Here is a 57,538-nt window from a genome sequence, read left to right as displayed (position 1 = left end):
ATAAGCTCTGAGTTCAGCTTTTACATAAGCCCTAATTTTCCTTTTCAGCTGACCTGGGCAGGCAGGGTAGGCGCGACGCATAATTTTGGGGATTACCGTTTTTACCAGGCGCAAACCCTGGGAGGAACAGAGAACCTGCGGGGCTACCGGCGAACGCGCTTTGCGGGGCGCAGCAGTATTTATGCAAACGGAGAAGCCCGGGTAGAGCTTTTGAAGTATGACCTATACCTGGCGCCGGGCAAGTTAGGCGTGTTAGGGCTTTTAGACCTGGGCAGGGTTTACCAGGATGAAGACCCAAAGCAGGCTTTTTTCCGTAGTCTGCATACAGGCTATGGTGGAGGTGTTTGGGTGGAAGCGTTTAACAGCTCGGTCCTATCGCTCTCTTACACAATAGGTGAAGTGGATAAACTATGGATGCTGAATTTCGGATTCTTCTTTTAGCCTGTCGTTATTTAAAGTATAAGCCACCAACTAAACTGTGCTTCTGGCCCAGCACTGAAAACAAAGACTATGAAAAAGCTAATTTTACTCATTGCAGTATGTGTATTTTTTAAGGAGCAGCAAGCGCAGGCCCAGTCGCCGGAAGTAGAGGTACTGGAAGAATATGCCACCCCGAACGTGCGGGGAATGGGCAGAAGCCGCGGTATTATTGTAGGATATGAGCGCCTGCCCAATTTCGACATAGACTCCAAGTCGGATGACCCGATGATTGGCGACGGCAGCGGTAGGGTGCAGCGGCACAATAAATTTTATGTGCGAGCCTTTGCCCCACTTGTAAACAAGCCCCAGACCAAAGTGATAATTGGCGTAGACTACAAAACAGAGGAGTTTAACTTCGAGTCGATCACGCCATCTACCTACAGCCTGTACCGCTATTTAGAGGACAAGGATTTAAAGAGCATAGGGCTGCAGATAGCCTACCTGCACTCCATGGACAGCAGAAGGTTTTACCTGATAAGGGTGAAAGGGGAGTTAAATGGAGATTATACCCGGGATAACATCAGTATACCCGATTACCTGAAGGTAAATCTGGATCTGGCCTACGGCTGGAAACGCACCCCCGATTATGCCCTGGGTGTGGGTTTGCAATTGGGTTACACGTATGGCCGCCAAAGCATTTACCCGGGTGTGCTGTTCAATAAAACCTTTAATGATAAATGGGGCGTGGAGTCTATCTTTCCGGCCAACGCCCGGGTGCGTTACAACCTGGGCGATAAAACCCTACTGTACGGCGGTTACCGGTTAGAGGGGGCCAGCTACGATATATTCGCTAACAGTACCTCGTTGCAGGAGTTCGGTGAAATTGAGTTGCGACGTACCGATATCAAAGGGCTGCTACGGGTAGAGCGGGAAATATACGACTTTATCTGGGTTGGCGTGGAAGGCGGCTTTCGGCAGTATTACAGGCACAGAATCTTTGATGAGGTGGGCTCCAGGGATCCTTTGATCAAAAATGACCTGGCGGGTGCGGGTTACCTAAACGTGGAGCTTTACCTGGTGCCGCCCCGCAGGTTTACGGAAAAAAGGAAGCGATAATACATTTGTTTTCATACTTTAAAATTTACACTTGAAAACCGGCTGTTTGCTAGTAAACAGCCGGCTTTCAGGTATAAAAACTGGAGGCATGGGCTATCAGGCCTGATTTTCACAGGCGGCGGGCATGCCCTCTGGTACCTGGCCAAGCAGGTATGCATAGCTCTCGTACTGCGAGCGCACATGTGCCCCCTCGGTTAACGGCGCCACGTAAGCATTGTCAACGGTGCGCGATTTCATGTCGTCGGTTAGCTGGAAATCAATCAGGTTCCTGACCTCTGCCTTAAGGTCTTCCTGGTAAAGTGGAAAAGCGACTTCCACCCGCCGGTTCAGGTTGCGTGTCATCCAGTCGGCGGAAGCGATGTAGTATTCCTCCTGGCCGTTGTTATGGAAAATGTAAACCCGTGCATGCTCCAGGTACCGGTCCACAATGCTCCTGACCGTTATGTTATCGCTAATGCCGGGCACCCCAGGCTGCAGGCAGCAAATGCCCCGCACAAGCAGATCGACTTGCACGCCAGCCTGGCTGGCAGTATAAAGTTTCTTGATCATGCGCTCGTCCTGCAGCGCGTTCATCTTCAGGATCATGCGGGCGGGTAAACCCTTTTTAGCATGCCTGATCTCCCGGTCTATCATCTTCACGAAGCTCTGGCGCATGTTAATGGGGGCTACCAACAGGTGTTTGAACTCCTTGTCGGGTTGCCGGTCAATAAAGAACTCGAACACCTGCTCCATGTCCTTTGTCAGGCGCGGATCGGCAGTGAACAAGGCGTGGTCGGCGTATATTTTAGAGGTGTCTTCGTTGTAGTTTCCAGTGCTCAGGTAGGCGTAGTTAATCAGTTTGCCTTTTTCGTTGCGGGTTATCAGACCCAGTTTGGAGTGTACTTTTAAATCCGGGAGGCCAAAGATTACGTTGGCGCCAGCCTTCTGCAGCTTGCCCGCCCAAAAGATATTCGACTCCTCATCAAAACGGGCTTTCAACTCTACCACTACTGTTACCATTTTCCCGTTCTTAGCGGCCTTCACCAGGGCCTTGGCAATAGCCGATTTTTCGGCTACCCGGTACAAGGTGGCGCTCATGGCTGTCACTTTGGGGTCTTCGGCAGCCTCGTTAAACAGGCGGAGCACGTACTCAAAGGACTGGTAGGGATAGTGTACCAGGTAGTCTCTCTTTTTCATGGCCGCCAGCAAGCTGGGCTCCTTTTCAAGTTGGGTGTGCACCAGGGTGGGTTGCGGAACATACTTCAGGTCGGGCAGGTTAAAATCCGGGAAATGAAAGAAGTCGCGGAAGTTGTGGTATTTGCTGCCCTCCACAAGTTCGTCTTCTGTTATAGCGGTGTGCACCATCATGCGGTCCAGTAGTTCCTGCGGGGTTTCAGGGTCATAAAGGAGCCTGGCGGGGTAACCTGTCTCGCGCTTTTTCAGGCTCTTTCTGATCTTGGCCATCAGGTTGCCCGAAACCTCCTCCTCAATATCCAACTCGGCATCGCGCGATACCTTTACGGCATGGGCATCAAACAAGGTGTACTGCGGGAACATGGCGGGCAGGCAGAAGCGGATCACATCGTCCACGAACATCACATACCGGTGCCCCTTCACGGTGGGCAGTTTTACAAAGCGGCCCCCGTGCTTCTTGGTTGGAATTTCAAGCATGGCAAAGCGCTTTGGCTTTAACTCCCCCTCTTTGGGGCCCTGCATCATAATGCCCAGGTATACTGTTTGGTCTTTCAGGAACAGGTGTGTTTCAGTCGCATCCAGGATAATGGGAAGCAACAGAGGCGCCAGCTGTTTCTGAAAGTACTTGGTAACCCACGTCTGCTGCGTTTTATTCAGCTCGTTTTCGGTGAGCATGTGGATGTCGTGTTCCCGCAGGTCGGCCAGTATGCCGTCCCGGAAAACGCTTCCGAATTCCTCCTGCTGGCGGCGTACTTCTTTTATCACCAGGCCCAGGGTTTCGGCAGGGTCTTCATCCAGTTTCTGGCGTGTTTTTTTCTTTAGCTTGATCAGGCGCTTCAGGGTGGCTACGCGCACTTTAAAGTACTCATCCAGGTTAGAGGAGAAGATGGCCATGAACTTAATGCGCTCCAGCAGGGGCACACGCTTGTCTTTGGCCTCTTGCAGTACCCTGTAGTTGAAAGCAAGCCAGCTCAGCTCCCTGTTGATCAGGGGTAGCTCCGGGGTGTTTTCTTGCTCTGATTTGGTTGGTTTGTCCATTTGTGCGGGAATGTGCGTGGTACCTTTGCCGAGCTATGCGGCACGGGGCAAATGTGCGCCAGGTAAAACGCAGGGTAAGGGTTACTTGTAGTTTTTAGGGAAATCGTAAAAAAGCAGCTTTGCGTTTTCCTTCCGGATATCACTCCATTTGTCGCAGTTAAACTCAAGCGCAGCAACGCCCAGGGTGGGTAAGCTGGCGATATGATCCACGGTAAGCATGTTGGCAAAGTCAGAGATGGCTTCGTTGTGGCCTATCAGCATCAGGTGCCTCACTTCGTTGGGTGTAGATTTCACCACATCTAGCAATTCTTCTTTGCCAGCGCCATACACCTCGTCGCTTATCACAATAGCATCGGCATCGTAGTCAATTTCTTTAGCTACCAGGGTAGCCGTTGAGATCGCTCGCACCGCTGAACTTGATACGATCATATCAGGCTTGGCGCCGCGGCCAGCCAGTTCCTGGCCCATAAGCTGTGCGTCCTTGCGTCCGCGTTTTTTCAGAGGACGGTCATGGTCACTGAGTTCATCAAACTTCCAGCTCGATTTTGCATGTCTGAGAATATATAGCGTTTTCATATTAATTCAGTTTTCGCAACCGAACCCATGTTGAACAAGCAACAAGGGTGGCTCTGCTACTTACTGTAACTAAGGCTAATTTGTTGTGCTAACGTGCCGGAACTGGCCCCGATGGCAAGGGGGAAACAAAAAAGGAGCCACACGCATGCGGCTCCTTTTAACTTATACTTGCAGCTTAGTGCGCTAAACGTTGTTCGGATAGCGCTCCAGATGCAGCGCTTCTACCCGGCGGTGCAGTTCTTCGCGCAACTCTTCGATGTTTAGCTTGTTGGTGGCTGAAATAAAGAGGGCGGGAGCGTGCTCTTTGGCCATGTAAGTGGCTTTCAGGTCGGCGATGGAGGGGCGCACATCGGCTTCCTCCTCCTTCAACTCCAGCTCCCGCTGCTCCAGGTACTGGTCAATCTTATTAAAGATCAGCAGCACCGGCTTGTCGGCTGCGTTTATGTCTTTCAGCGTTTCGTTTACCACGGCAATCTGTTCCTCAAAAGAAGGGTGCGACACATCCACCACGTGCAGCAATAGGTCGGCCTCTCGAATCTCATCCAGCGTGGATTTAAACGACTCGATCAGTTTGGTGGGGAGCTTGCGGATGAAACCCACTGTATCGGAAAGCAGGAAGGGCACGTTGTCGAACACCACCTTGCGCACAGTGGCATCAACGGTGGCAAACAGCTTGTTCTCCGCAAACACCTCTGACTTAGACAGCAGGTTCATGATCGTGGACTTGCCTACGTTGGTATAGCCCACCAGCGCCACGCGCACAATGCCTGCGCGGGCTTTGCGCTGCTCAAAGTTCTGCTTCTCAAATTTTTTGAGACGCTCCTTCAGCAACGATATCTTTTCGCGCACAATTCGGCGGTCAGTCTCGATCTCCGTCTCACCGGGCCCCTTCATGCCGATGCCTCCTTTTTGCTTTGAAAGGTGCGTCCAGAGGTTGGTGAGGCGTGGCAGCAGGTACTGGTACTGGGCTATTTCTACCTGTGCGTGTGCCTGTGCCGTCTTGGCGCGCAAAGCGAAAATGTCCAGGATCAGCAGACTGCGGTCCACGATCTTTACCTGCAGCTCGCGCTCTATGTTGCGCACCTGCGAGGGGCTCAGGTCGTCGTCAAAGATCACCATGTCGATCTCGTGCTCCTTCACATAGGCGTTTATCTCGTCCAGCTTTCCGCTTCCCACAAAAGTAGACCGGTCGGGTTTGTCTAGTTTCTGCACAAAGCGCTTTATAGAATCTGCCCCGGCGGTTTCAGTCAAAAATGCAAGTTCATCCAAATACTCGGTGGTTTGCTCGTCGGTTTGGCGGTAGCCAGGCACCGAAACCAGCACGGCGGTTTCGCGTGGTTTGGCGGTGTCGTAGTATTTCTTTTTGCCCATTAATTGTTTATTAAGCGTGGTGGTTAAAGCTGCGGCTGCAGGTGCTGCCTGTTTGGCCCATTTTTGGCCAAGGCCACGCACCAAGCCGCAGGCATGCTCGATTACACTTATACGGCCCCAGCGGCTTTTGTTGTTAACACCTGTTTTTCCTGCCAAGCCAGGCCTATTTTATGGAAGGCGTGGGGGAGGTGCCACACATCAGCCGGCAAGTGGTTTTCGCGCGGCTGCAATTTACTTTAATTTTTCTGATGCCGCTGCTAAAAGGCTAACTTAGAAAATGACCTAAAGAACTGTATCTTTGCCTGCCGAGAGAGCTATTATGCGCATTGCCATTGTCATAAACACTTCCTGGAATATCTACAACTTCCGGTTAAGCCTGATAAAGGCCTTGCTGGCAGAAGGGCATGAGGTGATTGCCATTGCCCCCCACGACGCCTATGCCGACAGGTTGGTGGAGGCTGGTTGTGAGTTTGTGCCGTTAGAAATGGAAAAAGGCACCAACCCGTTCAAGGACATGCTCCTGGCCTGGCGGCTGTTTACCACTTACAGGCAGGTAAAGCCGGACATGGTGCTGCACTACACCATCAAACCAAATATTTATGGGTCCCTTGCCGCGCATTGGGCAGGCGTGCCCGCTATCAACAATGTGTCAGGGTTGGGCACGGTCTTCATCACCAGAGATTACGTTTCTGCCATTGCCTTAAAGCTCTACAAATTCGCGTTTCAGTATCCGGCGAAGGTTTTTTTCCAGAACCAGGACGACCGGCGCCTTTTCTTGCGCAACAAACTGGTGAGCGCCGGCAAAACGGAGGTGCTGCCAGGCTCAGGCATCGACCTGCAAAAATTTGTGCCCGCCGATGATTTTAAACGAAACGAGCAGTTCACTTTTTTAATGGTAGCGCGGGTGCTCTACGACAAGGGAATTGTGGAGTTTGTGCAGGCCAGCAAGCTGGTGCAGCAGCGCTTCCCGCATGTGAAGTGCCAGTTGCTGGGCCAGGTAGATGAGCGGAGCCGCTCCGGTATCAAACAACATAAGTTAGAAGAGTGGCTGGCCACGGGCGTGTTAGCCTACCTGGGTACCACCGACGATGTGGCCAGCAGATTGGCGGAGGCCGATTGTGTGGTGCTGCCCTCGTACCGCGAAGGCACACCCAGAACGCTTTTGGAGGCCGCGGCCATGGGCAAGCCGATGGTGGCCACCAACGTACCGGGCTGCCGCGAGGTGGTGCAGGATGGCGTGAACGGCTTGCTCTGCCAGGCACGCAGCGTAGAAGACCTGGCCGCTAAAATGATGCAACTGCTGCAACTCAGCACCCCCGACCTCAAGCGCATGGGGCAGGCCAGCAGGCAGATAGCCGTCAGCCGCTTCGATGATAAAATCGTGATACAAAAGTACCTGCACGCCATAGAGGAGGTAAGCAACCAGGTAAGCGTGTAGCTCTGATGAAGTGCTTGGGAAGCTGCGAAAATAAACGGTAGCTTCTCCTGATCAGCGTTATGGAAGCGCTTTGAAGTATAAATATATAGTATAAAAATATAGTAAGCACCCTACTTTACATGGATCATAAGCTATTTCATATAGAAGGATTGATTGAGTTTACCCCACGCGTATTTAGAGACGACAGAGGCTATTTTTTAGAGACCTACAGCGAGAAGTGGTTTGCGCCTTTCGGCATACAACCCAATTTTGTACAAGATAACCAGTCGGTATCTAAAAAAGGAGTTTTACGCGGACTACACTTCCAGAAGCCGCCTTATGCGCAGGGGAAGCTGGTGCGGGTAAGCACCGGTAAAGCCCTTGATGTGGCTGTGGACCTGCGCAAAGATTCCCCGACTTTCGGGCAGCATGTGGCTTGTGTGCTGGATGCGGAAAAACACAACCAGTTCTGGATTCCGAAGGGTTTTGCCCATGGCTTTGTTGCGCTGGAGGATAATACTACCTTCCTGTACAAGTGCACCGATTTTTATGAGCCTACCGCTGAGGGCGGCATTCTTTGGAATGATCCGGCACTTGGTATAGACTGGGGAATTGCGGAGCCGTTTGTTTCGCCCAAAGACGAGGTGCTAACCACGCTGCCCGACCTCGATTCGCCTTTTTAAGGGGAAAGAAGACCCTCTTCAGCACAGTAAAGCCAGCAAAGTATATCTGCTGGCTTTACTGTTTCTAGGTATAGCTTTTACCTGTCAACTGATTGCTGAGTAAATTTAACGCTCAACAATTATTGTTTTTCTGATGTTGCCCTTTTCGTGAGAGATATAAAGATAGTACATGCCCGGTTTTAAACTGGCAGTATGTATAGTAGTTTTATCATTTATGACCTTGCCTTTCTTAACCGGGTTTCCGCTGCTGTTGTATAACACAAAAGAAATATTTGTCTGCTTTACGGGGTGGCGTTTGTCTGGCTTAACATTTAGCTCCACTTGATTGTTGGCAGGGTTAGGAGTTGCCGTTGCACAGATAAAGCCATCACAACCTCCATCATCGGGGTAGCATCCGCCGGGGCTACGCATTTCGTATACTTTTTCTCCAATATAGATCAACGTATTGCACTCGTTCTTTGCATACACTCTAAACCGCCTGTAATACCCTGCTATTCCTACTATTTCTACTTCCTGTGCTGTGGCAGAACCCTCATAATAAAGGGTTTCATCAGAGGGATTGAAGTAGTATGGGTCGCTGGATACATTGGAATACCATAAGTAGGTGGTGGTACCAGGCGCATTCTGCACCGAAAGCCCCATAAACTGTTCGCAGTCTTTTGTGTAATCTATGGTAATGCCTGGAGATGTAACGCTGGGATTTCCTATCCAGACATCTTTTGTTACAGCCTAGCTATTGTGGCATTGGTCGTTTGTAGCGTACACTTTTACCTGACTGGTACCCTTGTAAGAACCTGCAGTAAGGGTAACCTGTGCTGGCATGTTGTACTGAGGCGACGGCAACCCGTTGATAAGCAAACTGCCAGTTGTTTCCCAGGTATAACCTGTGGCACCTGGTATGTTAGCCACAGCAAAGTTTTTGTTTGTACAGATGAAGGGATCTGCGGCCGTAAAGGTTGGTTTTGCTACTCGTGGATCATAGCCAATGGCAAAAGGATTTGCGTTTACTGTTTTGGCTGGGCTGGAGCAGGTGGCAGATACCTCTACCTGACCCGCGCCCGTGCCGCTTGGAATAGCAGTTATAGTATTGCCAGTCGCCGTGCCGGATATGCCCCACCCCGCTGGCAAAGACCAGGTATAGTAGGCGGCCCCAGGCAGCGCAGGAACGCTGAACGTAACAGGAGAGGTGTCGGCGCAGTTCACGCTGGCTTTAGAGGCGGTGATGGTGCCCAGCACCGGTTCACGGTTTATGGTAAGTGTACTGTAGTTAGTAAAAAATTGTGTTCTGGGAGAACTGTAAGCACTGCACTCGTAGTTATAGCCCCTTACCTTTACCAGACCTCCTGGCCCTGCCTCAGGTATAACGGTTATTGAGTAACTTTGAGTAGTAAAGGTGCCCGTTTGGTTGTCATTGGTGCGCCAGCCGGTAGGCAGCGTCCATTCATACCAGTCGATGTACAGCTGTGTGTTGTAAACCGGGTCTGAGGCGCTCGGTGTGTTAGGTATCTTTAGCCTATCTATGGATAAGGTAAGGGGACTAGTGCTGCACCAGTTTAAGTTGTAGCTGGTGTAAGCCGTGCCATTTACATTCACCTGGGATGGGTTTACCCCGTTAATGGATTTGATGATGACACCGCCTGTGGTGGGACTGCCATTGTTTGCTGTATTGCTGCATGAGGTTATAATGACTTTGAGCTCGCCCTTCTGCGTAACGTCATCCTAAATAACATCAACCGAACTATTAATAGTAATATAATCATTGCTGTTACCAGTCAGAAAAAATTTGCCCTTGGTAATAGACCACTTAAATGAACAGTTTTTGTAATCGGCACTTGCGGAGCCTCCACTAGGATATGCGGAGTAAGAAACAATATTTCCTGGGCATTGAGGGAGATTACCTTGAGGAGATATTTTAGTTTGTGCCAATAAATAATATGGCAGGCTAATAAGGAGCATAATTGCGAAAAAGTGTTTCATAGACTTGAATTAATATGGGTTTAAATTAAATTCTAAAAAAGCCAGTAGAGGCTAACTGAGTTGATAGGTAAGTGTGTAATTTTTATTTTTTTAGTAGAGTGGTCACTATAGTTATAAGTTACTCCTTCTCCTTCAGTAGTAATCACAGTAACTGTAGCATAATAATCTCGCGTGTTTTTTTCTCTTTTAATGCTTAATGCTGTTTCAGTGGAGAGGTAAAACCTCTTGTTTAAGTTAGCGCGTAGCCCTGCGAAAGGGCGTAAACCAAGAGCTTTAGTTGTATTTTCTTCGTCTACATACACCTCTTCATACAATTGGTCAGTATTTAGAAACTTATTCCTAATCTCTATGTCCTTTCCCTGTCGGCGGTAGAAGGCATCTGCTCCGTAGTAGACCATGAGCACTTTGCCCAGTTGCAGTTGCCGCTCATAACCTAGGCTTCCCGCGCAGGTGTAGTGGGTAACCTCGTCCAGTCGGTCAGTAAAGGACTGGGATGAATCGGACTTGACATACATACCCTCCATAGAAAGACGCAGGGCCGAGCGGGCGGAGAGTTGGTATTTGTAAAACAGCTGCAGGGGAGTCTGGCTATTTTGGTCGATAACTTTATCGAGCACCACGCGGGTGTTCAGGCCGATGTGATGGCGATAGGAGATAAGTGAATCCGGTGCCTGGGCAGAGGCCGTGAAGCAGGCGCACAGCAGCAGGGCGAGAAGTATAAACTTTGTTTTCATAAAAGAATAAATTTTAGTAAAAATAGGTGATAGGCTGCAGTAAATATAGGAAATTATTTATATAAAAGTGACGCCTGTAAATGGTATGTTTTATCCCCCCCCTTATTTGGCTGGGTAAGCATGGAGTGGCTTTTTGGGGTATGAAAATGAATTGAATGACTGTTAAAAGTAACAGTGGGATGTTTAAGGAGGTAAAGTAGCGGCGAGTAAATAATCAGGGGCAGAAAGCTCTTTGCTCCTGCCCCTGATTATTACCGCTCACCAACTGGGTTTTGGTAAGTATTCTGGGTTTTGGTAAGTATTCTTTGCTTTTCAGTACGCCATTTTACAGCACCTCCAGCAGCGTTTCCAGCCCCATGCCCCTAGAGCCCTTCACAAGCACGTAGCTGTCAGTTACCGGGTGGTCCTGTAGCCATTGCTGTAACTCCGGCTTCGTCTCAAAGTATAAAAAATCGCTGTTTACCTCTGCTGCATACTTCATGTCTTTGCCGCAAAGCAGTACCCTGTCTATGGGTTGAGAAGCCACTATTTCGCCCAAGGCTTTGTGTTCAGTAGCACTTTCTGCACCCATTTCAAACATGTCACCCAGTATAACCACCTTATGCGTTGCAGTCATACTTCCGAAGTTGCGCACAGCCGCTGCCATAGAAGTTGGGTTGGCGTTGTAGGCATCCAGCAAAATAGTGTTGCTGCCTTTGTGCACCACCTGCGAACGGTTGTTCACCGGGCTGTAGTTGGCAATGGCTTCGTTGGCTTTAATTAGCGGTACGCCAAAATACTTTCCGATGCAAGCAGCGGCAGCCATATTTTCATAATTATAACTACCTACCAGTTGCGTTTTTACCACGCTGCCTTCTTCGTCTTTATACACCACAAATGGAGAGGCCTCCAGCAGCTCAGAATGATAGAAGTCTTCAGGGCCGGGATAAGTTGCTTTGTGCTCAATGCGGCGGCTCATGCGCATCAGGTGCTCGTTGCCAGTGTTCACGAACACGGTGCCTTTGTAGTTATCCAGGTGCACATAGAGTTCGCTCTTGCCTCTGGCCACTCCCTCCAGGCTGCCAAAGCCTTCCAAATGCGCCTTGCCGATGTTGGTGATCATGCCGTGCGTGGGTAAAGCAATGCTACTGAGCAAGGCAATCTCCCCGATATGATTTGCCCCCATTTCAATGATCGCCATCTCGTGCTCCGGCGTTATGCGCAGCAGCGTGAGCGGCACCCCGATGTGGTTGTTCAGGTTGCCCTGCGTGTACAGCGTATTGAACTTCTGGCTGAGCACCGCATAGATCAGCTCCTTGGTGGTGGTTTTGCCATTGCTGCCCGTAATCCCGATCACTGGTATGCTGAGCTGCCGGCGGTGGTGGCGCGCCAGGTCCTGCAGCGTTTGCAGCGTATCCTCTACCACAAACACGTTGTCAGCGGCCAAGGCCGGGTCGTCCACTACGGCATATTTTGCGCCTTTCTGCAGGGCCATCCTTGCAAACTTGGCACCCTTAAAGTTGGGTCCGTTCAGGGCGAAAAACATACTTTGGTCCTGGGTTGCGCGCGAGTCGGTGCTTACCTGGCGGCATCCCAGGTATTTTTGGTACAGGAATTCGATGCTAGCTGGCATAAAATGCGTATTTTTATCAGTAATAAATGCTATTAAAGTGGCAGACTGCATTATCAGTTTCTGTTGGCCACCCGACTGGCAATATACATCCAAAACAGCAAATAAGGTAAACAAAGGCTGACGCCGCTGTTTGTTAGCTTATAGCGGTTCAATTTCAAGGTTTACAGCTCAGGCTATATGAGAATAAAATTCATTTTCTTTATTTTTCTTTTACTGCTGTGCGCACAGGTGCAGGCACAGGAAGCCGAGAAGCTTGCTTTTCGCTATCGCCCGGACGTTCCCGTTGCAACAAGTACGGGGCAGTTGGCAAACCCCTGGAGCGGGGGGCTTAACACGCCGCAGTTTTCTACCCTCGACCTGAACAAGGACGGCCAGCAGGATCTCTTTATTTTTGACAGGCAGCTTAAAAAAGTATACACCTGGCTGGCCTTCAGGCAGGAAGGGAAGTGGCAGTACACCTATGCCCCGGATTACGAGGTTTTCTTTCCGGCTGATTTGGTGAACTGGGTGCTGTTGCGCGATTATAACTGCGACGGCATGAAGGATATCTTCACCAGCACGCCCCTGGGGATCCGGGTATTTAAACAGGAAACCGCCGAACCTGGAAAGTTGAAGTTTGCCTTAGCCGAAGAGGTGTTGTTTTATAACAACGGGAAAGTGAACATACAGATGAACACCGCTGACATCCCGGCCATTACAGACACTGACGGCGATGGCGACCTGGATATCCTGATCTCCGAATTCTCGCGCGGGCAAACATTGGAACACTACATCAATCTGCAGGCCGAGCTTAACTTGCCCTGTGGCAGCCTGCAGTTTACGCAGCAAACCGACTGGTGGGGCCGCATATCCGAGTGCGAGGGCTGTAACAACTACCTCTTCAGCGCTTTTTGCAGGGTAGCGGCTCCCCTGCATTCCGGCCACGATGGCTCTGCGCTCCTGTTACTGGATATAGATGCCGATGGCGACCAGGATCTGATTTCCGGTGCTGTGCAGTGCGATAACTTGTTGCTGATGGAGAACCAGGGGGATAAAGGGAATGCGGTGATGACAGGCTTTACACCTGCTTTCCCTGCTACTAAACCCGCTGCCTTTCCTGTTTACCCGGCAGCATTTTACGAAGACGTAACCTTCGATGGCAAGCCGGATCTGCTTGTAGCGCCGCAGGCTACCCACGACCTCCGGAACATCGACTTTAAGAACTCGTCCTGGCTTTACAGCAATTCCGGCGCAGCAAACCGGCCTGACTTTACTTTTGTGAAGAACAACTTCTTACAGGATCAGATGATCGACTTAAGTGAGGGTGCTTACCCGGCTTTCGCTGATCTGGATGGCGATGGCGACCTGGATCTGCTGATAGGCAACTTCGCTTCTTACCGCGATAATTTGTACAGCGCATCCATTAGCTTTTACCGCAACACCGGAACCCAAACGGCTCCTGCTTTCGAGCTTGTTACAGACGACTACCTGGATTTAAAAGCCCGGCAGCTGTTCGCTATCAAGCCTGCCTTCCAGGACATGAACGCCGATGGCGTGCCTGACCTGGTGCTTACGTATAAAGAGCTCAATGCCAATACAACCCGCGTTGTTTTTATCGGCAACAAAGCCTTAAAGGGGCAACCGGCCAGCTATGATTTTACAAATGTGAAAGTGGTGCTGCCTTTGCCCGATGGCGCTTCGCCTGCCTTTACGGATGTTGATGAAGATGGCGACCTGGATTTATTGGCAGGGATGGCTGACGGGAGCTTGTCTCTCTACAAAAATACCGGCAGTGCCAGTGCTCCGGTTTATACTTTGGAGAGCAACCATTTTGGCGGGCTTAACTTTAACACGGCGCGCCGCGCGCTTTCCCCTGCTGTGGCAGATGTGGATGGCAACGGCGCACCGGATCTGTTGACAGTGGATGACAGCGGCACCCTGCGCATTTACCGTAACTTTAAACAGCAGCCGCCAGAGGCGTTTATCCCTGATACCGAACTACTGGAAAACACGTTGACGCAAAGCCTGCAGGCAACCCGGTTCGGTAAGTGGGGCAGTATAGCCGTAGCACCGTTAGGCGGCGAAAATAAATTTTACGCGGCTATCGGTACTTTGGGAGGCGGGGTGTACCTGCTGCAGCAAACTGCCGGAAACATGGCCCAACCCACTGGTACGGACGCAGGGCTGAAGCTGGAAGTATACCCTAACCCTGCCGCTAAAACAGTGCATGGCACTGTTTCTGTAAAAGCCACGGAGCCTGTGCGCCTGGAAGTGTTTGATGCCATAGGCAGGCAAGTATACCGTAGTGCCGGCACCTACAGCCGCCAGCATAGCTTTTCTCTCCGTCAGATGGCACCAGGCATGTACGTGATTCGGGCCAGTGCCGAGGGCGATGCACACGCCACGGCCAAACTGGTGGTGCACTGATGGTGTCGTTTCTGTACCTGGACCTGACGGGATCAGGCCATTTCCATCAGCCGGTTCCCGAGCAAGTTAAGGAGGCTTTGCCGCATGTGGCCGTTTTGGATCTGGATGAAAAATCGGGTGAACTGATGCGCCATTATGGCTTGCGCCTGCTTCGGGAGGCAGACAAGGCTGTCGTTTGCATGAAAGCAGATGAGCGTATAACTGATATCTCGGCGCTCATGCCTTTGCTGGAAGAGGTGTTTTCTGAAATGGGGCAGCGCCTGGTGTTACTGCTGGGGCAGCATGGCCGGCTGGAGCGCATGTTTGCCGCAAGGCCGCAGCTCCATTTTAAAAAGGTAGCAGAGGCGAATGTGTTAAGCGAAGTGGAACAGTTTCTGGAAGCGTAGAGTCCGTAGTAAATATTACTCAAAACTAAACCTGTCTGCGTCCAGGTGTGCCGGGAAAGCGGCTCGGAAGTCATCGAGTTCCTGCTTGCTCAGGGTTAAAGTATGAATTCCTTCTACCTCGCTGGTTGCCAGTAAATGATGCCCCTTTGGGTGAACGAAGGCTGAGTCGCCGGCATAGGGGTGGTTGTTCCCGTCGGTGCCCACCCGGTTTACACCCACTACATAGGCCAGATTCTCGATGGCGCGCGCCTGCAACAAGGTGCGCCACGCCAGGCTACGCGCTTTTGGCCAGTTAGCGACGTACAGCTGCAGGTCATAGGCATTGCCGGTGTTGCGGCTCCAAACCGGGAAGCGCAGGTCGTAACAAACCAGCGGGTTAATGTTCCAGCCCTTCAGCGTTACAAGAAGCCTTTCTTTCCCAGCAGTATAGGTGTGGTGTTCTTTAGCCATCCGGAACAGGTGTTTTTTATTATAGGTGGCGTAACTGCCATCCGGCCTTACCCAATACAAGCGGTTGAAATAGTTCCCGTTTTCCTGTACGATCACACTTCCGGTTATAACCGCCTGGTGTTTCTCCGCTTCGCGCTGCATCCAGGCCAGGGTGGGGCCTTCGTTTTCTTCAGCCAAACCAGCCGCGCTCATGCTAAAGCCGGTGGTAAACATCTCGGGGAGCACGATCAGGTCGGTTTTTGGGGCTGCAGCTGCCAGCTTTTCAGTGAACATGCGCCTGTTGGCTGCGGCATCCTGCCAGTGCAGTTCAGTTTGTACAATCGTGACGCGTAAATCCATATCTTCCTTTAAAATAACAAATTAGAACTACCTAAAGGCCAGCCAAGCGCGCTCCGGCTGCCTGCAGTGTCGCCTCGCTTTTGGCAAAGCAGAAGCGAAGGTACTGGTTATCTGTCTGATCATGGTAAAAAGCAGACACCGGAATTGCAGCCACGCCTGTCTCCATTGTTAACTGCCGGGCAAAGTCCAGGTCATGAGCGTCTGTAATGGCACTATACTTTGCCAGCTGAAAGTAGGTACCTGCCGACGGGATAAGCTGAAAGCGGGAACCTTGAAGCTGCTGCACAAAAAAATCGCGTTTCGCCTGGTAAAAGTCAGGGAGTGCCAGATAATGGCTCGTTTCATCCATAAAATCGGCGATTGCCAGTTGCAATGGGGTAGGCGATGAAAAGGTAATGAACTGGTGCATCTTGCGCAGCTCAGCGGTCAGGGGCACGGGTGCCACGGCATAGCCGATCTTCCAGCCTGTGGTGTGGTAGGTTTTTCCGAAAGAGGAGATCACGAAGCATCGCTCACGTAACTGTGGGTGCTGCAGCGCGGAGAAGTGCTCCTGCCCGTTGAACACCATGTGCTCGTACACCTCGTCGCTGATCGCCAGGATGTCGGTTCCTTCCAATAGGTTGGCCAGGATATCCATGTCCTGGCGGGTCATCACGGCGCCGGTCGGGTTGTGTGGGGTGTTGATGATGAGCAGGCGGGTACGGGCCGAGCGCGCACTTGCCACCTTCTCCCAATCCACGCTAAAATCAGGAAGCGCGAGCGGAACATAAACCGGATGCCCGCCGGCCAGGCGGATGGCAGGGGCATAGGAATCGTAGCAGGGCTCCAGTACCACTACCTCATCTCCGGGGCGCACCACTGCGGTAATGGCTGCAAAAAGTGCTTCTGTCGCCCCCGAGGTTACCGTTATCTCTGTCTCCGGATCGGGGGTGTACCCATACATACTTTCTGTTTTCAGGCTTATCTTTTCCCGCAGTTTCAACACTCCCGCCATAGGGGCATATTGGTTAAAGCCTTCGTGCATGTACTTGGTTACAAGGTGCATTAACGGCTCCGGACAGTTGAAATCGGGGAAGCCCTGCGAGAGGTTGATGGCACCGTGTTGGTTGGCGAGGCCCGACATAACCGAGAAAATGCTGGTGCCCGTATCAGGGAGCTTGCTGCTGGGGTAGTGTATCATAAAGGGTGATAAAGCGCGCGTTTAGTCTTTTTCCAGCAATGAGATTTAGGGCGTTATGTTTTGCCTCCCCAGGCCCGGCTTCAAACTTTACTAGACGGCTAATTTCCCGGGCTGATCAACACTAGCGGTTCTGTTCGCCCCAGTAAGCATCACGTGGGTCACGCCTGCGCCGGCGCGATTCAGGGTGCGGCTCTAAGGGGTTCTCCATCCAGCGGTCTTCCACGCGTTGGTTACTTCTGTCAAAGCGTACATCCCGCTGTCGCTGACCGGGTTCTTGCTGCGGATAGAACTCCTGCTCGGGGTGGCGCTGCAGGTGTTCGCTATGCCGCTGATGGTGTTGTCGGTATTGCTGGTTTGGCAGCCACTCTTCCCGGTGATACCTGCCCTGATCTTCATAGCGGCCATAGTCTTCCGGTTGCCAATCTTCCTGGTGGTTCAGGTGTATATAGGGGTTCGGTTCACCCCAGCGGCTTTTAAAATCGTTAAAGTTCGCGTCGTTCCGGTGTTCATGGGGCTGGTTGTGGGCGTGTCGGTGATCTTGATGGCGGGGGTGCCTGCGGTCGTGTTCGTCGTGCTGCATGGTGTTTTGGTTAGGTGAGAAATCAGTTCCTGGTATGTGTATACTTTGGTGTACGCGCTGATAATCAGGATGTTTGTGATTAATATAAACAAAAAAACACACAAAAACAACAAAGCCGGCATCAAATGCCGGCTTTGTTGTTTTACTTCCTAAATTAAATCTACTACCAATTTTACCTAATCAAACCTTTATACGGCTTATCTGCGAAAGCGTTGGTTTCGATCCGTATCATGATCGTAATTATCATGGCCAGAGTCTGACTCGTCGGCCCAGCGGGGGCCACCTTCATAGCCTTTGTCGAAATTACGGTTGCGGTATACTTCAGAGCCGTGGCGCTTGCCGGGGTCAATCCGCTCCGACCTTGGCTCATAGCGGTTGTGCGGCTGGTAAGCGGGGTCATCGGAGTGCCAGATGTCGTTCCAGGTATCCTTCACTTTATGCATAAAGCCGCGCTGGTCGCGTGGGCTTCGATCCTCATCTGCGGTATACCTGCCTTCGCGGTACCAGTTATGCGAACCGCTGCCGTACCTGAAATCACCTTCTTTATAGCGGCTTCTGCTTCCGGGTGCTTCGCGCCATTCATCGTTGTAGTCATTGGTTCTGTCGGTGGTGTTGCCTTGTAGCGGATCTCCCTGCTGGTGCGGGCGGCGCATGCTATGTTGTTGGCTGTGCTGGTAATGATCTCCGTGGTCGAGGTAAGAGCGCTCGTTCCGGTACGCGCTATCAGGGCGGCTGCCGTAGTGATCTCTCAAGTGCGCGTTTCGGCCCTGGGCGTAGGTGCTGTTGCGGTCGTGCTGGTAGTTCTCGCCGTATTTCTGCTTGGGTTTGTCCTGGGCGCCGCGTGGGCTTGGCCCCGTGTGAAAGTAATTGCCCTCGTCCCATTTCCGGTTATCCTCGCCGCGGTATCCGTAGCGCTTTTGTGCATCGCTATCCTGCTGGGCAAGCTTACGGCCCATGCGCCAGTTCTCTTCCGCATGGTTGCCGTAATCTCGTGTGTCGTTTGCCATAGTCTTGTTTTTAAGATGATTTACAATTTAAAACACCCTAAGGTGCAGGCTTTTATGTACGGCAATGCAGCAGCGTTAGTTGAAAGGAGAAAGGGCTGCAAAAAAACAGCGGCATCCCTGGTGAAAGGAATGCCGCTCAGAAATCTGGTTAGGAGTAACTTAAAAATACGTTTGCATCACTTCGCGCACATCGCTTTCAGTTAAAGGCTTGGCAAAGTGCTGGCGCACGTCCGGAAACTGCTTCAGTTTTTCAAGGTCGTAAAAGCTGGCCGAGGAGGTAAGCATGAGCATGGTAACCTCCTCTTTATGCTGCGACTCTATTTTCTGGTACGCCTCCAGAAACTCAAAGCCATCCATCACCGACATCTTTATATCCACAAAGATCAGGTCGGGGCGCGGATAGCCGTCCTCGCCCGCGAAAGCATTGTTTAAATACAGGAGGGCCTCCTCTCCATTGGTAACTACCCTGATGTCGGGGGCTATCTTCATGCGCGTAAGCAAGCGGTGGTTCAGGTAGTTAGTAGTTTCATCATCATCTACTAGCAATATGGTTTTGATTGGTTTCATGCCTTGTTTACTGTTTGTGCTTAAACTTGCTTTTGCTTAAAGTATAGGTAAAAGGTGGTGCCGGTGCCTAATTCGCTCTCAATATGGATATAGCCGCCATAGTTGGTGAGCAGCCTGTTTACGATGTATAAGCCCAGGCCGGAGCCATTTACATGGTTATGGAAACGCTTAAACATCTGGAACAGCTTGTTCTGGTGTTTGTTCATGTCAATGCCCAGGCCGTTGTCCTGTATCTTTAACTCTACAAAGTTACCTTTTAGTTCTGTGCTTATCCTTATTTCTGGTGTACGTTCCTGAGACCGGTACTTGATGCTGTTGCTGATCAGGTTAAAAAGTATGCTTTTCAGGTTGCCTTTTGTAAATGGAACCAGGGCAGCGCCTGAAAAGTCTGTGATGACCTGTGTTTGGGTTTCATCGATCATACTTTGCAGGCTTAATTCCACGTCCTCCACTATTTCGCTGAAGGGTACCTGTTCCAGTTCCCGGCGCTTTACCTTCTGTACCTTTACCACCTCCGACAGGTCCTGGATGGTGGTATGCAACTGCTCCAGCGATTTGTCGAACATGCCGATCATTTTGTAGGCGTCGGGGTCTTTAAACTCAGCCACCTGGATAAGCTCCTGGAAAATGCCAGCCATATTGATGATGGGTAGTTTGAGGTCATGGGAAGCGGTGTACACGAAACTATCCAGGTCCTGATTGCTGCGCTCGAGTTCCAGGTTTTTCTCCACCAGCCCTTCCTCCGCCTTTTTGTGGTCCTCAATGTCAATGCAGGTGCCTATCCATTTCAGTATCTCCCCCTTTTCATCCCGTAGCGGTATGCCCTGGCCCAGGAACCAGCGGTAAGCGCCATTCCGGCCGTTCTGTATGCGGTATTCCATCTCGTAATAGGCGCCGTGCTGCACGGAATATTGCCAGCGCTCAAAAGTTGCGTCCCTGTCATCGGGGTGAATGGCCTCTAAAAAGGCCTCGTGCCCCAGGCTCTCCTCCTGTGTAAGGCCTGTATAGTTTTGCCAGCGCTCGTTAAAGTATTCTGTTACCCCGTCAGGTGTTGCGGTCCAGGTCATGTGCGGCAGGGAGTTAAGCAGCCTTTGCATCCATTGCAACTGGCTCTCGCGTTCCTGCTCCAATTTCTTCTTCTCGGTAATGTCCAGCATAGCGCCTATCATTCGGATCGGATGGCCGGTTTCATCCTGAATCACATACCCTTTGTCGTATACTGATTTGTAATTTCCGTCGGCGCATTTAAAGCGGTACTCCTGCTCCCAGTAAGACGCTTCTGAATCGAAAACCTGGCGAATGCTTAGGTCTACCCGCAGGCGGTCCTCCTCGTGAATGTTCTCCTTCCAGAAATCGATTGAATTCGGGTGGGTCTTGTAACCGAACAGGGTATGTAGCCCTTCGTTCCACCAAAGGGTGTTGTCCCGCAGGTCCCAGTCCCAGATCACATCGTTGGTGGCCTTGGCTATCCGCTCAAAACGATCGTTGCTCTCCCGCAGCTTTTGCTCCTGTTGCCTTTGCTGACCAATATCAAGCATGGAGCCCAGCATCCGCACCAATTCTCCGGCCTTGTTGTAGAATAAGTAGCTGTGGTCCAGCACATCGGCATAAGTGCCATCTGCCCGCAGGTGCCGGTACTCCCCACTCCACGTTTTGCCTCTGCTGGCTGTTACATGGTCCAGGGCCGACTTCATCTGATCGTAATCTTCGGGGTGTACTTTGCTTTTCCAGTTATCCAGCGTTGTCTTTAACTCTTCTGCCGGGTATCCGAATACGGCTGAATATTCGGCGCTCCTGGTTAATTTGTTCCTGGGTATGTCGCATTCCCACATGATGCCGCCCACTTCCTTGGTCAGCATTTGCAGGTGCCTGAAAGATTTTTCAACTTCCCGCTCGGCCAGCACTTGTGGGGTGCAGTCGCGCAACTCTTGCAAAACATAGGCTACCTCGCCCATGTCGCCAAACACGGGCGTTAGGGTGCTTTCCCAGTATCGCTCCTCAAAACCACCTCCCCGCTCTTCGGGCCGCTTAATATCGTAGCGCGTAGCGGATTTCGTAACTGCCTGTTTTTTTGTTAGCACCTGATTAAAAGACGCTGCTGCCGACTGTCGGGCTTTTATGTCGGGTGTGGCAGGGTTATCAGGAAAAACATCGAATACATACTTGCCGATGACCTCTTCGCGCTTTCTATAAACTGCGTTCAGGTAACTGTTACTAACAGCGACAAAAGTCAGATCAGGCGTACAAACACAAAGCAACCCTGGGGAGGCATGAAATATTTGCTCAAAATTAATATTGCTAAGTAAAGCAGGGTTGCTTTTCATAAGTTACATGTGTTTAAACCTGGCTTCCCAGGGCGAATACGAATGCGAAAAACGAGAGGTTAGGCACGAACGTCCACAGGGTGCATTAGATCCTTTAAAGCAGCCCTGGCTTATACCTTCTCCTGAAGCTTTAAGGCCATCAGGGCGGCTGCACGTTTAGCTTCTACAGCCTCTGTTACTTCTATTGCTGAAATCAGTATTCCCTCGGAGTTGCCTTCATTATCTAAAATAGGGTGGTACTTGATGTTAAAATAGGCCTCCTCCGGGTTGCCATTCTGAAGGCGGTCATAAAGGGCCGGAAATTCCTTTACCTGCACAATCTCCCCCTGCTCATACACATGCTGCAGCAGTTCCTGAAAACCAAGCGAATCGAATTCAGGCCAGAGCAGGCGGGCAGGCGTACCGATATAACTCCTGTTGCCATAAATATTATACAAGCCCGGCGATACATAGCGGCACACAAGGTCCGGTCCTTCCAGCATGCACATGTGGGCCGGGGAGAGCATCAGCAGCTTTTCAATCTGGGCATCTTTGGCGCGTATTTTTTCCAGGGTTTGCTTTTGTTCCTCAATATCGGTGAAGGTGCAGATCCATAGTTTCACGTTTCCGTGTTGGTCATACATGGGCACGCTCCGTTTTAGAAAGGTACGGTAGCTGCCGGCAATACAATCCCGGATGCGGTACTCTGATTCGTAGAGCTGCCCCGATTGAAGCGCCACGTGCCAGGCCGTAAGGGCATCGGCTGAATCCTCGGGATGAACGGTGTTAATCCACCCTTCGGTTTGCCGGGGCTTCATGCCGGTATAGCTGTACCAGTTGTCGTTAAAGTATAAGATCTTTCCCTTCGGGTCGGAGGTGCAGGCCATGTGCGGCAGGTTCTCGAGTAAATGGCGAAAACGGGCATCGCTTTCCTTCAGGTCCTCTTCTATGCGCTTACTGTACGTAAGGTCGATGATAGAGCCGAACGTGCGGATGGGCTTTTTATCATCGTAAATGATATACCCCTGATCCAGCACATGGGCATAGGTGCCATCGGCTTTCCTTAACCGGTACTCTCCTGTCCAGATCTTATGGCCCGAGGAGGTGGCGTTGGAAATGCTTTGTTGCAGGTTCTCAAAATCCTCGGGGTGCACGCGGCTGTCCCACGACTCTCCGCCGGAGCTCATTTCCTCGGGGGTGTAGCCTAACACTTCTTTCAGCCCTTTGCCCCATGTTAGTTTGTTGTGCTCCATATCATACTCCCAGGCCACTGCATTCAGGGCACTGGTGAGTAACAAAAGCCGCTCGTTGTGGTGCTCATGCAATTTCTCCTTCAGCACATTTTCGGTTATATCACGTATTTCGTGCAGGATATAACGAACATGGCCCGTTTCATCAAAAACAGGGGAATTGGCCGGGCTCCAGTAGCGGGTTTTATGGGCATGGTGATCCTGGTCGCTAACAGGCATGTCGCAGCGCAGTAGAGGCATGGTGTGGGGTTCCTGTTGCTGTAACACAGCGCGCAGGGAGCCCTCAAACTCGCGCAGGTAGTTATGGTAAGGGGAGAAAGGGTTATTTAAAAAAATCTGCGTGATGCATTTGCCTGTTATTTCCTCGCGCGATACCAGGGTGGCTTCCAGGTAAGCATCTGTGGCGTCTATTATCGTGAGGTCAGGCTGAAGTACCAAATACAAACCGGGAAGAACCCTGAATACAGGTCCTAATGCCGATGAAGTTAACGGCGTTGCTTCGAGCATTAGCTTTGTAATTAAGTGAGATGTGTACATGCAAAGTAAGCAAAGGCACCCTATAAAGCAATTAACAAGGCCATATCGCGCCTAATTTTATCCAGACCAGGCGTTTACCCCGCACATTAACCCATCACGGAGGCGCTGCTTACGCTGAGATAGCTGCTTGTACCCCGAAACCCTCGAACACATCCTTCGCTACCTGAATGCTTTCAATATCTTCCACAATTACGATCAGCTTGTTCTTGGCCTCTTTTAACCTGGACTTACGGGAGTGCTGCTGCACATACTTGAGAATGTTGCCAAAGGTGTCGGACTGAAAATAGGCGTCGTTGTTCTCGCTGGGCAGGTAGCCTTTCATCACCTCTTTTTTGATGGTCAGCTTCTCGAACCCGAGCTGCTGCGCCTGCCAGCGGAGTTTTACAATCTCTACCAGCTGTTTTACCGCATCCGGCATGGGTCCGAAGCGATCTATGATACTGGCCTGTAACTTCTCCAGCTCTTCCATGCTTTTAACATTGTCTAGTTTGCTGTACAAGCTCAGGCGTTCAGATATGTTGCTCACGTAAGTTTCTGGAATCAGCACCTCCATGTCTGTCTCGATGCTGCAGTCGCGTTCTGGCTCTATAAATTTCCCGAGGTTATCGCCCAGGAACAAGTCCTTAAACTCCGTTTCCTTTAGCTCTTTAATGGCATCGTCGAGCACCTGGTGATACATCTCGAAGCCCAGGTCGGTGATAAAGCCGCTCTGCTCGCCACCCAACAGGTTGCCGGCCCCCCGGATGTCGAGGTCGCGCATGGCAATCTTAAAGCCCTCCCCCAGGTCAGAGAATTCCTCCAGGGTGCTCAGGCGCTTGCGGGCATCGGAAGGGAGGCCGGCAACGGGTGGCGTTAACAAATAGCAGTAGGCTTTTTTGTTGGAACGCCCTACGCGGCCGCGCATCTGGTGCAGGTCTGAGAGGCCGAACATGTGGGCCCGGTTGATGATGATGGTGTTGGCGTTCTCGATGTCCAGACCCGATTCGATGATGTTGGTGCTCACCAGCACATCGTACTCGCCGTTGACAAACTTCATCATGCGTTTCTCCAGCTTCTCGGGCTCCATCTGCCCGTGGGCATAGGTTACCCGCGCATCGGGCACGTGGCGCAGAATCATGTCGGCCATGGCTTCGATGTCTTTGATGCGGTTATGCACAAAAAACACCTGGCCGCCACGTTTCATCTCGCTTACCACGGCATCGCGTATCAGTTCCTCTTCAAACACATGCAGCTCCGTTTTTACCGGCTGGCGGTTTGGTGGCGGCGTGGCGATAACCGAAAGGTCGCGTGCGCCCATCAGCGAGAAGTGCAGGGTGCGCGGGATGGGCGTAGCCGTTAAGGTGAGGGTATCCACGTTGATGCGCATCTCCTTGAGTTTCTCCTTGGTCTTCACCCCAAACTTCTGCTCTTCGTCAATAATCAACAGGCCGAGGTCTTTAAACTTCACATCCTTGCTCACGATGCGGTGCGTGCCGATCAGGATGTCGATCTTGCCCTCGGCCACGCGTTTTAGGGTTTCCTTGGTGTCTTTGGTGGTTTTAAAGCGGTTCACGTAGTCCACGCTCACCGGGAACTGCTCCAGCCTGTCGCGGAAGGTGCGGTAGTGTTGCATGGCCAGGATGGTGGTGGGCACCAGAATGGCAACCTGCTTGCCATCGCAGGCGGCTTTAAAGGCGGCGCGAATGGCGATCTCCGTTTTACCGAAGCCCACATCGCCACACACCAGCCTGTCCATGGGGTGCGGCTGCTCCATGTCGGCCTTCACGTCTTCCGTGGACCTGCCCTGGTCGGGGGTGTCTTCGTAGATAAAAGACGACTCCAGTTCGGCCTGCAAAAAGCCATCTTTGGAGTAGGCGTAGCCCGGCGCGGCCTTGCGCTTGGCATACAGGCTGATCAGCTCGTGGGCGATGTCCTTTACCTTGCTTTTGACCTTCTTCTTCTTGTTCTCCCACTCCGGCGAGCCGAGCTTGCTCATACTTGGCGGGCCGCCCTCTTTGCCGCTATACTTTGATATTTTGTGCAGCGAGTGGATGCTGACGTATAGCAGGTCATCGTCGCGGTACACCAACCGGATTGCCTCCTGCAGGCGGCCTCCCACTTCTACTTTTTCCAGACCGGCAAAGCGGCCGATGCCATAGTCGACGTGCGTTACGTAGTCGCCGGGTTGCAGCGAGCGCAGCTCCTTCAGCGTCATGGCCTTGGTTTTGGAATGCCCTTCCTTGGCCTTGTGCTGATAAAACCTGTCAAATAGCTGGTGGTCGGTGTAGCAGGTTATTTTGAGTGTCTGGTCGATGAACCCCTCCCGCAGCGAAATGGGCAGATGCTGAAAGCGCACGTCGTGGTCCAGTTCATCAAAAATGAGGGTGAGGCGGTTGATTTGGCGTGGCGAGTCGGTGGCGATCACGTTCACAAAGCCGGCACCCTGCTGCTCGTGCAGGTCTTTTACCAGCCGGTTAAAATCTTTGTTAAACGAAGGCTGCGGCTTGGCCTGCAGCTGAATCACTTCAGCCGATTTGAAATGAAAGCGCTTGCCCATTTCCACCACATTAAACCGCTCCAGCAGCTTCTTGAACTGCTTTTGCGTCTGGAACAGCTGCTCCGGGTCCGACACGATCTGGGTACCGCCGCTGCCAGCCATCAACTTCTCGAAGTTGTGCGCGGCCTTATCGAAGTACTCATCAATAATATCCAGCGTCTGGCGAATGTCCTTGAACCAAAGCGTGGTGTTTTCGGGCAGGAAATCGAGGAAAGCCTCGCGTTTTTCCTGCAGTAGTTTGGTTTGCACATTGGGTATTATCGAGATGCTTTTCTTGGTTTCCACCGATAGTTGCGTGTCCGGGTCGAAGGTGCGTATACTTTCGATCTCGTCCCCGAAAAGCTCGATGCGGTAAGGCAGGTCGTTGGCGTAGGAGTACACATCCACGATACCCCCGCGCACGGCATACTGGCCCGCCTCGTACACAAACTCGGTACGCTCGAAGCCATACTCGGCCAGCATCTCACTTAAGAAGGCGGTGTCCAGTTTCTCGTCTATTTTGGCCCCCAGCGTATTCTCCACCAAAGATTTTTTGTTGATCACCTTCTCCGTCAGCGCCTCGGGGTAAGTCACGATCAGTTCGCCTTTGCCGGTTTTCTGGTTGAGACGGTTGAGCACCTCGGCCCTCATGAGGATATTGGCATTCTCGGTGTCGTCGAAGCTGTAGGGGCGTTTGTAGGAGGTAGGGAAAAGGAGCACTTCCTGTGTGTCGCCAAGCAGGTTTTTGAGATCGGTATAAAAGTAGGCCGCCTCCTCTTTGTCGTGCAAAACGAAGAGTTGGTGCTGGTTGTTTAGCGTGTACACCGCCGAGGCCAGCACGGCATCCTGACTACCGGCCACACCTTTAAGCTGGAGGCGGAAAGATGCCACCGACTTCAGGCGTTCGGCAATGGTCTGCACCACGCTGTCGAGGCGGTACAGTTCTAAAAAATCTTTTACTTTCAAGGGTACTCCGTTCTAAATGTCACAAAACAGCAAAGGCAGAACACAAGGCTTATGGTTTAGCCGCGTTCTGCTGATGGTTATTTACAAAGATACGGAAGTAAATGTTTTGTTGGGAGTGGGAGGAGGTTGCAGTTTTAGTCTGAATCAGGATTTACAGCATTAAGGTGGGTAAACAGGATGGCATTGTGCGGTATTGGTTAAACCAGCGCATCCGCTCTTTCGGATTTTAAAATCCGAAAGAGCATAAGCCAGTTTGTAAAGGCGTTACATTTAAGTTATACTTACACCTTTTACAAACTGGCTGCCCTACTCAACCACCTTTACCGCTTCGCTCAAACCGGAAGTATAAACTGCAACTGATGAAAAAGCTCCTCCTATACTTCACACCGCTGCTCATGGCTTTTGCCGTGATGATTGGGGTGAATGAATACAGCAGACTGACGATAAACGAAAGTTTAAAGAACAGCGATGGACTGATGAAGATAAACGCTGCAGTTGCTACGCCGGATGCCTGTACCTGGAACTGCCACAACGACACCAGTTACTGCAAGGAGCACCATGTAAAAGGGCTCAGGAAATATATTTTCTTTGTTGATCCTTTTTACTCTGGAATGATCGCTGTGCTCAGTACGATGGGGAGCTACGTGTGGGCGAACCTGATTTTCCTGGTGGTGCTGTGGCCCTCGGCGCTGTCGTACCTGCTGGTGAGAACCATGCGCATGCAGCAGCAAATCAGCCTGTTAAAGCAGAAGTCATGATCGACATACTAAGCAATTTCGCCTTGTTCGTTTACAGGTACTGCACTGATTTTGTGATCAATATGGCAAACCTGTCGGGACTGTCTTATTATGAAATAAACGCGTTGCTTTTCATCATACTTTGGCCCGCACTCACGGTTTTTCTCTTCTCCTTGTTCTTCCTGCAAAAGTTCAGGTTATCATTGCTGAGATACCGCACCCGAAAAGTGGTGAAGTAGGATCTAAACGCCTTGCTTCTCTGTCCGAAACCTCCCTTCGCTATTGCATCCTGTTACCTGTTTAGAAGTCGCCTGCCTATCCTCCATCCATACTTCCTTTTCATGTAACTAGCTATTATTTTCCAAAAAAATCTGTGTGCAAAATTCTCAATAACAGCTGGTTACGTTTTAACAGACGTCTTATAGCTCACAGATTGTGTAGTTGTTTTCCAATGTAACTTTTTTTACATAAACTATTAGTATTAACGGTCGTATAGATAGGGTAAACAGCCTTACGTTATGGGTGAATAGCCTTTTAAAAAGGTTCGAGCGCCTGCAGGATCCTTGCTTTACAGTTAACTATTCCCGTATCTTAAAACCACTCTTATGAATTCAACATTTACCCTTAAAAAGCAAAACAAGCAGCTACCTGCCATCCTGGTATTGATTGCCGCGCTGCTGTTTACGTCGCATGCCTTGCTGGCCCAAACATCTATCACCAAAGTATGGGACAAGACTTATGGTGGTAGTCAGTTCGACTACCTTGTATCTGTTATAGCGACCCCGGACGGCGGCTACCTGCTGGGGGGCACCTCCGAGTCCGGGGTGGGCGGCGACAAGACCGAGGCCTCCAGGGGCGGCCGGGACTACTGGGTGGTGAAGCTGAACGCCGACGGCAGCAAGGCCTGGGACAAGACCTACGGCGGCGCGGGCTATGACAGGCTGGGAGGGGTGCTGGTTACCTCAGATGGGGGGTATTTACTAGGGGGTACCTCCGCTTCTAGTTTAAGTGGCGACAAGTCTGAAGCGCCCAGAGGTGATAGGGACTATTGGGCAGTAAAGCTGAACGCAGCCGGCAACAAATTATGGGATAAGACCTATGGTGGAAGCGGGTTGGAGGAGTTCCGGACACTTACAGCGGCTACAGACGGGAGTGGCTACCTGCTGGGGGGCATCTCTAAGTCGGGGGCTAACGGCGACAAAACAGAAGCCTCTAAAGGAGGGGAAGACAGTTGGGTGGTGAAGCTGAACAACGACGGCAGCAAAGTATGGGACAAGACCTATGGCGGTAATTTGAACGACTGGGTGGCTTCCATGGTGCCGACTTCCGATGGGGGTTACCTACTGGGAGGGGGCTCTGCTTCAGGGGCGAATGGCAGCAAGACAGAGGCCTCTAAGGGCGGCTTTGACGCCTGGGTCGTAAAATTGAATGCAGATGGCAGCAAGGCATGGGATAAAACCTATGGAGCAAGCGGCGATGATTGGTTAGAGTCGGTTGCCCTCACATCCGACGGCGGCTTTTTACTGGGAGGGGCTTCTGATTCTGAGGCAGGAGGCGATAAGACAGATGCGCTTCGCGGAAACAAAGACTACTGGGTAATTAAGGTAGATGCAAGCACGTTGAGTTCGGCTTTGCCGGAAGCGGAGGCTCAGAAGTTCATCGTATACCCTAACCCGAGCAAGGGTGGCTTCAACTTGGTTTACACCGACCTAAAAGCCAGAAGTAGCGCTATATACCTCACGCTGAGCAACAGCACAGGCCAGACCGTGGCGCAGCAAACCGCTCAGGTAGGGCAATTGCAGTCGGGTATGCGGCTCTCAACGGCGGGCCTGCCCGAAGGTATTTACTTTTTGCGGATTGAGGTGGCCGGCAGCATGATAAGCAGAAAGCTGGTGTTGCAGCAATAGCTTTAATGCTGTTATACTTCCGCTAAAGTGCAGCTTTTAGAAGTGCTCTGATCTCCTGAGGGTCCTGCAGGCTGCGCAGGGTAAGCCTGAGGTGCTGGAGCTCGAGGGCAAGGTCTTCTTTGGCCTGTTTAAACTTGTGGTTCATTTGCCTGGGGCTGCCGCAGAAGCTGTCATAAAAGGCTGCATCCGGACTGTTGTTGAAATTAGCAAGCGCAGCTTTTAACGCGTGCACCTGGTCGGTCAGGATTTGAACATAGTAGGTTATTTGCGCTTCGGGTAGTTGCTGTAAAGCCGCCTCCTGCAAGTACTCCATCTGTAACCGGAGCAGTTCAAAAAAATCGTCCTGGTGATAAGCCTGGGTTATTTTTTTCATTACCTCTTCTTTCCATAAGCGCGCCTGCTCGTCCTGTTCCTTGTCGGGGTGCAGCTGCTTAGCCAGGGCCGTGTACACGCGTCTGCTGGCTTTGCTGATATTGTTTAGTTCTGCCTTGGCCTGCGCCGCTTTGGCTTGCTGCGCTTTGGTTTTGCGGTTCTTCTGCCGGTGCTGCTTTTCCTGTTCGCGCTGCTCCATCTCCCGGTCCAGCTGGGCCTGGTAATCCACAAAAGTGTCTGCACTATCCTGGTCAGGGGCTGACGCTTCGCTTTTGGCAATGGGCTCATTTGCATCAGGTACCGTTGCTTTGTCGGTTTTGGGCATACTGTCAGCAAAAGGAACCTCAGCATACCTGTTGTAGTAAGCGATCATGTCGTGGCGTTTGTGCCGTGTAATCAACTCCTTGCTGATGGAGACCAACAGGGTGGCAAGCTTTCCCTTTTCGCGCCTTTTAAAGAAGGGAAGTGCATAGGCTTCGTCTAGCAGTTGCACCATGGCTACACGCTGCGCAACAATCTGCAGTATGAGGGGGCCCAGTTCCTTGTCGAAACGTTGCTTGGCCAGGTCCATGCTTTCGTTTCGGGCTTTAAGCTGCTGCTTCAGCTTTTCTATTAGCTGCGTTTTTGTGTTAAACTCCTGTGCTATGCTGCTGAGCTTACACTCGGGTTGAGCGGCTATCTGGGGCGTGCGGGAAACAGAAGGGGTGTAGCTGCGGGACATGTTTGTGTTGGTTGGTAGAGAACGGGCCTAAAGGTATTGCTCTCATCTGGCTTACAAACACAAAGGTATACTTTTCGTGCCTATGCTACAGCACGGGGGGTGTCACTTTATCAGGTTTACCATACTACAGCGCTACCTCACCACTTGCTGGTGAAGTGTCTGCTGCTTCAACTTAAGCTCCTGCACAAATTACCTAAAACAAGTCGGAACGCCTGCACGCGACAAGCGTGTAAAGCCTACTCCCGCGCCACGAGGAAACTTATCTTCCTTAACCACTCCTAAAAAAACAGAAGGAGACACACGCATAGTGGGCGACTCTGAAATTTTACCTAAAAATTTAGCTACTGGGTTTGCGCTCCGGAGAAGCTGTTTTTTTGTTCCTCCGCCCTCTGGGAGGAGGTTAGGAGGAGGGTTATCCGAAACGAGGGCATATACTAAAAGCACCGCATCCTGCAAGTATACTTTCTTCTTGCGGGATGCGGTGCCTATTATAGTTGTAAAGTCAACTCAAGCTGTTAACCCTTGATACTGGCCCCGATCTGTTTCAGGATGCCAAGCTCATCGGAACTGCCCCAGCGCTCTGCTATTTTCCCGTCCTCGAAGCGGGCAATTTGTACGCCGCGTGCTTTGATCTGCTTGTTGGTGGGTGCAATACCCATGAATTCGCCTTTGTGCGTGCCGGTTACGGTATAGGCTATGGCTACGTTGTCTTCGTCGCTGACCATGTGCTCCACTTTTATTTCGAGGTCGGGGAAGGCGTTGCGCATGGTTGTGAAGAATTGCATGAACCCTTCCGGCCCCGGCCCCTGGTCTGGCGCCGGATCGTGGTCTTTTACACCCGGTGTCATTAATTTATCAAACTTCTCCAGGTTGCCGCTGTTAATGGCTTCCCCGAATTGCTTTTGTGTTTCAATGTTTTCCTGTTTGCTCATAGCTTTTGGTTTATGTTGGTTTAGATGATGCTTGTTTCTGATATGGTGCAGCTTATGCCCTGCATTGGTGTACGTACAGCAGCATGCTAATAGTTGTGGGACGGCCATATCCGGGGCAAACAAACGCGGCAAGCCGATACAGCTTCAGGAGGAACGGGCATCCTTTTAAGGCAAGCCATCCTGCCTGTTAAGCGGCTATCACGTCTCTCCATTGCTGCCACCGCCGGTAAACCGGGCCTCCACGGGTGCCCCTTCCGGGTTGATAAACTGTACTTGCTGGCGAGGGTAAACCGCGATGATCTTCTCGAGGTATTCGGGTTTGTTGATCTCCGTGTTGATGCGCAGCGTAAGCTCACTTTTCCATTTGCGCCGCTCCCGGGCCCCCACCAGGTAACGGATGGTAACGTTGGTCCAGGAGTCGGCTAAGGAGATGAACACCTGCGGTTTGTCAGGGATGTGGTAATCCAGCCCTGAGCGTTTAAGCAGCCGGGTATAGGTGTGGGCGGGTTCTACCATGTAGTTTCCGAGCAGGTCTTCGGCCACAGCCTCCATTACCTGCATGGCAAGCGGAATATCCGATTCGTTGGCGACGGCCACCATCAACTCATCCCACACAAAAGGAAAGTCGCCGGTCAGGTTCGTGACGGTGCCCGTCAGGATCTCGTTGTTTGGGAAAGTGACAAGCCGCCCGGTTGGTTGCTCGGCCTGCACAAAGCCCGGTTGGTAGGGGTCGCCGATTTCCCAGACCGTGGTGGTCAGGAAATCGATGCGGTACACATCTCCGAACACATCGCCTACCCGAATCCGGTCTCCTACCCGGTAATAGGCCTTAAACGAGTTCATAAGCCAGCCGGTAAAGCTCTCGATGGGTGTCTGCAACGACCAGGACAGGGCCAGGCCAATCAAGCCCAGCGAGCCGACCAATGCCCGGATGTCGCCGGCCACCACACTCAGGGCAATGCCGATGGCCAGCAGCCAAACCGCGATAGACACCAGCGAAATGATGGCGCTGGAGCTTTGCCAGCGGCCCAGCGTTCGCTCCAGCACAAACTTTATACCTTGCGTAAGCAGCCAGGCCAGCAACAGGGTGCCCAGCGCAATCAGTATTTTAGGAAGGTTGTAGTAAAAGCCTTGCCAAAGGCCCTGCAAAGCGCCGATAGCCTCGTCCGTGGCCTCCTGGCTCGATGCAACGGAGGCCGTGTCGGTTACAGCAGTGGTTGCTGGCGTATCGTTTAAAGCCGCTGCCGTGTCCTGTAATTCGGTTTGAGACAGGGTGTCCGTTTGGGCCAGGCTTTCCTCGTTGGGGGCAAAAATCAACATGAAAAAGCCTGTGATGGCCACTGCCAATATGGTGGCCTGTCGGAAGTTCTTCAGCCTGTTTTTTGCCCCGGTTACGGCTCCGGCCCCGCTAACACCTTGCTTCATGCCGCTGCGCTTGCCCCGGACATTTATTCGCTGGCGGCTCCTGATGTTTTGCCGCTGCCTACCCGGCTGTTGCCCAGCCTGAGCAGCTGTGGCTCGGCTCCCCATTCTTCTGTTTCTGCGGTATGATGGCATGTGGTTTCGTACTTATGCTGCCAGCGTTTTGTACAGTTTGTACAGTAGCTGTTTGGCGCTTGAATTATGTGAATTGTTTTCTATTTAGTGCTGTACGGAAGAATGCAAGAAGGGTAAATTAGCAGCTTTTATGGGACAGCGTAATTCACGCTTTGTAACCTGGCTTAAACAGCAGGTTGTTTGGCATGCAAATGTAGCAGGATGGCTAAATTTATTTTAACTATTCAGGGTATTTGCTAATTTGTAAGTGGATGGGCAGCTTGTCGCGTTCCTGTAAAAGCGTGTGCTGTTCAACAAGTAGTTCGTTTAACATCCATAGCTAACCAAACAAAAAAGATTATGAGAAACACTAGAATTTTAAGTCTGCTGGCCATGCTGCTGATCGGCATGCTGTTTACCACCAACGTGATGGCGCAGCAAAACCAGGACAAGTCTAAAAGGCCGAGTCCGCCAGCCAAAGCCACCGGCAAGGTGGGCAACGCCATGGTAACAGTAGATTACAGCAGCCCTGCCGTGAAAGACCGCGTGATATGGGGTGAGTTGGTGCCTTATGGTAAAGTATGGCGTGCCGGTGCTAACGAGGCCACCACCGTTGCCTTCGATAAAGAAGTGCTGGTGGAGGGCAAAGCCTTGCCAGCAGGAACGTACAGTTTTTACACCATTCCCGGCAAAGACCAGTGGACGGTGATCTTTAACAAAACCGCCGAGCAGTGGGGCACGCAGTACGATGAAAAGCAGGATGCCCTGCGTGTGATGGTAACGCCGCGCAAATCGGCCACCATGAACGAGCGCCTGAAGTACGACGTAACCAAAGACGGCCTGGTGCTAAGCTGGGAGAACATGGAAGTTCCGGTAATGATCAAGGCTAAGCAATAGTTTTTAAGATGAAAAGCAGCAAAGCGGCAGCTACTGAAAAGTGGCTGCCGCTTTTCTTTGTTGGTTAGGTTGTCTATAATAGTGGAATTTTCATATATTAGCAAAGTTAAATGAATGAACTAAACCTAACCGTATGCTGCTATCACCGGCAACTATAAGCAATGCAGTACAGTTGCGACAAGGCCTATTTAAAAAGCTTAAAATGTTACCATGGTTAGTCAACATGCTGATACGTATAGAGTTCCGGTAGCCGTCTTTAAAAAAATACTTGTCAGCTTTGTTTCTATCTGATATGATGGAGCGACTTTGCAAGCTACTGAATAGTGTTTCGAAACCATGAAAGGCAACATAACCAGGGAGCAGATCTATACGATAGCCAGGCATAGCAACTGGCGTGCTGACGGTATTGATGCAAAATTCCGGCAAGGGCAGGTGTATGCCAGCAGCCGGAACTGGGCCAGCTTTATCCGCCTGTTCCTGTTAGGCATGGGGGCTGGTTTCACCCTGGCCGGCATCATCTTCTTTTTTGCCTACAACTGGGCGGACATGCACAAGTTTCTGAAGCTGGGTTTGCTGGAAGCGCTGCTTGTGGCCACTACGGCTGCGGCGCTGTTCACCAACCTGCACCAGACCCTGAAACAGGTATTGCTCACCGCCAGTGCAGTGCTGGTAGGTGCCCTGTTTGCCGTGTTCGGCCAGGTCTACCAAACTGGCGCCAATGCTTTCGATTTCTTTTTCGGCTGGACATACTGCGTGGTGCTGTGGGTGCTGGTGGCCAATTTCCAGCCTTTGTGGTTCATCTTCCTGGCCCTGCTCAACACCACTTTTATACTTTATACCCAGCAAGTGGCAACCCATTGGACCTTTGCTGTAGTACTGGAAGCCGTTTTTATATTGAATGCGGGGGCTGTAGTTGTTTGGGAGCTGTTGTATACCCAAGGTAAAGTGCAGGCGCAGCACAGGTGGTTCCCCAGGATAGTGAGCCTGGCCGCCATATCAGCGATAACAGTCAGCATGATCTCGCTTCTTTTCTCAACCTTTACTGAAGATTATGGACTCGCCTACCTGCTGGGTGCAGCCATGTTTGCCGGGGCGCTTTGGTATGGCCTTCGCATCAGAGATTTGTTTTACCTGTCTGTCGTGCCTTTCAGCGCCATTGCGTATTTCACCGTGCTCATTGTCAGGTTGGGGGAGCAGATACCGGAACTTGTCATGCTGCTGGCCACGCTTTTTGTAATGGGCAGCCTGACCTTGCTGATTCAGTACCTGGGCAAACTTAACCGGCAATGGCATGGAAAACCCTAAGGCGCAACCTATACATACCCTGCTTCAGGAAATTGAGCAGGAGCAGCCGGGCTTTACCTATGATCGCGCACGGATACAGGAAGAGGCTGCACCAGGAGGCTCCCTGGTTAAACGATTGCCCATCAAAGTACTCACCATTTTAGGCGGCCTTTTAGGTACCTCAACCTTTGTCGGTTTTTTTGTAGCGACGGGCCTGTATGAATCCGGTGTTGGGCTCCTGCTCCTTAGCCTGGGGTTTTTGGTAGGGGCAGAGTTACTGATCCGGTATAAAAGGGATGCCACCACCGATGCCCTAGGCGTTTCGCTTTACATTACCGGTTACGTGTTGCTGGCGATGGGCACCGGCCAATTATCAGAAAACGGTTCTGCGGTGGCCGCTATGCTGGCCTTTGCCGCCATTCTGATCCTGCTCATCTCGGAGAGTGCTGTGAGCGTTTTTATATCGGTGCTGGTGCTCTGCGGCAGTGTGTTGAGCCTGATCTTCATCCATAAACTCTACGGGTTGTCGCATGGTGTACTGGCCCTGCTGGCCGCCATACATACCTACATGAGCCTGAACGAAGCAAAGCTGATAGCAGCATCCGCACGGCTGAACGTGAAGTATAGGCCAGTCAGGATAGGCGTGGCTTTTTCGCTGGTGGCTACGCTAGTGCTTTTTGTGCATCAGAAGTTTTTGGAAACAACCATCACGCACTTTTGGATATCCAGCCTGGTTTTGATCGGTTGTGTGCTGCTGCTGGTGTACCATGTGCTGAAAAACGCAGGCATCACGCATAGCCGCACCCAGACCATTATCTATTCCTGTTGCATAGCCTTGTTCATCCCAACCATCTTTACCCCCTCTATTCCGGGCACCATGCTCATACTGCTCACCAGTTTTTACATAGGCCACAGGCCGGGTTTTTGGTTAGGGCTGTTAGCGCTGGTATACTTTGTGGTGCTTTATTATTACGACCTGCACCTCACGCTGCTTGCTAAAGCAGGTGTGCTGCTGGCAAGTGGCCTCTTGTTTCTGATAGGCTTTGCACTGTTTACCAAATACCTGAAAACCTATGCTGACTAAAAAAGGAACCATTATACTTTGTAACCTGGTGTTGGTGCTGGCGCTGTTTAACTGGTCGGTAGCGGAAAAGGAGGAGATACTGGCTAACGGGCAACTGCTGCTGTTGGAGCTGGCCCCCGTCGATCCGCGTTCCCTGCTGCAGGGCGACTACATGCGCCTGAGTTATGCCATCAGCCAGACGGATAAACCCGATACGCTTGCGAACAGCGGCTACGCCGTGCTAAAGCTTAACGGGCAGCAGGTGGCGCAGTTGGTGCGGTTTCAGGAGGGGCAAACACCCCTTTACCCCACCGAACATTTGCTGAAGTATACCAAGGGCAAGTGGAGCCTGAACCTGGGCGCAGAGGCATACTTTTTTGAGGAAGGGCAGGCAGCATCGTTTGAGCGGGCAAAGTATGGCGGCCTGAAAGCAGACAGCAAAGGCAATAGTATCCTGGTGGGACTCTACGACGCAAAGGGCCGGTTACTAAAGCCGCACAGGCCATAGGTTTACAAATTCGTAACAAGAACGTAGCACAACTACTCCGAGACAATGGAAATGGAAAACAACTTGTACAGCTATAACACCGGGAAATATTTTAGCACGGCGGCCCGCGCGTTTGGCTGGATCGCCACAGCCTTCGCCCTGATGAACGTGGAAGAGGGGTCTGTTGCGGCATGGGCGTTTCTGCCTGTCGGCTTCCTTACGCAGTTTGCCCATTACCGTGTAGAATTCAACCTGCAGCACATGACCTACCGCGAAGGCGTATCGTTGGCCGGCTTGACTTTCGGGAAAAAGGTGCTTCTGAAAGGTATTGATTTCCTCTTTCTCAAGAAGAACACGTATAGTAAAATTATGGAATCGAGAGCATCCATGACGGGTATCAGAACGGCAAAGTATGACGGCTACGTGCAGTTAACCGGGGGCGTGAAACTGCACATGCTGCAGTTTAAAAGTAAAGAAAAGGCCTTGCAGGCTATGAAGCGGATGGCCGAGCAACTGCACGTGGAGTTACGCGACCTGACGGAGGTAAAGTATTATTAAGAGCCACTGGAAAGATCAACAAAAAGAAAACCCTTGTTCTAACCCATCGGGTGATGTAAAGTATACTTGGGTGAGGCGGTGCCATCGGTACTTGTTTGCAAAAGCAGTGTGAAAGGCAAAAATAGCAAAACGTGTGTGCGACCTGCTTTTGCCGATCAATCCCCCCATGCTAAGCAGCCTGCACTATAATGTGGTGTTCAACTCAGTTTTTGCTTCCTCTGTTTTCCATCCTTTCCGCTCTTTCAGGGCTAAGATATGGGCCAGATGATGGTTGCCGTGCCAGGCATAAACGCCAACGTGTTGCCGGATGGTGCATTCCCCTGTTTCAGGGTGTATAAAGCGGCGGTTCAGTTGCTCTGGTGTCAGCGTTTTAAGTAACAGCACCCAGCGCAGGTGCAGGGCATCCAACAGGGCCAGCGATATTTCCGGGTCTCCCAGCACGCTGTCCTGCAGCTCCGCCCACTCTCCCTCGTTGTAGGTGCGGATAGTGGGAATCTCCTCAGTTAAAGCCAGTTTGTGGCGGGTATACCCGTTCAGGTGGCTATCCGGAATATGGTGTACCACCTGGCGCACCGTCCAGCCATCAGGCCGGTAGGGAGTGTCTAACTGCTCGGCGGTTAGCGAGGCCACGGCCTGCCGCAGTTTGGCGGGCAACTGCCCAATAGATAAAATGTACTGCTCCACATGCTCGTTGGTGATCGGCTGGGCCAGGTCGAATTTGCCGATCGGGTAGCGCAGCTTTTCCAGTTCTTCCTCTGACATAGGTGGTTTGGTTAAACACTGATGAGATGGATAATTGCTCCTTAGTTGTACGTAAAACGGCCAATCTAATCCACCTTTTCCACCTGCAGGTTCAGGGCATTATCCAGTGTGTAGACAAGGGTATGCAGGCCACCGGTAGGGCAGCAGTTAGGGTCTGTGTCGAGGTAAATTGGGAATGTGCGCACCAGGCGGTTGTTGGTCACTTTAAACTTGTCGTGGCCCAGGTAGTCCTGCTGTAGTTCCGGGCTAAGCGCAGGCAAGGTGATCTGCCCCCAGTACGCGCGCTCAAACTCATAGCCATACAGCTGTCCGTAGCTTCCGCTGCCCCCGCCATCTATAAACACGAGCAACTCAGGCTTTTTATTCTGATTCAGGTCCGTAACGGCGGTATGTGTAACAGTGCCCTCTATGGTTTCGTCGATGCGGGTAGGTTGCTGCTCATCGCGCTCCACCAGAATGGTGAGGTTGCGCATAGAACCCAGCCCGGTGGTACTAACATGAAACTGCATGCCGCCAGACGTGACTTTTTCCTGGTAACTGATGGCATCTACCGGGCTTTGTGGCTCGGGGCCAGCATTAGTAACTTCAGGCACGGGCGCCACACTTGTCGCCTCCTGTACTTGCTCGGTTTCGTGGTTACAGCCCAGCAGCGCTACTGTGCCTAAAAGAAGTATAATTGAGTTAAGAGTCTTCATGGTTGGGTATAGTATAACCTTGTAACGCAAAGGAGGCGGTTTAAGCTATTAGCTGCTTGTGCTCTCTGCCTGCCTGGCAAGGCCATGCTTACCTGAAAGATACTAAACGGAATTGTATTTCTGAATGCTATCCGCTAGAATTATAGTTTGTGCCGCCGCCCAAGCGATTGTTTTCGTAAGGCCGTTGCCCTTGGCTATTCCTGATTTTTGCCGTTGCCTAGCAGGAATAAAATTGGCGTGGCCAGCCTTGCCCTCCACGATCTTTCGGAGTGGTCTGCGCCGGGGAATTTCTTGGTGACCCAGTTAGCCGAAGTATAACCTTTTGCTTTCATGATTTCATCCACCTGCTTTTGATACGGCTCATAGAGGGCATCCAGCGTTTCTGTGCCGTAGTCGAAGTAGATCTTGTGGGTTTCCGGGGAGGGAAGGTTCTCTTTCAGATAGGCCATAAACGCCGCGGGGATGGGGTTGTTGCGGGTAGTGAAAGTGCCCACCCAGTGCGTGGATAAGCAAGCCGCCCCGCCAAAAACCTCCGGGTATTCGCAGATAGCATAGGCCGAGACCAGGCCGCCCATACTGGAGCCAAGTATAAACGTGTTTTCCCTGTCGGGTTTAGTGGAGAAGGTGCTGTCGATGTAGGGCTTCAGTTCCGTAACCAGAAACTGGAGGTAGGCATCCGACTGCACCCCGGCAGAGAACAGCATCATTTCTCTAATGCCTTTGGGGATGGCTGTTAACTGATCCTGGTAATCCTGGGGCAAACTCTCAAAGGGTTTTTGCGGGAAATAGTCTGAGTGCCTGCTTTTGCCGGAGTTCCAGATGCCCACCACAATGCAGTTTTGTATCTTGTTTTCCTGCAGCAGGCGCCCCATGGTTTCATCCACGCCCCATTCCTGCTGGTTCCAGGTAAGGGTGGAGTCAAACAGCATTTGCCCGTCGTGCATGTACAGTACCGCGTATTTTTTACTGGCATCGTAGCTGGCCGGCAGCCACACATCTACATTTCGTGCATCCACATACTTTGAAGGGAAGTTCTCGAGCCGCTTTACCTGGCCGGTGGTTACGGTGGGGGCTTGTGCATATAGTTTAACTGCCCACACCAGCAGGCACAACAGGCTGAGAATATGTTTCCTTTTCATGAGGTATCAGGCTTTGCGTACAACATGTACGCATTCTGCTGGCGGTTGTAAATATAGGAGATATGTTTTCAAGATAGCAAATATTAGCCTTATGGGCAAGCATGATAGTGCCGTGGGTCAGGCGTTACCTCCTGTTATTGTAGTTTGCCGAAGCGATAGTTGAAAGATACACTAAACTGACGTAGTACTGAATTAGACTCCCGCAATTGGTAAAATGTTTGCGTATCCAATTCACTCCGGCTGAGTTGGGTTTCGTTAAACGGACTTCTCACAGATAGGCTCAGACTCGCTTTGTTGTCTTTCAAAAAGTCCTTGTTCACCGAAAGACTGCTCCAGGTATAGCCACTGCTTATGCCCTGTAGCAATACATTGGATGAGTTATAACTAAGGTTGCCACTTATGCGCCAGGTTTTGCCTAAGCGAAGAGTAGTGTTACCTCGTGCGCTATACGAAAAGCCTTCATTGTTTTGTGTATTGCTTTCGATAGTGCTAGTATATTTTATATAGTTGGTATTGCCACTCAGGTTGATGCTTAGCTTCTTAAAAAGTGTTGTATTACTGCTAAGCGAGAAACCATAATCCTGGCTATTACCTATGTTGCCGTAGGTGGAACGGGCAACCGAGTCCTTTCCGAGAATGGTAAAGTTCTGGATGGAGTTGTTAGTAAAATTGTGGGAAACCAAAGCATTGATCGAAGTCGTCTTAATATATGCGCTGTAATCTACCTGGAAAGAGTGGCTTACGGCGGGCAGCAGGTCCGGATTGCCGTAGCTGATGTTTAAAGGATCAGTCAGGTCTATGTAGGGGTCAAGGAGGTATAAGCCCGGACGCTGTATGCGCTGGCTGTAGGAGAGGCGAAGTATGTTAGTGTTTTTGAGTTTGCGTGACAAAGTAATGTTTGGGAACAGGTTAAGATATTCTTTACTTACTTCGGTGCCGGACGATCTGAAATTTGCTTCAAGTTTTGTCGCCTCCAGGCGTGCCCCGGTTCTTAGTCCCCACTTGCCCATGTTCAGGTTCAGAGAAGTATAGGCGGCATGAACTTCCTGATCATAACTATAGTTGTTGCTCTGCTCAGGGTCAATTACAAAAGCTCCTGTTTCAGGATCTTTGTTCATGTAAAAATATTCGCTGCTGCTTTTTTCGAAAACGGACTTTATACCCAACTCCAGTGTTTGCTTACCGATTGGCTGTACATAGTCCGCCTGTAAATTATACTCCCGTGTGTCGTCGTAGTTGTTAGTTATACTTTCCCGCCCTGAATAGTTGAGCAGTGGCTGTAGTGTAATGCTTGAGGAGTATTTGTAATCACTGTTGATCAGGTTGAGTGACAATGAGAGCAGCTGCTGTTCATTCTTTCTGAAGCTATGCTGGTAATCACAAGTTACATCGTATCCGTTGCCATTGTTTTTGCCGTTATTCAGGTTCAGGTAAGCTTCTGTTATTTCACCACTAGCATCGAGCTGCTCTGCCCGCTGTACAGATTCAAATGTGCCGGTGTTCCGGTTCATTCTATAGCTGGCCGTGATCAGGTTAAGTGGATTAAGTTCATAGCTTACCTCTCCACTCAAATTTTGTTCATTACTATTGCTGTTGCTTTCAATTGTCTGTATCAGCTTATTCTGCCTAAGCTTATCTTCCCTGATAAAAAAACTGTTTCTGTCCGGGCTGTTGGTGCTACTGGTGCTGCCACGCCCTGAGATGCTGAATTTCCCGGCAGTAATACTTGTATAGGCACTTCCTGTGTAGTTTTCAGGTTTGCTGGTACCTAAGTTTATCGAACCATTGTAGCCACTGATACTGCTCTTGTGCGTGATAATATTGATAACACCGCCAACTCCTGCTGCTTCATATCTTGCGGAAGGACTTGTGATCACCTCAATTTTCTTAATGGAGCTTGCTGGCAAAGTTTTCAGCACATCACTTGTGTTGCCTGAAAACAGGGAAGACTTTTTGCCATTAATCAATATCTGGTAATTGCTACTACCATTTAGTTGCAGGTTGTCTTCTGCATCCAATGTTAGCACAGGCATCTTACGGAGCATATCCAGTGTGTTCAGAATGTTGCTTTCCGGATCTGCTTCTACATTATAGGTTAACCTATCTAGGTCCTGCTCGATCAGGGGCCGCTGGATAGTTACTTGTACCTCTTCAAGTTGTGTAGCCGTGGGAGTGAGTGCTATGGTTCCAAGGTTGATATTGGAGGACGCAGAAAGTGGGATTTGTATGGTTTTGGTTTTATAGCCGACGTAGGAAAGAGTGAGTTGGTATTCTTTGTTAGGTAAGCTGGTGATTGTGAAAGATCCGTCTTCTTGAGTGAGGGTTGTTTTTGTTGGCTCCCTCTTGCCTGATTCTTGAATGACAACAGTGACGTAGCTGAGTGCACCTTTGCTGGATAACTCTTTTACTATACCTTTGACTGTAAATAAATTAGCATTTGATTGTCCAAAGCATGAAAACACTGAAATAGAGAAAAGTAGCAGGATAAATAACAGCCGTGTTATCTTGATATTTTGTTTTACAAAGGCATCATAATCAGGCATTTTTAAACAAGTTCACCTCTTTAATCTAAATACTCATAAAGCCATCAATAGCAACTGTATTTCCCCAAACTGTAGAGGGGGAGAAAGAAATATACTATTTTTTTCTCCCCCTCTACAGTTTGTATAATAGACATATTTGTATAATAGATGTAATTATGGATTTGGCGCTCTGAAAGTTCGTCCTTCAACAACAAGGCGTATATTAGAAAAGGACACATCACTGACTTCGCCACGCCACTTACTATTAGGACAAGCTCCTGGCGTAAAAGTCTTCATAGTAGTAAAACAGCCTATAGCTCTACCATTATGTACAGGGATTACAACCTCTTCGGCATTATCCCGCACAGTTTGTGATTGTCCAGGTACTGGCCCCGAATCCTGGCCAGGGTTGTAGCATACTGAAGATACAACTGCATCATATTCCAAAGTTGCAGTAATATAATCAACGTTCCCTAGTCCAGAAATATCGTAACATACCTTTAGTGTCTTACCTAAGTCTTCTGACGTTAAAGGAGATTTTAATCTTGGATTTTGTGCTTCTGCGCTGTTATAGCTTAGCAGTGCGACTAACGCAAAAACGATACTTAAAGCTTGTGTTTTCATAATTGTAAATATTTAAAGTTTAAACTATTTATAAAAAATTTGCAATAGAATACCTTTCCAGTAGCTTAAAGCTATTAGTAGTATAGATGTTGTTAAACTATCAGCTTGAATCAAACTGATAAGGAGTTAGGGAAAATCGATACAACCTAGGCAGAGAAGTAAGTTATTTTACATAAGCTTTTTTTAGGACGAAGTATAGCTTCAACAGAATTATAAAATATAAATCCTCAATAGGCATAAAAATTAAGTGCCATTTTTTACTTAATATGTCAGACCCTATTTATCTGAATAACAGGTTTTGTACAGTAAGAAGGAAGAGTTTAGTAAGTTGTAAAAAAATATCAGGTAAACTATTCAACTACATCAAAGGTGCATTACTATGTATTTAATTGCACGTTATAACGCTGGGGGAGTAGTATTAAATACGTCTTTTTCTGATGGGAGATTAGGTGTATTCTACTTTTTAGGGGTTTAATTAAGTAATCTACACTTTTAATAAGGTAAACGGGCTATACCACACGGTATATAAATATAATGCTTTTTTATATTTTAAATAAGTTTATTTTGATTTTTAAATCTTGTTTTTATCGTATTAAAGGGTTTTGGTTTTATAAATCGGTCAAATTTAAATAGAACAATTTGGTAAGATTCAAGAAATGAAAACCGGCTTCTTTTTAACCAATAGTTTTGCCATAGCTATTTATGGTTTATACTTTATACTTAAAGCTCTAGTGCTGGCAAAAATAAATAAACCGGTTGCTTTCGTATATCCAAATATGCTTTTAAAGTTCCTTTACCATCTTATAGTGCTGGATGCTGCCAAACAGCACATACGACTCTTCCTCTACTTGATACCCGTTGCGGCGGTAAAAGTTTACGGCATTCTCGCGTGCCTGTAGCATAGCCCGGATAGCGCCCAATTCGCGGGCGCGTTGCTCCACGTACTGCATTAACAAGCCTCCCAACCCTTTGCCCTGCATGTCGTTTCGGATGCCCATAAACCTCACCTGTGCCTCCTGGGGCGTGCTCAGGTGCACGCGGCAGACTCCTATTGGCTCCCCGGCATCGTTTACCATCATGGCATGGATGGCGGCGGCATCGTCTTCCACGCGCTCGCTTCCTTCGGGCTGCGCCCAGGGCTGCCGGAGCGTTTCGAAGCGCAGGCGGTAATATTTTCTAAACTCTTCGGGTGTGGCGGGTTCTATTATTTTCATTCGTACAGCTCTTGGGGAGTAAAGCCACTTGGGCGGCGCAACAATTAGCAGGCAACAAGATAGCAGGTTCGTGGCAAAAAGATAACTTTGTCCGTTTAATGTATGTAAAATCAATTTTTAAAGTATAAAGTTTAAAAATCACTATGGCATCTTTCGATATTGTAAGTAAAGTAGACCCGCAGATCATGGACAATGCTGTGAATGTGGCCAACAAGGAAATCATGAACCGGTATGATTTCCGGGATACAAAAGGAAAGCTGGAGTATGACAAGAAAGCCAGTGAGGTGCACATCAGCATGGAGAACGAGATGCGCGTGCAGCATACCGAGGATGTGCTGATCGGTAAAATGGTGAAGCAGGGGCTGGATGCCACTGCGCTCGATTTCTCAAAAGAGGCTTACCAAAGCGGCGCCATGGTAAAAAAGGATATCAAGGTCAAAGCCGGGATCGATAAGGAAACGTCCAAAAAGATCATGAAGGTGATCAAAGACAGCAAACTGAAAGTATCGGCGGCCATGATGGATGAGACCATCCGGGTGACAGCCAAAAAAATAGACGACCTGCAGGATGTGATCGCCCTGATGCGGAGCAACAGCGAAGAAATTGGCATGCCGCTGCAGTTCGTGAACATGAAAAGCTAAAGGCAGCAGGCACGCTCAATGTTGCTTTCGTCCTGTTGCCTGATGCTGGTGCCAAATAGCCTGTGCATTTTGTGTGCAGATCAATAATCTAAACTTGCCTTATGGAGATTTTTGCCAATCCGGATACCTGGATAAGCCTGCTGACGCTTACTTTTATGGAAGTGGTGCTCGGCATAGACAATATCGTGTTCATCTCGATTGTGGTGGGCCGGTTGCCGCACGAGCAGCAAGCAAAGGGGCGCACCATTGGCCTGGGGCTGGCGCTTATTTTCAGGGTGATCCTGTTGCTGTTCATCTCCTGGATTGTGGGGGCAAGCGCACCGCTGTTCAGTATCAACCTGCCGTTCACCGAATCGGATTTTGCCGTTTCGTGGCGCGACATCATCCTGTTTGGCGGGGGGCTTTTCCTGCTGGCAAAGAGCACAACCGAAATTCATAACAAGCTGGAAGGAGCGGAGGAAGAGCAGGCGCAGGGCAAGGCGCAGGCCACACTTGGCAAGATACTGGTGCAGATCGTGCTCATCGACATCGTTTTCTCCTTCGACTCCATTCTGACAGCCGTAGGACTGGCGCAGGAAGTGATCATCATGATCATTGCCGTTATCCTGGCGATGGGCATCATGCTGGTGTTTGCCAAGTACGTAAGCGATTTTGTGAACAACCACCCTACCGTAAAAATGCTGGCGCTTTCCTTCCTGATCCTGATCGGCTTTATGCTGGTGGTAGAGGCCTTGCACCAGCACATCCCGAAGGGGTACATTTACTTCGCTATGTTCTTCTCGCTGTTGGTAGAGATGCTGAACCTGCGGCTGCGCAAAAAGACCATCCCGGTGCATCTGCGGCAAAATGAAGTGCTCGAGCCGGAAGAGGAAGAGGTGATCTGACAGCATAGAACTGGGCATGCACAAAGCGGCAGTACCATAGCAGGTACTGCCGCTTTTTGCATCTGGCATACTTCTCAAGTCAATCATCCAATGCGCTGCGGGCTTACAAGCAGGTAGCCTTGTTTTGCCTGCGGCACTTTAGGCTGGTAACGTGCCTACTTTATCAGAATTTATGTATACATTAGGATAACGATATACATAATTAAACCTTTGGGTTATGCGGTACCGTAACAGCGCCCTTGCTGCCTTTTTACTTGTAGCCGTCACTGGCCTGGCGCTTCTGAGCCTGTATCTGTTGCAGCCCCCGGCACCCTTGCCCGCAAATGCCCCTGCCAAAGCGTTTTCAGCGGTGCGTGCCTTTGAATATGTGCAGCACATAGCCCGCCAGCCGCATGCCATGGGCACCCCGGAGCATGCCCGGGTGCGGCGTTACCTGCTGCAGCAAATGCAGGGCCTGGGGCTACAGCCGCAGGTGCAGGAAGCCTACGCCGTAAATACCCTGGGAGCGGCTGCCACGGTGGGGCATGTGTACAACCTGGTCGGGAGGATACAGGGAACGGGCAAGACCGGAAAGGCCGTTTTGCTGATGGCGCACTACGACTCGCAGCCCAACGCGCGCGGGGCCGGCGACGATGCCGCCGGCGTAGCGGCAATTCTGGAAACCATCCGGGCCCTGCAACACACCGGCGCTCCCCGGCAGGATGTGATCGTGCTCTTTACCGATGGGGAGGAGTATGGCCTGTATGGCGCACGGGCATTTCAGAAGCACCCCTGGTATAACGATGTGGCGCTGGTGCTAAACGTGGAGGGCCGTGGCAACCGCGGTCCGAGCATGACCTTTGAGATGAGCCCTGAAAATGGCTGGCTGGCCAAACAATACATCAGGCAGGCACCCTATCCGTATGTAAGTTCTCTGGCATACGAGATATATAGCCGCATGCCCAACAACACCGATTTCACTATTTTTAAGGAGGCCGGGTACAGTGGGCTCAACGCCGCCTTTATCGATGGCTTTGTGCATTACCACAAGGCCACAGACTCACCGGAAAATCTAAGCCTCCACAGTTTACAGCAACATGGCAGCAACATGCTGGCGCTCACAAAGCATTTCAGTAAGGTGTCGTTGCAGAACACGAAGGCCCCGGATGCCATCTTCTTTAACTTTATTGGCTCTTGGGTGATCTATTACCCGCAGTGGCTCAATATTTTATGGGCAGCGCTCACAACGCTACTGCTGGTAGTTACCCTACGGGTGGGTGTTCAGAAAAGCGCCTTTACTGTCTGGCAGACAATGCTTGGTTTTTTCGTGTACCTGGCATTGCTCGTGTTGGTGGCAGTGCTTTTTGTACCGATCAATAACCTGGTGCTGGCCAACCTGCCCTTTACACACCGGCATAACGGGGTGTACAGTTCCGACGAGTTTTTTGTAGCCTACCTGTTGCTGGCCCTGGGGCTTTTTCTGCTCATCACCTGGCTGGCGCTTCGGAGGCTGCAGCTCTTGTCGCTGCTGATGGGCATTTATATACTCCAGTTCGTGCTGGTGGTATTGCTTTTCCTGGTGATACCGAACGCGGCCTATCTGTTAATGTTCCCATTACTGTTTAGCCTGGGTGGTTTTCTGGTAGTGGTGCTAAAGGACTGGTTTGATGCCCCACAGGTAGGGCTTGGGTTTGGCCTTGTATTTTTATTGGCGGCCTTTCCGGCTATTTTTATCATGATGCCGATTGTGCAGGTGGTGTTTGTTGCCTTCGGACTGCAACTACCTGTAGGGGCTGTGATGCTGTTCCTGTTGCTGCTGGGTCTTTTGTTGCCCTTGCTTCGGATCATGGAGCGCAGTTACAGCTGGCGTAACATCCCGCTGCTGCCGCTTGCGCTGCTGTTGATTGGCGGCATACAAGGCTTCCGCGCCATTGGGCACGAGCAGCCCTCTGCCAGTCGCCCTTTGCATAGCCATGTGAGTTATTACCTGAACGCGGATACCGGGAAAGCTTTTTGGGCCTCCGCTTTCCCTCGCACCGATGACTGGAACCGGCAATTCTTTACAAGAGCGCACCAGGCACCCTTAACGGGAATGTACCCGAACGCCACCCTGGAATACCTGCAAAGCGAGGCGGCTGCCATTGCAGTACCTGCACCCAAAGCCGTGGTGCTATCGGATACAGTTGAAGAGGGGGAGCGCGTACTGACACTGCGCTTGTCGTCGCCGCGAGGGGCTGCGCACCTCGAAGTGGCAGTGCAAACAGCAGAGAAACTGGCTGGTTTGAAGCTGGCAGGTGAAGATCTTACGGTCACTCCTATGGAGGCGGCAGGTGGGAAAGTATACTTTACCCGTTTGCATGGTTTGCCCGAGAACAAGGCGGTGGAGCTGGAGCTACGATCAAAACCCGGTGTGCCTCTCACTATGCACCTATACGACCAAAGTATCGGCTTGCCGCAGGAACTCCTGAAAGATCAAAAACCTGCCCACGTTATCGCAGAGCAGGGAAGCACCAGTAACCTGACCGTAGTCCGGAAAAGTTATACTTACGAATAGCTGAAGGATTCCTTGTTTAGGAAACTGGCAAGGCAATCGTGCATTTTTTCAGGGAAATGGATTTTGTCTCAAACCAAATCGAGCTTGTGCGTACTATAGGTAAACGACACCTGAAATGCACCCTTGCCATGTTCTTAGATAAAACCCTAGCCCTGTTAATTGGTATCCTTTTTCTGCTGGCCCTTTCCTGCGATGGTCCGGCCTCTGACACTATAGTACAAGAAAGCGTGACAGCCGCGCCAGTTAAAACCTTGGCCACCGATGTCGTGTTCTGGGACTATGCTGCCAGCAGTAACATGCTGCAGGCAGCACTAGGCGCGTTAGCTGCTGACAAGGGGTTAACTGAAGAGGTCAGGGCAACGGGCAAGCGGACGGCAGATTTCCACAGCAAAGCCTTGCAACAGATGCGCGGGTTGGTAAACAGGCAGGGGCAGGTGCAAATTCCAGACAGTCTGGGTGCTGCCGATAAGAACTTGGTTGAGGAGTTTCGGCAACTGGAGGGGGAGGAATTTTTGACCCGCTACCGCGGTTTCCTGCTAAAATCGCATCAAATGCAACTGGAGCGCTACCAGGAGGCACTGGCCAAAGCCGAAGACCCGAAAACAAGGGAGTGGCTGCACGCCATGCTGGAGCACCTGCGCACAGAGCTGGCCACCGTAGCCAAACAGGATTCTGCGCAGCAGCAGCAATAAAAGGGTTCGGAGAAAAGGGGAGCCAGAAGGAAAGGTGTCAGGCGTACATAGAAGTACTCTGGTATGTACTAAATTGAAAAAAGAATCTGGTAAAATGATTTACTTCCAGATCTCGGCAGCTTTGCAGGCCATCCTGAAAAACAGTTCCCGCTCTAAACCCGCCACCTGTTTGGCTTCGCACTCCGAATAGCCGTTTTCTACAGCATTCAGGTAGTCGTAGTAGAGTTGCGCCATTTCAAGGGAATCATCTTCAAAACAATCGATTATATCTTGCTGCGATGCCTTTTTCGGCTCAAAAACTTTGGAAGGGTAGAGCTTATCCAATTGGTAAATCAGGTATTTCTGTTGCGTTTTGTTCTGGCGCCCCCCAAAGAACTGCTCGATGTCCATGTCGTCTTCATCTTCAAACTCCTCCATGTCATCTTCCACAGCCAGGGGTTCATACACAATAATGTCGTGGCAGGTTAGCTCCAGGTACTCGTCAAACTGCTCTTTGATCGGGATAATGGTGGGGGTGTCGTAGGGCTTGTTCAGCACATCGGCCATGTGCAAGGCTATTTCTTTGCCCTTTTCGCCGGCAGCTATCAGGATCTGGTTGAACTGCGTGAAATCGCAGCCCATGTAGATAAATTTATACTCATCGTCTAGCACCGTAAAACACCACAGTGTAATAAACTCGGTGTCATCGATTACAACCGTATCGATGTATAATTCATTTATCTGTACATATAATGGCGAGTATTCCTGAGCATCCATGGGCTTTGCCTTAGAGTGTACCGGTCTGTTTAGCTGCCTGTACGTAGAGAGGCAGGTATTGTTAATTTATATACGCATATTTGGGATGGCGCGCTCAATAATTCTAGCGAAAAGCCCGTGGTAGTTGGCGGTCCGATTTGCAAGTATGGTTGGTTTTGTTTGCAATTAATTGATACCCTAGGGTTTAAGCCTGGCTGCTGAATAGGATAATACCCTATTTATTTTTAATCTCCCGTCGCAATTATTTTTTTAATTTCCAGAAATGCCTGTTTGCATAGCATCATGCGGCAGGGCCTGTCTTATGTTATAGAGTGACAGAAGACCTAAAAACAACCAACGATCTGCGCCATGGCGGCTTTACTGCCATCGGAAAACGCTCTATTCGTTGGCCCAAAGGGCCGCAATAAATCGCTGTGCGTTGCCATAAGCCAGTTTCTGCAACTGCTCCGGGCTTAGCTGTTCTTTGAGGCGGTTAAGCAAGGCGTGGTAACTTGTGGCTGCCTGCTCGTGCTCTTTAAAATAATAGGGGATGCGGCTCAGGTCGGTACTGTCGGCAGTATAAAAATAGTCGGCTCCGAAACAAAGCGCATTGCCTGCCCCGTTATGCAAGCCATACAGGATATGTTCCAGCAGGGCGTCAGGGTCCTCGTCATTCAGAAAAGCCCTCAAGAAATTCATCCCGATCAAGCCGTTGCGCCTTATGATTTCCTGGGTAAGCTCATCGGGCAGGTTGCGGTTATGCTCCCACACAGGCCTGAAGTTCGAGTGGCTGGCAATGAGCGGGATATCCAGCTTCTCCTTATCGATGTGTGTGAGCATGTCAAAAGCCAAAGCATCGCTGGTATGCGATAGATCGACGGCAATACGGCGGCCATGCAGGTAATCGAGCAGCATTTTCCCGTCTGTGGTAATGCCTTTGGATGTCATGTTGCCGCCCCCGAAACGGTTCTCGGTGTGGTGCGTGAAACTAATGTAGAGCAGGCGCCCACAGGCCTCGATCATCTTCTCCAGCTTCTTAAAGCCATCCTCCAGCGGCTCCTGCTCTTCGCAGAATCCGGCGGCGTTTTCTACGGCCGCCACCATGCCGGTGGCGCCTGGCTGCTGCAGCACCCACTCCAGGCTTTTTTTATCGGTAATGGCTGTAAAACCTGTGTCCTGGCTGGCAAGTTGAGCAAACTTGTCGCGTTGCAGCGCAGCAAACTGACTGCTTCCAGCGCCGGTGGCACTGTACATTGCCATCACCTGCAACTTTACATTGCCTGCTTTTAAGGAAGGAAGCGCACAACCGATGTCCTCAGACTTCTGCAAGTCAGCTGCCGGTACATCCGTCAGATACACCAGCAGGTCGCAGTGCAGGTCGATGATGGGTAAGCGAGCGGAGTCTGTTGGATTTGCGGTCATGGTTGAAGGCTTATTTTGACCTTGATACGCGAAAGCACCGGCTTAATGTTTTGAAACAAGCTACATTAGCCCTGGCACCTGCTTTTTAGGCCCAGGCCGGAGCAAAGGGGGGCACAAGGGCTCGGTGGGCGTTGTGGCAAGTGAATGGAAAGGCTGTTCAGCACATCCTAATACTCGTCGCCCACATCGTTCCCTTCGTCGTTGCCCGGCTCGCGGCGGTTGCGCTGTTTTTCGCTGTCGCTGTTGATGCGGTAAGTGAAGCCGAGGTATACGATCCGGCTTTGTCTGCGGTTCTGGCTTTCGGTCCTGAACTCGGGGGCGAAACTGAGGAAATTGTATTGGCGGGTATTAAAGATATCCGACACCCGCAAGGAAACAGTTCCCCGCTTTTTCAAAACCTCTTTCTTCATGCCCAGGTCCATGCTGAAAAGCTGCTCCATGCGCCCCTGAATATCGGCCGTAGGGGCACGATAAAAACCTGACAGCTGGATATCCAGATCTTTCCAGACAGTCATGGTAGAGTTCAGCTTGGTGTTCCAGCTGATGCGACTGCTGCTTAACTCAGTATCGCCCTGCGTGGTATTCAGCTGTGTTCTGAAACCGGAGGCGCTGCCGTTCAGGCGCCACCAGGTTGCAACGGGGTAATTAAAGCCGAGTTCCACCCCATAGGAGGAGTTGCTGGAGAGGTTCAGGAAAGTAGACGCAGTGCCGGGAATAGAGTCGCCGTTCACCACCACGATAGTTGCCGTTCTAAAGCGGTCGATCTCGTCGGTGGTGTGCCTGTAGAAGGTGGTTGCGTTCAGGGAGATATTTCCCCAGTAGCGCAGGTAGCCCAGCTCCAGCGAGTTAACGAACTCTGGTTTCAGGTCCGGGTTACCGAAATTGACATTAAAGCGGTCCGACCTGTCGACAAAGGGGTTCAGGAAGCGGCTTCGGGGCCGGTTTATGCGGCGGCTGTAGCTGAACTGCACTTTGTTGTCGTCGTTAAAATCGTTGGTTACAAAGAAGGTCGGGAAGAGGCTGAAATAGCTGTTACTGGCAACAATATCCTGAGTGCGCTGGTTGGCTTTTGTAAAAGTCTGCTCAGCCCGCACACCCACCTGGTAGCTTACCGATTTGTACTTGTTGCTGTAGTTGCTGTACAAGGAGTATACCTGCTGGTCGTACACGAAATGGTTGCTAAGGGCTTGATCATAAACATAGGTGCCTGAACTGCTATCGAAGTCAAAGAACCGTGAATCCTCGTCCAGGCGCTCATACGAGCTACGGTACCCTGCCTCCAGGCGGCTGTCCTCTGAAATAGGGTGCACATAATCCGACTTCGTTACAAACTCATAGTTGCCATCTTCTACCAGGGTCTGTTGCCTTTCTGGCGTGCCCGAAGAAAGCATGTCTGCTTCCGTAAACAGGCTTTCCTCGGCGTCCACGTTGGTGTTATACACGACATCGGCTGTTAGCTCACGCCCTTTCTGCTCAAAAGTTTGCCGGTATCCCACGGTTAAGTCCAGGGCCTGCTCATCCTCGGTTTCAGTGGTGCTGCGCAGGCTGGAGCTGGTCTGCAGCCGGTTCTCGTTCAGGAAGCGGTACAGAATGTTGTTGCGGTCTTTGTCCTGGCCAAAGCGATACAAAGTAGAGGCGGATAAAGTTTGCCTGGGGGTAAGGTAATAATCGGCCCCTACCCGAAAGTTGTGCGACACATCCGTGCTGTTGCGGTCACCGGTCTGGGAGCGAAAGCTGGTGCTGTCGACTTGCTTCTGCTCGTTCAGGTAGTAATTGGTGGTAAAGCTGTTGCGGGTGCCGGGCCGGTTCCGCTGCCTGAAATCATAGCCCCCGTTCAACGACCACTTGTTGTAGCGGTAATTCAGGTTAAGCGAGGTGTTGTAGTTATCGTAAGTGCCCGCTGTTACAGCGGCAGAGCCGTTAAAGCCGGGCTTCTTCTCTTTTTTAAGCACCAGGTTGATGATACCGGAGGTACCCTCGGGGTTATACTTAGAAGAGGGGTTGGTGATCAGTTCGATACTCTCGATCAGGTTGGCCGGAATCTGATCGAGGGTGAGGTTGGACAAGGCCGAGCGTTTGCCGTCAATCAAAACCGTTACATTGGCGCTGCCGCGCATGCTTACATTCCCGTCGATGTCTACGGTTACGGAGGGCAGGTTCTGCATCACCTCTGCCACTGAGCCGCTTTGGGCGTTAATGTCCTGGCTCACGTTTACCACCTTCTTATCCAGTTCATACTCCACCAGTTGCCGCTCCGCCACAATCTCCACCTCGCTTAGCTTGGTAGCTCTGGCTGCCAGTGCAATATTGCCCAGCACAACGGCTTGCTTTTGGGGGGAGATCACAATGTTTGATCGGTAGCGTGTAGGGTACCCCACCCTGGAAACGCGCAGTACATACCGCCCCGCAGGCACCCGTTCGAGTAGAAAAAAGCCCTCTATATCTGAAGTAGCGCCTGTCACCAGGCTGGAGTCCTGGGCCGTAAGCAGCACCACGTTAGCAAAGCCAACGGGCGCTTTTGTGTCACCTTCCACCAGCGTGCCTGATATCTTTCCGGCTCCAGGGGTTACGGGCTGCTGCGCCAGAAGTGCGGACGGGAAGGTAAAAGCAATGGTAAAAAGGAAGAGGAGTGCGGATAAGTTAATTTTCATAGGTTATTGCGGAGCAAAATGGTTTCTGAGACCTGATTTGAGGGGTCTCTAGGTATAAATTCAGGCGCAGGCGCGTGCAGGAAGCCTACTTAGAAGCCTGCTTAATAGACTGTAATCGAGCGCCAGGGTTTAACGTCACGACCAAATGGGCAGGTTTTGAAGCGCCATATGCAAACAACAGGCTAGCCAGGCGCTTGTTTCCTGCTAGAGGTGCCTGGTTGTTATTTGTGGGAAAGGGAAGCTGCGGCTTAGGCGTTCGGGGCGAGTGTCTTGCTTAAAAAATCCCAGACCACCACGCCGGTGGCAACCGAGATGTTGAGCGAGTGCTTGGTGCCAAACTGAGGGATCTCCAGCACCACATCCGAAATGCTGACAACCTCCTGCGCCACGCCAAACACTTCGTTTCCCAGCACAAAGGCATAATGCTGTCTTGGCTCAGGCGCAAAATTGTGCAGCATGGTGCTATGCTCCGCCTGCTCCACCGAACAGATCTTATAGCCATCTGCCTGCAGCTGCCTGGCCAAGTCCAGCGTATCAGGCACATGCTCCCAAGCCACCGAATCCGTCGCCCCTAAGGCGGTTTTCTCAATGTCGCGGTGCGGAGGGGTGCCCGTTATGCCGCAGAGGTATACTTTCTCAGCCATAAAAGCATCGGCGGTGCGAAACACCGAACCCACATTATTCAGGCTGCGCACATTGTCGAGCACCAAGACTAACGGTATTTTTTTCTTATTTTTGAATTCCTCCACCGAGTCGCGGTTAAGGTCATCCATCGAAAGTTTGCGCATTGTTTTTTGACAAAGGACTAGTAGACAAAAGGCAAAGGTCTTTTGCCGGGTTTGCTGCAAAGGTCAGGCTGATTTTGGCAAAAGGCAAATTGATTGTTACTTGTTGATCGTTGAATGGCTAAATTGTTAAAGCGGGATATATCTTAATCCGAAACGACAACTGAAGCAGATTAGGAAGTACGAAAGAGCAAGTAAAGTAAAAATTACCTCTGGGGGGGTAAGGGGTGGGTTAAGCCCATTCGCTAGGAAGTATATAATAGTGAATCAGCTATAAGGTATAAAGGTTTCGATACAAAATCAGCAATTGAACCATACAGCGATTTAACCGATAAAAAAGTATGAAAGGAGAAGGCAAGGGCACTGTTACCCCACTGATGAAGCAGTACAATGCCATCAAGGTAAAGCATCCGGGGGCATTGCTGCTGTTCAGGGTAGGGGATTTTTACGAGACCTTTGGCGAGGATGCCATTCGGGCAAGTAAGATCCTGGATATCGTACTAACAAAGCGCGGCAACGGCTCCGCTTCCGAAACAGCCTTGGCAGGTTTCCCGCATCACTCCCTGGATACCTACCTGCCCAAACTTGTGCGGGCAGGGGAGCGTGTGGCCATCTGCGATCAGCTGGAAGACCCAAAAACGGTGAAGGGCATCGTGAAAAGGGGTGTAACCGAACTGGTTACGCCAGGCGTGTCCTTTAACGACCAGGTGCTGGAGCGGCGCACCAACAACTACCTGGCCGCGGTGCATTTCGGCAAAACCGAAACGGGCATCTCCTTTTTGGATGTGTCAACGGGTGAGTTTATCACAGCGCAGGGCGACAGGAACTACATCGGCAAGCTGCTGCAAAGCCTGGCCCCCTCGGAGGTGCTGTTCTGCAAGCGCGAGAAGGAGACGTTCACCACGCAATACGGTGCCGATTTCCGGTATTATGCACTGGATGAGTGGGTGTTTCAGCATGACTTCGCCTATGAGTCCCTGACACGGCAGTTTGGAACGGCTTCGCTGAAAGGTTTTGGCATAGAAGGACTGAACGAGGGCATTATCTCTGCCGGGGCTATTTTGCATTACCTCTCCGAAACCCATCACCATGAAATAAGCCACATCGCCACCATCTCCAGACTGGAAGAGGATAAGTATGTCTGGCTGGACCGGTTCACGATCCGCAACCTGGAGCTGGTATACCCCCAACATCCCGAAGGAGTGCCCCTGATACAGGTACTCGACCATACCGTTACGCCGATGGGCGCGCGCCTGCTGAAGAAATGGGTGGTGCTGCCCCTGAAGGATGTGGCCCAGATCCGCCGCCGCCTGGACACTGTGGAGGCCCTGACGCAGCACAGCGAGCTGCTGGACGAGATGACGCTGCACCTCAAGCAGATCAACGACCTGGAGCGCCTGATATCGAAAGTGGCCGTGCGACGGGTAAACCCCCGGGAGCTGGTGCAGCTGGCAAAAGCACTGGATGCCATACAGCCCATTAAAAAGCTGCTGGCCGCCAGCGGTATACCCGCCCTGGTAAAGCTGGCCGACCAGCTGGTGCCCTGCGATGGCCTGCGGGAAGAGATCAAAAATGTGCTGAAGCCCGAACCGCCCATGCTCACCAACCAGGGCAACATGATCAACGAGGGCATACATGCCGAGCTGGATGAACTGCGGGCCATTGCCTTCTCGGGCAAAGATTACCTGGCGCAGGCGCAGCAGCGGGAGATCAGGAATACAGGCATCACCTCCCTTAAAATTGCTTACAACAAAGTTTTCGGGTATTACCTGGAGGTAAGCAACGCGCACAAAGACAAAGTGCCCGCCTCATGGATTCGGAAGCAGACGCTTGTAAATGCGGAACGCTACATCACCGAGGAGCTGAAGACGTACGAGGAGAAGATACTCAATGCCGAGGAGCGCATTTTCGCCATTGAGTTCGGCCTGTTCAACGAGCTGGTGCTGCACGCCCTGGATTATGTGGCCCAAGTGCAACAGAACGCGAAAGTGATCGGTGTGATCGATTGCCTGGCTTCCTTTGCCGGAATAGCACTGGCCAGTAACTATGTAAAGCCGCAGGTAAACGAGGGCTATGTGCTGGATATTAAGAAGGGCAGACACCCGGTTATAGAGAAACAGCTGCCCTTGGGGGAGGCCTATGTGCCCAACGATATTTTCCTGGATAACGAGGAACAGCAGGTGATCATCATCACGGGTCCGAACATGGCCGGTAAAAGCGCCTTACTGCGCCAGACGGCGCTGATCGTGCTGATGGCGCAAATCGGCTGTTTTGTGCCAGCCGAGGCCGCCAGCATCGGTATCATCGATAAGATATTCACCCGGGTGGGCGCTTCGGATAACCTGTCCAAAGGGGAGTCTACGTTTATGGTGGAGATGACCGAAACGGCCAGTATCCTGAACAACCTCTCGGACCGCAGCCTGGTGCTGATGGATGAGATTGGCCGTGGCACGAGCACCTACGATGGCATATCCATTGCCTGGGCTATTGTGGAGCACCTGCACAACCACTCAAAGTATAAAGGCAAAACACTGTTTGCCACCCATTACCACGAACTAAACCAATTGGCAGAGGAGTTGCCGCGCGTCAAGAACTTTAATGTATCGGTGCGGGAGGCAGGAGGCAAGATCCTGTTCATGCGCAAGCTGGTGCCCGGCGGCAGTGAGCACAGCTACGGCATACACGTGGCCCAGATGGCGGGCATGCCCAACAGCGTGGTGCTGCGTGCCGACGAGATCATGCATCACCTGGAGAAGGAAAAAGTATCGGAGGACGCTCCCCAGCAACGGATGAAGTCAGCGCCCAGGCAGAATTACCAGTTGAGCATGTTTGAGGCAAACGACCCGCAGGTGCAGCGTGTGCGGGAGCTAATGGACCAGCTGGATATCAACACCATCACACCCGTGGAAGCCCTGCTAAAGTTAAATGAGCTGAAGTTGCTTTTACAGGATAAAATGCAGGAGTCGCAGCGGTAAGGTATAGCGGAGTTGCTAAATTAAACCCTTGTGCTCGCTATCTCTCGCTATCTAAAGTATAAAGCAGGGTTGTGAGGAAAGGAAAAGTAAAATTTACTTCCTGAAAATCAGCTGTAAAGGGAAAAGGAGTATAAAATTTTGCGGCATGCTATTGACATGTTCAATTT

At 50.9% G+C, this 57,538-nt stretch carries 48 protein-coding genes (1 of these 48 cut by a window edge); 19 read left to right on the top strand and 29 right to left on the bottom strand.

What is annotated here, in order from left to right; translation table 11 throughout:
- Positions 1–441 carry the end of a BamA/TamA family outer membrane protein gene (locus AC4BAN_RS10390; protein WP_490564338.1) on the top strand. Its footprint begins 3,384 nt before the window's first position, so only the last 441 of its 3,825 coding nucleotides appear in the window; the start codon falls outside the window, past its left edge; its stop codon occupies positions 439–441.
- Between the two features lie 69 nt (positions 442–510).
- A complete protein-coding gene (locus tag AC4BAN_RS10385; protein ID WP_490564337.1) occupies positions 511–1,536 on the top strand; it encodes a DUF6268 family outer membrane beta-barrel protein in 1,026 nt (341 codons plus the stop codon).
- Between the two features lie 96 nt (positions 1,537–1,632).
- On the opposite strand, the gene ppk1 is transcribed toward AC4BAN_RS10385, so the two are convergent.
- From ppk1 to hflX, 3 genes are all read right to left on the bottom strand, one after another.
- Positions 1,633–3,747, bottom strand: coding sequence for a polyphosphate kinase 1 (gene ppk1, locus AC4BAN_RS10380; protein ID WP_490564336.1), 2,115 nt, complete (start codon positions 3,745–3,747; stop codon positions 1,633–1,635).
- Between the two features lie 81 nt (positions 3,748–3,828).
- Positions 3,829–4,323, bottom strand: a complete 495-nt coding sequence (locus AC4BAN_RS10375) for a SixA phosphatase family protein (RefSeq protein WP_490564335.1) — start codon at positions 4,321–4,323, stop codon at positions 3,829–3,831.
- Between the two features lie 183 nt (positions 4,324–4,506).
- On the bottom strand, positions 4,507–5,694 hold the full coding sequence (gene hflX / locus AC4BAN_RS10370; RefSeq protein ID WP_490564438.1) for a GTPase HflX: 1,188 nt from the start codon (positions 5,692–5,694) through the stop codon (positions 4,507–4,509).
- A 298-nt stretch (positions 5,695–5,992) separates the two neighbouring features.
- Here hflX and AC4BAN_RS10365 point away from each other — a divergent pair, with 298 nt between their 5' ends.
- On the top strand, positions 5,993–7,132 hold the full coding sequence (locus AC4BAN_RS10365) for a glycosyltransferase family 4 protein (RefSeq protein WP_490564334.1): 1,140 nt from the start codon (positions 5,993–5,995) through the stop codon (positions 7,130–7,132).
- 119 nt (positions 7,133–7,251) lie between these two features.
- Positions 7,252–7,794 (top strand): dTDP-4-dehydrorhamnose 3,5-epimerase, encoded by a 543-nt coding sequence (gene rfbC / locus AC4BAN_RS10360; protein WP_490564333.1) that lies wholly within the window; start codon positions 7,252–7,254, stop codon positions 7,792–7,794.
- Between the two features lie 105 nt (positions 7,795–7,899).
- Here the strand turns inward: rfbC and AC4BAN_RS10355 are convergent, their stop codons facing one another.
- The 5 genes from AC4BAN_RS10355 to AC4BAN_RS10335 form a co-directional block, all read right to left on the bottom strand.
- Positions 7,900–8,436 (bottom strand): T9SS type A sorting domain-containing protein, encoded by a 537-nt coding sequence (locus AC4BAN_RS10355; protein WP_490564332.1) that lies wholly within the window; start codon positions 8,434–8,436, stop codon positions 7,900–7,902.
- Positions 8,437–8,523: 87 nt separating this feature from the next.
- Entirely contained in the window at positions 8,524–9,387 is an 864-nt protein-coding gene (locus AC4BAN_RS10350) for a hypothetical protein (protein ID WP_490564331.1), read from the bottom strand.
- Positions 9,388–9,513: 126 nt separating this feature from the next.
- The gene (locus AC4BAN_RS10345) at positions 9,514–9,771 is read right to left on the bottom strand and encodes a hypothetical protein (RefSeq protein WP_490564330.1); all 258 of its coding nucleotides are present in this window, start codon (positions 9,769–9,771) and stop codon (positions 9,514–9,516) included.
- Between the two features lie 32 nt (positions 9,772–9,803).
- Complete coding sequence (locus AC4BAN_RS10340; RefSeq protein ID WP_490564329.1) at positions 9,804–10,505, bottom strand: hypothetical protein; 702 nt, start codon at positions 10,503–10,505, stop codon at positions 9,804–9,806.
- A 325-nt stretch (positions 10,506–10,830) separates the two neighbouring features.
- The gene (locus AC4BAN_RS10335) at positions 10,831–12,117 is read right to left on the bottom strand and encodes a UDP-N-acetylmuramoyl-tripeptide--D-alanyl-D-alanine ligase (RefSeq protein ID WP_490564328.1); all 1,287 of its coding nucleotides are present in this window, start codon (positions 12,115–12,117) and stop codon (positions 10,831–10,833) included.
- 177 nt (positions 12,118–12,294) lie between these two features.
- Here AC4BAN_RS10335 and AC4BAN_RS10330 point away from each other — a divergent pair, with 177 nt between their 5' ends.
- Both AC4BAN_RS10330 and AC4BAN_RS10325 read left to right on the top strand, forming a co-directional pair.
- Entirely contained in the window at positions 12,295–14,523 is a 2,229-nt protein-coding gene (locus tag AC4BAN_RS10330; RefSeq protein WP_490564327.1) for a T9SS type A sorting domain-containing protein, read from the top strand.
- A complete protein-coding gene (locus AC4BAN_RS10325) occupies positions 14,523–14,909 on the top strand; it encodes a hypothetical protein (protein WP_490564326.1) in 387 nt (128 codons plus the stop codon). The genes AC4BAN_RS10330 and AC4BAN_RS10325 overlap by 1 nt, the downstream gene beginning before the upstream one ends.
- A gap of 15 nt (positions 14,910–14,924) precedes the next feature.
- On the opposite strand, the gene AC4BAN_RS10320 is transcribed toward AC4BAN_RS10325, so the two are convergent.
- From AC4BAN_RS10320 to mfd, 8 genes are all read right to left on the bottom strand, one after another.
- Positions 14,925–15,698, bottom strand: a complete 774-nt coding sequence (locus tag AC4BAN_RS10320; RefSeq protein WP_490564325.1) for an amidohydrolase — start codon at positions 15,696–15,698, stop codon at positions 14,925–14,927.
- 31 nt (positions 15,699–15,729) lie between these two features.
- Entirely contained in the window at positions 15,730–16,878 is a 1,149-nt protein-coding gene (locus tag AC4BAN_RS10315; RefSeq protein WP_490564324.1) for a methionine aminotransferase, read from the bottom strand.
- A gap of 121 nt (positions 16,879–16,999) precedes the next feature.
- Positions 17,000–17,458, bottom strand: coding sequence for a hypothetical protein (locus tag AC4BAN_RS10310; protein WP_490564323.1), 459 nt, complete (start codon positions 17,456–17,458; stop codon positions 17,000–17,002).
- Positions 17,459–17,655: 197 nt separating this feature from the next.
- The gene (locus AC4BAN_RS10305; RefSeq protein WP_490564322.1) at positions 17,656–18,465 is read right to left on the bottom strand and encodes a hypothetical protein; all 810 of its coding nucleotides are present in this window, start codon (positions 18,463–18,465) and stop codon (positions 17,656–17,658) included.
- Positions 18,466–18,624: 159 nt separating this feature from the next.
- The gene (locus AC4BAN_RS10300) at positions 18,625–19,032 is read right to left on the bottom strand and encodes a response regulator (RefSeq protein WP_490564321.1); all 408 of its coding nucleotides are present in this window, start codon (positions 19,030–19,032) and stop codon (positions 18,625–18,627) included.
- Between the two features lie 20 nt (positions 19,033–19,052).
- A complete protein-coding gene (locus AC4BAN_RS10295) occupies positions 19,053–21,356 on the bottom strand; it encodes a PAS domain-containing sensor histidine kinase (RefSeq protein WP_490564320.1) in 2,304 nt (767 codons plus the stop codon).
- Between the two features lie 110 nt (positions 21,357–21,466).
- Entirely contained in the window at positions 21,467–23,092 is a 1,626-nt protein-coding gene (locus tag AC4BAN_RS10290) for a PAS domain-containing protein (RefSeq protein ID WP_490564319.1), read from the bottom strand.
- Between the two features lie 139 nt (positions 23,093–23,231).
- Complete coding sequence (gene mfd / locus AC4BAN_RS10285) at positions 23,232–26,603, bottom strand: transcription-repair coupling factor (protein ID WP_490564318.1); 3,372 nt, start codon at positions 26,601–26,603, stop codon at positions 23,232–23,234.
- A 359-nt stretch (positions 26,604–26,962) separates the two neighbouring features.
- On the opposite strand from mfd, the gene AC4BAN_RS10280 reads away from it, so the two are divergent.
- The 3 genes from AC4BAN_RS10280 (at position 26,963) to AC4BAN_RS10270 (ending at position 29,247) form a co-directional block, all read left to right on the top strand.
- Entirely contained in the window at positions 26,963–27,361 is a 399-nt protein-coding gene (locus tag AC4BAN_RS10280) for a hypothetical protein (protein ID WP_490564317.1), read from the top strand.
- Complete coding sequence (locus AC4BAN_RS10275; RefSeq protein ID WP_490564316.1) at positions 27,358–27,579, top strand: hypothetical protein; 222 nt, start codon at positions 27,358–27,360, stop codon at positions 27,577–27,579. Before AC4BAN_RS10280 ends, AC4BAN_RS10275 begins: the two co-directional genes overlap by 4 nt.
- A 366-nt stretch (positions 27,580–27,945) precedes the next feature.
- On the top strand, positions 27,946–29,247 hold the full coding sequence (locus AC4BAN_RS10270) for a T9SS type A sorting domain-containing protein (RefSeq protein WP_490564315.1): 1,302 nt from the start codon (positions 27,946–27,948) through the stop codon (positions 29,245–29,247).
- A 22-nt stretch (positions 29,248–29,269) separates the two neighbouring features.
- On the opposite strand, the gene AC4BAN_RS10265 is transcribed toward AC4BAN_RS10270, so the two are convergent.
- The 3 genes from AC4BAN_RS10265 to AC4BAN_RS10255 all read right to left on the bottom strand — a co-directional run bounded on the left by AC4BAN_RS10265 (position 29,270) and on the right by AC4BAN_RS10255 (position 32,829).
- Positions 29,270–30,340, bottom strand: a complete 1,071-nt coding sequence (locus AC4BAN_RS10265; protein WP_490564314.1) for a J domain-containing protein — start codon at positions 30,338–30,340, stop codon at positions 29,270–29,272.
- Between the two features lie 515 nt (positions 30,341–30,855).
- Complete coding sequence (locus tag AC4BAN_RS10260; protein WP_490564313.1) at positions 30,856–31,272, bottom strand: ester cyclase; 417 nt, start codon at positions 31,270–31,272, stop codon at positions 30,856–30,858.
- A gap of 198 nt (positions 31,273–31,470) precedes the next feature.
- On the bottom strand, positions 31,471–32,829 hold the full coding sequence (locus tag AC4BAN_RS10255; RefSeq protein ID WP_490564312.1) for a mechanosensitive ion channel family protein: 1,359 nt from the start codon (positions 32,827–32,829) through the stop codon (positions 31,471–31,473).
- 339 nt (positions 32,830–33,168) lie between these two features.
- Here AC4BAN_RS10255 and AC4BAN_RS10250 point away from each other — a divergent pair, with 339 nt between their 5' ends.
- The 5 genes from AC4BAN_RS10250 to AC4BAN_RS10230 all read left to right on the top strand — a co-directional run bounded on the left by AC4BAN_RS10250 (position 33,169) and on the right by AC4BAN_RS10230 (position 37,097).
- Positions 33,169–33,705 (top strand): DUF2911 domain-containing protein, encoded by a 537-nt coding sequence (locus AC4BAN_RS10250; RefSeq protein ID WP_490564311.1) that lies wholly within the window; start codon positions 33,169–33,171, stop codon positions 33,703–33,705.
- Positions 33,706–34,041: 336 nt separating this feature from the next.
- The gene (locus tag AC4BAN_RS10245) at positions 34,042–35,010 is read left to right on the top strand and encodes a DUF2157 domain-containing protein (protein WP_490564310.1); all 969 of its coding nucleotides are present in this window, start codon (positions 34,042–34,044) and stop codon (positions 35,008–35,010) included.
- Positions 34,997–36,073 (top strand): DUF4401 domain-containing protein, encoded by a 1,077-nt coding sequence (locus tag AC4BAN_RS10240; RefSeq protein WP_490564309.1) that lies wholly within the window; start codon positions 34,997–34,999, stop codon positions 36,071–36,073. The genes AC4BAN_RS10245 and AC4BAN_RS10240 overlap by 14 nt, the downstream gene beginning before the upstream one ends.
- Positions 36,063–36,560, top strand: a complete 498-nt coding sequence (locus AC4BAN_RS10235; protein WP_490564308.1) for a GDYXXLXY domain-containing protein — start codon at positions 36,063–36,065, stop codon at positions 36,558–36,560. The genes AC4BAN_RS10240 and AC4BAN_RS10235 overlap by 11 nt, the downstream gene beginning before the upstream one ends.
- Before the next feature lie 51 nt (positions 36,561–36,611).
- Positions 36,612–37,097, top strand: coding sequence for a hypothetical protein (locus tag AC4BAN_RS10230; protein WP_490564307.1), 486 nt, complete (start codon positions 36,612–36,614; stop codon positions 37,095–37,097).
- Between the two features lie 183 nt (positions 37,098–37,280).
- On the opposite strand, the gene AC4BAN_RS10225 is transcribed toward AC4BAN_RS10230, so the two are convergent.
- The 6 genes from AC4BAN_RS10225 to AC4BAN_RS10200 form a co-directional block, all read right to left on the bottom strand.
- Positions 37,281–37,859, bottom strand: a complete 579-nt coding sequence (locus AC4BAN_RS10225) for a YfiT family bacillithiol transferase (RefSeq protein WP_490564306.1) — start codon at positions 37,857–37,859, stop codon at positions 37,281–37,283.
- 65 nt (positions 37,860–37,924) lie between these two features.
- Positions 37,925–38,554, bottom strand: a complete 630-nt coding sequence (locus tag AC4BAN_RS10220) for a hypothetical protein (protein ID WP_490564305.1) — start codon at positions 38,552–38,554, stop codon at positions 37,925–37,927.
- Positions 38,555–38,748: 194 nt separating this feature from the next.
- Positions 38,749–39,693: an alpha/beta hydrolase gene (locus tag AC4BAN_RS10215; RefSeq protein WP_490564304.1), complete on the bottom strand. Its 945-nt coding sequence runs from the start codon at positions 39,691–39,693 to the stop codon at positions 38,749–38,751.
- A 134-nt stretch (positions 39,694–39,827) separates the two neighbouring features.
- On the bottom strand, positions 39,828–42,236 hold the full coding sequence (locus AC4BAN_RS10210; protein ID WP_490564303.1) for a TonB-dependent receptor: 2,409 nt from the start codon (positions 42,234–42,236) through the stop codon (positions 39,828–39,830).
- A 153-nt stretch (positions 42,237–42,389) separates the two neighbouring features.
- Positions 42,390–42,839 (bottom strand): hypothetical protein, encoded by a 450-nt coding sequence (locus AC4BAN_RS10205; RefSeq protein ID WP_490564302.1) that lies wholly within the window; start codon positions 42,837–42,839, stop codon positions 42,390–42,392.
- A gap of 782 nt (positions 42,840–43,621) precedes the next feature.
- Positions 43,622–44,053 (bottom strand): GNAT family N-acetyltransferase, encoded by a 432-nt coding sequence (locus AC4BAN_RS10200; protein WP_490564301.1) that lies wholly within the window; start codon positions 44,051–44,053, stop codon positions 43,622–43,624.
- Positions 44,054–44,196: 143 nt separating this feature from the next.
- On the opposite strand from AC4BAN_RS10200, the gene AC4BAN_RS10195 reads away from it, so the two are divergent.
- The 4 genes from AC4BAN_RS10195 to AC4BAN_RS10180 all read left to right on the top strand — a co-directional run bounded on the left by AC4BAN_RS10195 (position 44,197) and on the right by AC4BAN_RS10180 (position 48,803).
- Entirely contained in the window at positions 44,197–44,694 is a 498-nt protein-coding gene (locus AC4BAN_RS10195) for a YajQ family cyclic di-GMP-binding protein (protein WP_490564300.1), read from the top strand.
- 101 nt (positions 44,695–44,795) lie between these two features.
- Positions 44,796–45,578: a TerC family protein gene (locus tag AC4BAN_RS10190; protein ID WP_490564299.1), complete on the top strand. Its 783-nt coding sequence runs from the start codon at positions 44,796–44,798 to the stop codon at positions 45,576–45,578.
- Between the two features lie 217 nt (positions 45,579–45,795).
- Positions 45,796–48,111, top strand: coding sequence for a M20/M25/M40 family metallo-hydrolase (locus AC4BAN_RS10185; protein ID WP_490564298.1), 2,316 nt, complete (start codon positions 45,796–45,798; stop codon positions 48,109–48,111).
- A 128-nt stretch (positions 48,112–48,239) separates the two neighbouring features.
- Positions 48,240–48,803: a DUF4142 domain-containing protein gene (locus AC4BAN_RS10180; RefSeq protein WP_490564297.1), complete on the top strand. Its 564-nt coding sequence runs from the start codon at positions 48,240–48,242 to the stop codon at positions 48,801–48,803.
- 99 nt (positions 48,804–48,902) lie between these two features.
- Here the strand turns inward: AC4BAN_RS10180 and AC4BAN_RS10175 are convergent, their stop codons facing one another.
- The 4 genes from AC4BAN_RS10175 to AC4BAN_RS10160 all read right to left on the bottom strand — a co-directional run bounded on the left by AC4BAN_RS10175 (position 48,903) and on the right by AC4BAN_RS10160 (position 54,399).
- A complete protein-coding gene (locus AC4BAN_RS10175; RefSeq protein WP_490564296.1) occupies positions 48,903–49,559 on the bottom strand; it encodes a hypothetical protein in 657 nt (218 codons plus the stop codon).
- Between the two features lie 378 nt (positions 49,560–49,937).
- The gene (locus AC4BAN_RS10170; RefSeq protein WP_490564295.1) at positions 49,938–50,960 is read right to left on the bottom strand and encodes a dipeptidase; all 1,023 of its coding nucleotides are present in this window, start codon (positions 50,958–50,960) and stop codon (positions 49,938–49,940) included.
- Positions 50,961–51,127: 167 nt separating this feature from the next.
- Entirely contained in the window at positions 51,128–53,611 is a 2,484-nt protein-coding gene (locus AC4BAN_RS10165) for a TonB-dependent receptor (RefSeq protein ID WP_490564294.1), read from the bottom strand.
- 248 nt (positions 53,612–53,859) lie between these two features.
- Positions 53,860–54,399: an RNA methyltransferase gene (locus AC4BAN_RS10160; RefSeq protein ID WP_490564293.1), complete on the bottom strand. Its 540-nt coding sequence runs from the start codon at positions 54,397–54,399 to the stop codon at positions 53,860–53,862.
- 338 nt (positions 54,400–54,737) lie between these two features.
- Here AC4BAN_RS10160 and mutS point away from each other — a divergent pair, with 338 nt between their 5' ends.
- Complete coding sequence (gene mutS / locus AC4BAN_RS10155) at positions 54,738–57,371, top strand: DNA mismatch repair protein MutS (protein WP_490564292.1); 2,634 nt, start codon at positions 54,738–54,740, stop codon at positions 57,369–57,371.
- Positions 57,372–57,538: the final 167 nt, after the last annotated feature.

The sequence above is a fragment of the Pontibacter sp. GD13 genome, assembly GCF_058216355.1.
The sequence above is the reverse complement of the archived record's forward strand: the minus strand, read 5'-3'. Positions and strand labels throughout refer to the sequence as shown.

What these genes read in the sequence shown, in the direction of transcription:
- AC4BAN_RS10385 (WP_490564337.1), top strand. Translation starts at nt 511, where the DNA reads ATGAAAAAGCTAATTTTACTCATTGCAGTATGTGTATTTTTTAAGGAG.
- ppk1 (WP_490564336.1), bottom strand. Translation starts at nt 3,747, where the DNA reads ATGGACAAACCAACCAAATCAGAGCAAGAAAACACCCCGGAGCTACCC.
- AC4BAN_RS10375 (WP_490564335.1), bottom strand. Translation starts at nt 4,323, where the DNA reads ATGAAAACGCTATATATTCTCAGACATGCAAAATCGAGCTGGAAGTTT.
- hflX (WP_490564438.1), bottom strand. Translation starts at nt 5,694, where the DNA reads ATGGGCAAAAAGAAATACTACGACACCGCCAAACCACGCGAAACCGCC.
- rfbC (WP_490564333.1), top strand. Translation starts at nt 7,252, where the DNA reads ATGGATCATAAGCTATTTCATATAGAAGGATTGATTGAGTTTACCCCA.
- AC4BAN_RS10355 (WP_490564332.1), bottom strand. Translation starts at nt 8,436, where the DNA reads ATGGGGCTTTCGGTGCAGAATGCGCCTGGTACCACCACCTACTTATGG.
- AC4BAN_RS10345 (WP_490564330.1), bottom strand. Translation starts at nt 9,771, where the DNA reads ATGAAACACTTTTTCGCAATTATGCTCCTTATTAGCCTGCCATATTAT.
- AC4BAN_RS10340 (WP_490564329.1), bottom strand. Translation starts at nt 10,505, where the DNA reads ATGAAAACAAAGTTTATACTTCTCGCCCTGCTGCTGTGCGCCTGCTTC.
- AC4BAN_RS10335 (WP_490564328.1), bottom strand. Translation starts at nt 12,117, where the DNA reads ATGCCAGCTAGCATCGAATTCCTGTACCAAAAATACCTGGGATGCCGC.
- AC4BAN_RS10330 (WP_490564327.1), top strand. Translation starts at nt 12,295, where the DNA reads ATGAGAATAAAATTCATTTTCTTTATTTTTCTTTTACTGCTGTGCGCA.
- AC4BAN_RS10325 (WP_490564326.1), top strand. Translation starts at nt 14,523, where the DNA reads ATGGTGTCGTTTCTGTACCTGGACCTGACGGGATCAGGCCATTTCCAT.
- AC4BAN_RS10320 (WP_490564325.1), bottom strand. Translation starts at nt 15,698, where the DNA reads ATGGATTTACGCGTCACGATTGTACAAACTGAACTGCACTGGCAGGAT.
- AC4BAN_RS10315 (WP_490564324.1), bottom strand. Translation starts at nt 16,878, where the DNA reads ATGATACACTACCCCAGCAGCAAGCTCCCTGATACGGGCACCAGCATT.
- AC4BAN_RS10310 (WP_490564323.1), bottom strand. Translation starts at nt 17,458, where the DNA reads ATGCAGCACGACGAACACGACCGCAGGCACCCCCGCCATCAAGATCAC.
- AC4BAN_RS10305 (WP_490564322.1), bottom strand. Translation starts at nt 18,465, where the DNA reads ATGGCAAACGACACACGAGATTACGGCAACCATGCGGAAGAGAACTGG.
- AC4BAN_RS10300 (WP_490564321.1), bottom strand. Translation starts at nt 19,032, where the DNA reads ATGAAACCAATCAAAACCATATTGCTAGTAGATGATGATGAAACTACT.
- AC4BAN_RS10295 (WP_490564320.1), bottom strand. Translation starts at nt 21,356, where the DNA reads ATGAAAAGCAACCCTGCTTTACTTAGCAATATTAATTTTGAGCAAATA.
- AC4BAN_RS10290 (WP_490564319.1), bottom strand. Translation starts at nt 23,092, where the DNA reads ATGCTCGAAGCAACGCCGTTAACTTCATCGGCATTAGGACCTGTATTC.
- AC4BAN_RS10280 (WP_490564317.1), top strand. Translation starts at nt 26,963, where the DNA reads ATGAAAAAGCTCCTCCTATACTTCACACCGCTGCTCATGGCTTTTGCC.
- AC4BAN_RS10275 (WP_490564316.1), top strand. Translation starts at nt 27,358, where the DNA reads ATGATCGACATACTAAGCAATTTCGCCTTGTTCGTTTACAGGTACTGC.
- AC4BAN_RS10270 (WP_490564315.1), top strand. Translation starts at nt 27,946, where the DNA reads ATGAATTCAACATTTACCCTTAAAAAGCAAAACAAGCAGCTACCTGCC.
- AC4BAN_RS10265 (WP_490564314.1), bottom strand. Translation starts at nt 30,340, where the DNA reads ATGTCCCGCAGCTACACCCCTTCTGTTTCCCGCACGCCCCAGATAGCC.
- AC4BAN_RS10260 (WP_490564313.1), bottom strand. Translation starts at nt 31,272, where the DNA reads ATGAGCAAACAGGAAAACATTGAAACACAAAAGCAATTCGGGGAAGCC.
- AC4BAN_RS10255 (WP_490564312.1), bottom strand. Translation starts at nt 32,829, where the DNA reads ATGCCATCATACCGCAGAAACAGAAGAATGGGGAGCCGAGCCACAGCT.
- AC4BAN_RS10250 (WP_490564311.1), top strand. Translation starts at nt 33,169, where the DNA reads ATGAGAAACACTAGAATTTTAAGTCTGCTGGCCATGCTGCTGATCGGC.
- AC4BAN_RS10245 (WP_490564310.1), top strand. Translation starts at nt 34,042, where the DNA reads ATGAAAGGCAACATAACCAGGGAGCAGATCTATACGATAGCCAGGCAT.
- AC4BAN_RS10240 (WP_490564309.1), top strand. Translation starts at nt 34,997, where the DNA reads ATGGAAAACCCTAAGGCGCAACCTATACATACCCTGCTTCAGGAAATT.
- AC4BAN_RS10235 (WP_490564308.1), top strand. Translation starts at nt 36,063, where the DNA reads ATGCTGACTAAAAAAGGAACCATTATACTTTGTAACCTGGTGTTGGTG.
- AC4BAN_RS10230 (WP_490564307.1), top strand. Translation starts at nt 36,612, where the DNA reads ATGGAAAACAACTTGTACAGCTATAACACCGGGAAATATTTTAGCACG.
- AC4BAN_RS10225 (WP_490564306.1), bottom strand. Translation starts at nt 37,859, where the DNA reads ATGTCAGAGGAAGAACTGGAAAAGCTGCGCTACCCGATCGGCAAATTC.
- AC4BAN_RS10220 (WP_490564305.1), bottom strand. Translation starts at nt 38,554, where the DNA reads ATGAAGACTCTTAACTCAATTATACTTCTTTTAGGCACAGTAGCGCTG.
- AC4BAN_RS10215 (WP_490564304.1), bottom strand. Translation starts at nt 39,693, where the DNA reads ATGAAAAGGAAACATATTCTCAGCCTGTTGTGCCTGCTGGTGTGGGCA.
- AC4BAN_RS10210 (WP_490564303.1), bottom strand. Translation starts at nt 42,236, where the DNA reads ATGCCTGATTATGATGCCTTTGTAAAACAAAATATCAAGATAACACGG.
- AC4BAN_RS10205 (WP_490564302.1), bottom strand. Translation starts at nt 42,839, where the DNA reads ATGAAAACACAAGCTTTAAGTATCGTTTTTGCGTTAGTCGCACTGCTA.
- AC4BAN_RS10200 (WP_490564301.1), bottom strand. Translation starts at nt 44,053, where the DNA reads ATGAAAATAATAGAACCCGCCACACCCGAAGAGTTTAGAAAATATTAC.
- AC4BAN_RS10195 (WP_490564300.1), top strand. Translation starts at nt 44,197, where the DNA reads ATGGCATCTTTCGATATTGTAAGTAAAGTAGACCCGCAGATCATGGAC.
- AC4BAN_RS10190 (WP_490564299.1), top strand. Translation starts at nt 44,796, where the DNA reads ATGGAGATTTTTGCCAATCCGGATACCTGGATAAGCCTGCTGACGCTT.
- AC4BAN_RS10185 (WP_490564298.1), top strand. Translation starts at nt 45,796, where the DNA reads ATGCGGTACCGTAACAGCGCCCTTGCTGCCTTTTTACTTGTAGCCGTC.
- AC4BAN_RS10180 (WP_490564297.1), top strand. Translation starts at nt 48,240, where the DNA reads ATGTTCTTAGATAAAACCCTAGCCCTGTTAATTGGTATCCTTTTTCTG.
- AC4BAN_RS10175 (WP_490564296.1), bottom strand. Translation starts at nt 49,559, where the DNA reads ATGGATGCTCAGGAATACTCGCCATTATATGTACAGATAAATGAATTA.
- AC4BAN_RS10170 (WP_490564295.1), bottom strand. Translation starts at nt 50,960, where the DNA reads ATGACCGCAAATCCAACAGACTCCGCTCGCTTACCCATCATCGACCTG.
- AC4BAN_RS10165 (WP_490564294.1), bottom strand. Translation starts at nt 53,611, where the DNA reads ATGAAAATTAACTTATCCGCACTCCTCTTCCTTTTTACCATTGCTTTT.
- AC4BAN_RS10160 (WP_490564293.1), bottom strand. Translation starts at nt 54,399, where the DNA reads ATGCGCAAACTTTCGATGGATGACCTTAACCGCGACTCGGTGGAGGAA.
- mutS (WP_490564292.1), top strand. Translation starts at nt 54,738, where the DNA reads ATGAAAGGAGAAGGCAAGGGCACTGTTACCCCACTGATGAAGCAGTAC.